This window comes from Sphingobacterium sp., assembly GCF_039596235.1.
In the GTDB taxonomy this organism is placed as follows: Bacteria; Bacteroidota; Bacteroidia; order Sphingobacteriales; family Sphingobacteriaceae; genus Sphingobacterium.
This window is the reverse complement of record NZ_JBCNKE010000009.1, coordinates 115,344-173,014: the sequence shown is the minus strand read 5'-3', so window position 1 is coordinate 173,014 and position 57,671 is coordinate 115,344. Positions and strand designations below refer to the sequence as shown.

Sequence of the window (57,671 nt, the reverse complement as noted above, 5' to 3'; positions counted from 1 at the left end):
GCCGTTAGTTTCGTTGTAATCTTTTCTGCAGCACCTCCCTCCGCCATCAATTTACCAAGTAAAGACCCGAAAGCCAGCAAAAGTGCCAACTGGCCCATCGTACTACTCACGCCGGTTTCAATAGATTTAAGGATATCGACGGCATTCATATTCATAGCAAAACCTACCGCAACAGAGGTTATCAGTAATGAAAAGATCGTGTTTAACCTGACTACAGTGACTAAAAGAAGTAGTAAAGCTACTCCCAAAATAACGATGATTAGAGGCATAATAATTTACATCTAGTTAAAACTCACCTTCCAATATATGGTACAGGTGTTCAAATTTCCGGAAGTTCTTCATATATACGGCGTGATTCTCTTCACTCGGTTTGTAATAGTGTTCGGTATCATGTATGCCCGCCGCTTGCTTGTTTTTTACGGTAGGCTCATCCGCCTGTATACCCAATGCTTCCAAACCTATCAATGCTGCTCCCCATGCAGAGCTTTCTACCGTATTTTTGGTGAATACCGGTTTATTGAAAATGTCTGCAAGCATTTGCAGCAACAACGATGAACGCGCTAAGCCACCGCTTGCATAGATCGTATGAATGGGGCCGGTGTTCTCCTCTAATGCGATTCCTACACTGTAAATTGCAAACAACATCCCTTCCATCATGGCCCGCGCAAAGTGCGCCCTGCCATGATGCAGCTGTATTCCAAAATAAACGCCTTTTGCATTGGAATTCCAATGTGGTGCCCGTTCACCGGTTAAATAGGGCAAGAATATCAGGCCCTCTGCCCCGGGGACGACGGAGTCGACCAAAGCATTTAACGAGGCAGAAGAATCTCCATCCGTTTCCGTTTCGGCAAATTCATCCAAAAAGTTGTCTCGAAACCAGTTGCGTAATACACCGCCATTGTTAACCGCGCCACCAATTATATATTCATTCGGTCTCAGTAGGTAAGTAAATAGCCTTTGTTTTTTTTCTTGATTTGCCTGCGGACTTGCTACACGAATAGCTCCACTGGTACCGACAGTTACCGAAGCCACCCCAGGACGTATAGCCCCTACCCCAAGATTAGCCAAACACCCATCACTACCGCCTATAACAAAAGGGGTATCTTCAGGGATGTGCATCAAGTCCGCGATTTCTCGGCTAGGCATGTTTAAAATATAGTCGACCGGAACTGGCGATGCTAGCTGCTCTTCGGATATGCCCGTCAATCTTAACGCCTGCTCAGACCATGTTAAGCGATGTATGTCGAAAAGCCCGGTGGCAGATGCAATGGAATGATCGACCACATAAACACCAAAGAGCCGGTAAAAAAGAAATTCTTTGATACCTATAAACTTATGCGACTGCGCAAATAATTTTTGATCGTTAGACTTTATCCACATTAATTTGCAGAGCAAAGACATGGGATGTATTGGTGTACCCGTTTGTTGATAAAGCAGCCTGCCAGTCTCACTTGCCTCCAAGGCTACCGCAATATCCTCGCTTCTGCGATCTGCCCATATCATGCAATTGCTAAGTGGCATTCCCGCCGAGTCAACAGCGATCAGTCCGTGCATAGCACTGCTCACCGAAATGCATACGGGTTTCGGTATCTCAGCACTCGATTGCTTTAAGCTTACCATGACATACCTAATAGACTCAATACATGCAGCATAAACAATCTCCGGATCTTGCTCATACCAGCCTTCCGACGGGTTTAATATGGGATAAGGTATACCATGTTGCGACAAGATGTTACCTTCGTAGTCAAATGCAACAGCTTTCGCAGATGATGTCCCAATGTCTAATCCAATGATCATAAATAAAATTGATGTTTAGGAGAGTTCAATATACGGATTATCTGTTAGTTTACAACAAAATACTCAACCAGCGAAGTAATTGGAGCAAAAAAAAGCGCTTCTTACCAATCTGCTGATAATCGTCTTTCATAGTACCAACAAAAATGGTAAATTTCAACTTTGAAAACGGTATTAACGATGAGTATAGATAAAATGAATAATTACGATTTTGGAATTGTTGGACTCGGCGTAATGGGACGTAATTTATTACTGAACATCGCCGACCACGGTTTCGCTGTAGCTGGATTAGACCTTGATCCGCAGAAAGCTGAGTCATTGGAAGCTGAAGCAAGTGAAGGACATCGCATCAAAGTGACGACCCAAGTAAAAGAGTTTATAGGGGCTTTACAACACCCCAGAGCAATTATGCTGTTGGTGCCGGCCGGAAAGCCGGTTGATATGGCGATTGCCAGTCTTGTTCCGCTTTTGGATAAAGGAGATATAATCATTGACGGTGGAAACAGCTACTTTGCGGATACGGACAGAAGATTTAATGAGCTTTCCGGGATGGGTATACATTTCTTCGGAATGGGTATATCTGGAGGAGAGAGTGGCGCTCGTCGCGGGCCGAGCTTGATGCCAGGTGGCGACAGAAAGGCATACGAAAGGCTAAGGCCAATATTTGAGGCGGTTTCGGCCAAGGTAAACGGCGAGCCCTGTGTGGAATTTCTAGGCAACGGGTCGGCCGGAAATTATGTAAAGATGGTGCATAACGGGATCGAATATGGTATCATGCAGCTAATTGCAGAGACCTATGACCTGATGAAAAGATTATATGGTTTTGATACCCAAACCATACAGCAGGCCTTCGAAGAATGGAACAAGGGCGAACTAAACTCGTTCTTGCTTGAGATTACCGCGCAGATTCTGAAGAAAAAAGAAGGTGACCAATATTTGGTGGACCTGATTTCAGATTGGGCAAGATCAAAAGGAACGGGTAAATGGACTTCGCAAAATGCGATGGATCTACAGGTGCCAGTGCCTGTGATTGATGCAGCGGTCAATATGCGCGATATGTCCAAATACAAACCCGAACGTTTGGAGGCAGCAAAATTACTTCATTGGGATGGACAGGCTGTTGACCTCCCCGCAACAACGCTCATCGATCGCTTAAAAAATGCATTGTACTTTGTGATCATCACGACCTATGCGCAAGGTTTGGCACAGCTTACTGTTGCATCGGAAAGCTACAGCTATGAGCTAGATTTACGGGTAGTAACCAAAGTATGGCGAGGCGGCTGTATTATTCGCGCGGCTCTGCTCGAGGATTTTAGAAAAGCCTATGCGGCTAATCCGGACTTGCGCAATATCCTACTCGATAACACCATTGCACAAAAGTTGCTGAGTACGCAGGCCAGCCTTCGCGAGGTATTGAAAGATGCTATCGCAAACGGCATACCCGTATCCGGATACGTAAACGCACTCTCTTATTTTGATGCCTACCGATCCGAAAAATTACCTACAAATATTATACAAGCACAACGAGACTATTTTGGCGCACATACCTATGAGCGTATTGATCAGGAAGGTATCTTTCACACCCTTTGGGATTAAGGAAAAAAAGCCTAAATATCTGGTTTAATCTTCGTTTAAAACGCAAAAAAGCGGCTTTTTTAAATAAAGCCGCTTTTTATACCGAGCCTCCTATAGAGATAAACCAATAACCTACTAGGTACAAGTCAGTTGCTCTAACAGCTCCGTTCAGGAGATTTCGTGACAGATAAAGTTTCTGATTTCTGTACTGCAAATATCGGGATTTGGACAAAAACTTATAGCGTATGATTATATGAGATAGACTAACAGCACATATTTACACTCCGTTGATTTAGATGCTATCGCTCAATATCCTTTAAACTGCTCATTTTCTTATATTCCAGGAATCCTTTGATATCTTCAAAATGTTCACGTACACGCTTATTTCCAAACTCAAATACTTTCTCTGCTAAGCCGTCCAAAAAGTCACGGTCGTGTGAAACAAGGATCAATGTACCATCAAAATCCTTTAAGGCATCTTTGATAATGTCCTTGGTCTTCATGTCCAAATGGTTGGTCGGCTCATCGAGGATCAACACATTCACCGGCTCCAGAAGTAGTTTTATCATCGCCAGACGGGTTCGCTCACCGCCGGATAATACTTTAACTTTTTTCGTCGTGTCGTCTCCGCTGAACATAAAAGCTCCCAGAAGATCTTTCATTTTTACACGTACATCGCCTACTGCGATTTGGTCGATGGTATCAAATACAGTCAGTTCGCCATCCAATAAAGCGGCCTGGTTCTGGGCAAAGTAACCGATCTTCGCATTATGGCCTATCTTTAGCGTACCTTCAAAATCTATTTCACCCATAATCGCTTTGATCATAGTCGATTTACCCTCACCGTTCTTACCCACAAAAGCAACTTTTTCTCCACGCTCAATCACCATATTGGCTTTTTGGAATACGACATGATCGTCATATGCTTTGCTAAGATCTTCCACAATCACAGGATATTGGCCCGAGCGCGGTGAAGGTGGGAATTTGAGACGCAAGGCCGAAGTATCTACTTCGTCAATTTCGATAATTTCCAGCTTTTCCAACATCTTAACACGTGACTGCACCTGCAAGGTTTTCGAGTAAGTACCTCTGAAACGATCAATGAATTCCTGATTGTCAGCAATAAAACGTTGCTGCTCCTCATAGGCTTTCAGCTGATGCTGACGTCTTTCCTGACGCAGTTCCAAGTAATGGCTATACTTAGCTCTATAGTCATAAATACGGCCCATCGTCACCTCAATGGTACGATTGGTGATATTATCGACAAAGGCTCTATCGTGTGATATAACAATAACTGCTTTTGCCGAATTCACAAGGAAATCCTCCAACCATTGGATACTCTCGATATCCATGTGGTTGGTAGGCTCATCCAACAAAATCAGATCAGGTTTTTTCAATAATATTTTGGCTAGTTCGATACGCATACGCCAGCCTCCGGAAAATTCCGACGTCTGTCTGGTAAAATCCGATCGTTCAAAACCAAGCCCTTTTAGCACCTTTTCTACCTCTGCATCGTAATTGACCTCTTCGATCGAATAAAACTTCTCGCTCAGCTCTGACACCCGTTCGATCAATTGCATATAATCATCCGACTCATAATCCGTACGGATATTCAGCTGCTCGTTCAGCTGTTCCAACTCATCCCGCATCCCGTAGACCTCCTCGAACGCTTTCGAAGTCTCCTCAAAGACAGTTACATTGTCCTCGGTCAGCAAGTGCTGCGGTAGATAGGCAATAACCGCGTCTTTTGGCCACGCGACATTACCCGTTGTAGGCTTGCCCACCCCGGCGATAATTTTCAACAGGGTAGATTTACCCGCACCGTTCTTACCCATCAATGCAATCTTATCATTCTCATTGATCGAGAAAGAAACATCCGAAAAAAGAGTCGTTCCCCCAAAGGAAACAGAAATATTATTTACGTCAATCACTGTATGTACACTTAAATTTGCCACAAAGATAAGCGAATCAATCTTATAAATAGACAATGGATCATTTTTGTGTATCTTTGCGCCATGCGTTTTGATATTATTACGGTCTTACCAGACCTTTTGGAAAGTCCATTTGCACACTCTATTTTGCAACGTGCAAAGAATAAAGGCCTCGCGGAGATATATGTACACAATTTAAGAGATTACTCAACAAATAAGCACAAAAGTGTGGACGATTACCCCTATGGCGGTGGCTCCGGCATGGTGCTACAGATCGAACCCTTCGCCAAATGTATTGAACAATTGCAGGCCGAACGGACATACGATGAAATCATCTATATGACTCCAGACGGTGAAACATTCAATCAGGATATCGCAAACGGGCTCTCGACCAAAAGTAACATGATGATTCTCTGTGGTCACTACAAAGGTATAGACCAACGCATCCGGGACATATACGTGACCAAGGAAATCTCGGTGGGTGATTATGTCCTGTCTGGCGGCGAACTTCCGGCAGCAATTGTTACAGACGCAATCATCCGTCTGATCCCCGGAGTTTTGTCCGATGAAACCTCCGCACTTTCGGATTCTTTTCAGGACGGATTGCTCGATGCACCGATCTATACACGCCCGGCAGACTGGAAAGGGCATAAAGTACCCGATATTCTACTCAGTGGACATGAAGCAAACATCGCTACCTGGAAGCACGAACAACAGCTAAAAAGAACCCAGGAGAGACGTCCTGATTTATTAAATGATTAAGAAATAAGGTGAATTTTTGTTTTTTTATCACAAAAAGTTTGCTTATTTATTTTTTTTTATAAATTTGTGTAATAATGACACGAAGATATACAAATACAAATTGGTGGTGGCCTGGAGCAATAAGCATCGGGAATCAATTGGTATTGTCATAATATTTCATAATCAACCAAAACCATTTATGGAAATTCCAAACCCGATGCTAACCCGTATCGGGTTTTTTTATGTATAAAAATTATCAACGCGAATAAAAGAATAAAATGAAGTATAAATTCAAAACACAGAGCAGAAAGTTGCTCGCCGACACAACAACACCGGTGAGTATTTATCTTCGATTACGGGATATCTTTCCAAATTCACTGCTATTGGAAAGTTCCGACTACCATAGCCGTGACAACAATATCAGCTATATCTGTTGCCAGCCCATTGCAGGAATCCAGCTGGATGAGCGCGAGTTGACCTTAACCTATCCCGGAAAAGAACGTATTGTCAAAAACGCCCAAGAAATTGAATTGCGTCAGGAAGTTTCCGATTTCCGGAATTCTTTTGAAGATTCGACAGTAGCCGAACTGAACCTAATCTCAAACGGGCTATTCGGGTACTTTACTTTTGACTGCATTGAACATTTTGAGGATATCAAACTGACAACAGCTATCGATCCGGCCCGGAAAATACCGTTTATGCAGTATCACGTCTACAAATATGTGATCGCCATCGACCATTTCCGTAATCAGCTTTATATCTTCGAACACCTTTTGGAAGATGAGGAGTCCGAGCTGGAACGCATGCAATTCCTGATCCAGAACAAAAACTTTCCGGAGTACACATTCAAGTTAGCCGGAGAGGAAAGTTCCAATCGTAGCGACGAGGATCACCGTGAACTGGTTAAGAAGATGAAGGAACATATCCAACGTGGCGATGTCTTCCAGATCGTTCCGTCCCGTGGTTTCCGGACCCCGTTCTCGGGCGACGAATTTAATGTCTACCGCGCTTTACGCTCGATTAACCCCTCCCCTTACCTATTCTATTTTGATTATGGTGATTTTAAACTATTCGGTTCATCCCCCGAAGCACAATTGCGCATCCATGGCAAGCAGGCGACAATCTTCCCGATTGCCGGAACATTCAAAAGAACGGGGAACATGGAAGAAGACCAAAAAATTGCCTCTAGGCTAAAGCAGGATCCAAAAGAAACCTCCGAGCATGTGATGTTGGTGGATCTTGCCCGTAATGATCTGAGCAGACACTGTACCCAGGTTAAAGTAGAATCGTATATGGAGCCACAGTATTATTCGCATATCATCCACTTGGTTTCGAAGGTAACAGGGGTATTAAAGGATAATATCAACCCATTCGATATTGTTGGAGACACCTACCCGGCTGGAACACTCTCTGGAGCTCCTAAGCACATGGCATTGACACTCATTGACCGCTACGAAGGTTTGCAGCGCTCTTTTTACTCTGGAGCGATTGGCTTTATGGGTTTTAATGGTGATTTCAATCACGCCATCATGATTCGCTCATTCCTGAGCAAACAAAATACTTTACATTATCAGGCTGGCGGCGGAATTGTACTGGATTCAGATCCGGAAATGGAACTCCAGGAAGTCAACAATAAAATAGCTGCTTTGCGAAAAGCATTACAATTAGCAGAAACGTTATGATCAGACCATTAGAATACTGTGTCAATACCCAACATATCAATGTTTCCATAGACACCATCGACAACCGCATCGTTGAATTACTGGCCTTACGGAAGACCTATCTCAATAAGGCGAAAGTGTTGCAGGATGATACAGATAACAAACAAAATAGGATAAAAAATATCAGTAGCAATCAGGTAACATTGGCAAAGAAATTTGATCTGCCAGTAGAATTTGTCCAAGCGATATTTGATGAAATAGATAATTACTTTAATCAGGACTATACAACAAGAGGTTATGAGCAACAATAAAATCGTTGTCATTGACAATTACGATTCATTCACCTATAATTTGGTTCATTTGCTCCAGGAGTTGGGACAGGACTATGTGGTGTTGAGAAATGATAAATTCAAACTAGAAGAGCTGGAAGCATTCGATAAAATCCTTCTTTCCCCCGGCCCTGGAATTCCCGAAGAGGCGGGCTTACTGCTTGATGTGATCCGTACTTATGCGCCACACAAGAGTATATTAGGTATCTGTTTGGGGCAACAGGCAATCGCCGAAGTATTTGGCGGCACACTATTTAATATGGAAAAGCCGCTACATGGAGTTGCAACCAACATTATCGTAACCGATGAATCCGAAAAGCTATTTCAGGATTTTCCGAAAGATTCCAAAATAGGACGCTACCATTCATGGGCAGTGAACAAAGATACTTTGCCAGACACACTTAAAGTGACGGCAGTAGACGAGAATGGTATCATCATGGCACTGACACATACGGAGTATGATGTGCGAGGCATGCAGTTCCACCCCGAATCTGTGCTGACAACAAATGGAAAAAAATTAATTGAAAACTGGTTATCTTAATACTACAAATGACTATACTCGATAAAATCATTGAACGAAAAAGAATAGAGGTAGAAAAAGCCAAAGCGCAGGTCTCTGCCGAGGAACTGTTGAACTACCCCTATTTCAGCGTAGCCTGTCTTTCATTACGGGAATCTATATTAGATCCCGAAAAAACGGGGATTATTGCTGAATATAAACGCGCATCACCCTCAAAAGGCGATATCAACAGTACGGCAAAAGTCGAAGATGTCGTCAAAGCCTATGAAGAAGCTGGTGCCTCGGCCGTATCCGTGCTGACCGATGGCGAGTTTTTCAAGGGCAATTTGGCAGATCTCTCCAAAGCAAGGGAAGCAATTAACATCCCTATTTTGCGCAAAGAATTCATTGTCGACAAATACCAGATTACCGAAGCCAAGGCTTATGGTGCCGATGTCATCCTCTTAATAGCAGCCTGCCTCAAAAAGGAAGAAGTTCAGGAATTTGCCGCTTATGCCCATCAGATCGGACTCAATGTGTTGCTTGAAGTACACAATGAGCAAGAACTTTTGGACAATCTTTTTGATGATATTGATGCCATTGGTGTCAATAATAGAAACCTGAAAGATTTCACCGTCGATATACAACATTCGTATGATCTTTTGGATAAGATTCCGTCTGAATACATCAAAGTATCTGAAAGTGGCATTTCTGATCCCAAAACAATTAAAGCATTGAAAAAGGCTGGTTTCCAAAGCTTTTTAATCGGAGAAAATTTTATGAAAACCTCCGATCCGGGCAAAGCGATCAAAGATTTTGTAAATGAGATCTGATTTTATTCAAAATAAAATCTGGATAAGAGTGTCTTTACTGACTATATACAGAAATGACATCTTGAAAAAACCTTCATGACCAGATGCACGACCAGCGATGAAAATCAACTGAAGGTTCTTTCTGACCAATAGAAAACAGGTTTCAGAAAAAAGAGGTTATCCCTAGGCAAGCCAGTTCTCAGCAAATATACCTTCAATACCGGAAGGTATATTTGCTTTCATAGGAAAATTCAATCCCGACAACAGCCCTATCCTTCAGCTACCGTTTCGGTGGTTCGCGGAATACAACAGCGCTACGCGTTCTGAGACATAAAAAGTCGTCGCTAAACTCATGACAGTTAGCTAACTTAATACTAATCCCAAATTTTGTACCTTTGTAAAAAATTTTTGAAAATGTCGGTCAAGATTGGTGAAAATATTGATTTGGGTGAATTCCCTTTGTTATTAGCTCCGATGGAGGATGTGAGTGATCCACCATTTCGCTATGTATGCAAACAGAATGGTGTTGATTTAATGTATACTGAATTTATTTCTTCCGAAGGGCTTATTCGTGATGCTGCTAAATCTGTTCAGAAACTTGATATTTTTGAATATGAGCGGCCGATCGGTATTCAGATATTTGGTGGAGATATCGAAAGTATGCGACAATCAGCTGAAATCTGTACAAAAGCAAATCCAAATCTCATCGATATTAATTACGGTTGCCCGGTTAAGAAAGTGGTCTGTAAGGGCGCTGGCTCATCCCTATTGCAAGACATCGATAAGATGGTTGCAATGACCAAAGCTGTTGTTGAGGCGACTCATCTACCGGTGACGGTAAAAACACGTCTTGGCTGGGATGATAATACCAAAAATGTATACGAAGTAGCTGAACGCTTGCAAGACGTCGGCATCAAAGCATTAGCGATACATGGCCGTACCCGTGCGCAATTGTATAAAGGTCAAGCGGACTGGTCGATGATCCGTGATATCAAACGCAATCCACGCATTCAGATTCCAATTTTTGGGAATGGCGATGTGGATTCAGTCGAAAAAGCAGCGGCCTGGAGACAGGAATACGAGGTTGATGGCATTATGATCGGTCGTGCGGCTATTGGTTACCCTTGGATCTTTAGAGAGATCAAGCATTTCTTCCATACTGGTGAACGCCTGGAGGGACCTACAATTGCTGAACGGGTTGAGGTATGTAGAACACACTTAAACAAATCCATTGAATGGAAAGGCGATAAATTAGGAATCTTTGAAATGCGGAGACATTACGCAAATTATTTCAAAGGAATTCCAAATTTTAAAGAGTCCAGAATGAAACTCGTCAGCTTACAGACGCAGGATGAGATTTTGGATGTACTCCATGATATCGAACATAACTTCGAAACTGAAGTATTTTAAGATTTCCAATAATTGAAAAAGGCGACAACCAAATTAAGTTGTCGCCTTTTTTATGCCCTGAACAAACCAGCTATTTTCTTCGAATCAATTTCATCAGCCCATTCTTCTCAAGGAAAAAAGTAACACCAAGCAACATCAGAAGCATAGCGTTTCCAATCCAGATATTACTATGAAAAATCTGGAAGCTCAACCAGGAAATCAAAAGTCCTACGCCGAGATAGGCCGAAATCTTAACCATCTTATAGGGGATCGGATAATACTTCTGGCCCCAATAAAGTGAAAAACCGATCATAACCAAATAGACTACGGTTGTTGATAAAACCGCACCTACATAGGAATAACTCGGGATAAGCCAAATATTGAGCAGTATGGTGATTAAAGCTCCTATTCCAGAAATATAAAGTGCGTAACGCGTCTGATCAGTTAACTTATACCAAATTGATAGATTCATATATATACCAAGAAGTACATAATTGAAAAGGAGTATCGGAACAATTTTAAGTCCTGTCCAGTATATTGCGATCTCTTTTTCATTGCCCTTGATAAAATACTTTAGCCAATCCAGATTAACGGTCAATCCAACCATTGCAATTACCATCAAAATAACAAAATACTCCATGATTAATGCATAGGTTTTCGACGCATTTTGGTTCTTCGAATAGGAAAAGAAGAACGGTTCGGCTCCCAATCTAAAGGCCGTAACAAATAAGCTTAGGAATACAGCTAATTTAGCAACCGCACCATATATGCCAAGATCCCGAATTCCTACTTCACCAGGGAGCAGCTTAGGGAAAAACATCTTATCTAAGTTTTCATTAATAATGAATGAAATATTGGCTATTAATATCGGGAAACTATACGTCAGCATTTGATTCATTAACTTCCGGTCTAATTTCAAGCGAAATGCCATCAATTCAGGCAACAGCAAAATCAATGTAACCACACTGGCAAACAGGTTTGAAATAAAGACATAACCTATCCAGCCTTCTTTAAACCATGTTCCGGCAAAATTCGCCCAAAAGCTGTACTGATGAACCCAATCAGGCAAGAAATAAATAAAAAACAGGTTTGAAATCACGGTAATACCGATATTGACGAATTTCAATGCACTGTATTTATACGGCCTACCCTCTGCACGCAGCTTTGTAAATGGCACAACTGCCAGCGCATCCGCAACAAGGATAAAAGCAAAATACTTAATGTACTGTTCATATAGGTCCACATCAGCACCATCCGCAAACCATGCCGCAATAGGCCGTGTAAACACAAAAACAGATAACAGTAGAATGCCTGAACTAACTAAAGTAACAAAGAAACTATTATTGTAGACCTTACTTTTATCTTGTGGTTCGACCTTTTGAAGATAGCGAAAATAGGTTGTTTCCATACCAAATGCCAACACCGCATTCAACATAGACATCCAGGCATAAAAATTAGAATAGATACCATATACTGCCGCATCTTTAAATTTGCGGAGGTAAAGAGGCGTCATCAAAAACCCTATCATTCTCGAAACAATAGTAGTTACGCCATAGATAACGGTATCACTGAGAAATTTCTTAATTGCTGACACTAGGCTTTAGGATTGAACTCTTTTAATCACTTCAAAATTAGAAAAGCCTTTTAGTTCGCCTTCCTTAACTTCAACAGCTTCAACATTTGCATCTTCCGGACCTTCCTGGCAGAAGTCCAACAATGAATCAAGTGCAAAATCATCACCCTCCGCCTCGATATAGACAGATCCATCTTTTTGGTTGAGTACAAAGCCTTTTACACCAACCTGATCCGCAACGGCTTTGGCCGTCAACCGAAAAAAGACCCCCTGTACTTTACCCCTTATCGAAATATTCAAATGTTTCATAAGAGCAAAAGTACAGAAGTTTTTGTGGAATTAAATACTATGCTAAACGTTTGATTTTAACTTTATCTGTCAAACGCATGTGTTCCATACCTTGGAGTAGAACAATGCCCGGCTTTTTACCCACTTCCAGAGATCCATACACATCCTGGATGTTCAACGCAATAGCCCCATTGATCGTCGCCCATTGGATAGTTTGCAGAAAATCCAAATCTTCGAAATGTTCATGCAATACCTTCAATTCCTCCAATACCGAAAGTGTATCATTCGACGCCAAACTGTCTGTTCCGATAACCAGCGGCTGTCCTGCATTTATAAAATTATGGATCTTTGGTAAAGCACCTTCGATATATAAATTTGCTTTTGGACACAAACACCACACAACATCCCGATCCATACGCTCCACAAAATCCAAATCTTTTAGTGATGTATACGTATTATGAACTAACAACAACTTATTCGGATAAGGCAGATAAGGCAAATAAGACTGTATCGAATTCCGGGCTTGCGCTTTAATGGAATCTGCATTTTTACCAATGCTCTTATAGAAATCCAGAAATTCACCCGTTTTGTATCTAAATAACTTATTCTCCTCGTCACTCTCCTGGTTATGGATACTTATAATATTGGTCTCCGCTACTGCTTTTTTGAATTTCTTGAAGAGCGCTTTTGAACAGGAATAGGGTGCGTGTGGCGTAATAGACACATGGCCATTCCTGAATTCCTGAGTCAAGGATTTAGCTTCCTTTAATTTAAAATCAGCTTCTTCAGGCTCAACCCCAATAACTTCCACAAATGTATGATAAAGTATTTGCGATGCTTCCTTCAGGGTAGAAGAATTATCTGTATTTGCATGGTCACCCACCGCAACAATACCATTTTCGTACATCTCCTTATCCGCTTTTGCCATCGCATCATCCATTTTCTTCATGGAGGCATTACGCGATGTCATTACTTGACTTAGGAAGTTTGGTAGCCCGGTACCTCTCGGTACTACGCCTTTCATATGTGACAATTCGAGATGACAATGGGCATTGATAAAACCTGGAATAATTACGCCCTCATACCTTTCGATTTTGGCTTTTTCAGTCAAAGTAAATGACGCGGGGTCATAAATACCCTGGATTGTTCCCTCCTCATCTACCGCAACAATACCATCTTTTATGGGCATCGCAGTAATCGGTAGAATATAATTTGCGCTTAAATATTTTAACATTTTATCTCCTCACTCTCAAATTAGTAATTAAAAATTTTTGACCGATATGAATACATACTAGCAGTAGAAAATTCTTTGGCAAGGTACCTAAAAAGAACAATAAATACCAAAAACAAGCCTAAACGTAAAATTTTAAACCATAAGGAAATTTTAACAGATTTTTAACTAGAATGGTTTTTTGTCAAAAAATAGACCAGGCTATACCATTCCAATTTTAATTTATATATTCGCACCGTCGAATAGGGGTGCCTTGTTTTGTCAGAAACACAAATAAAGGCTGAGATTATACCCAACAGATTCAATTCTGTGCACCTGATCCAGGTAATGCTGGCGGAGGGAGAGGTTAGTTAAATAGAACGATCGTAGTGACCCCTTTCTATGATTTGTTTAACTTAAACAAAATACATCAACATGATCAAATTTTTGATTTGTAGCGCTTTAGCTACCACTTTATGTCAAATTGTTGTTGCTCAGCACAATTTGACTATTAAAACTGTAGACAAGAACACACAGAAGCCCCTACAAAATGCATCCGTTTCCATCGATGGGCAGACTTCTTATACAACCAAATCGGATAAAGACGGCCTGATCAAACTATATAATATCGAAAAAGGAAAACATGTTATTCAGGTTTCATTTGTAGGGTATCAGACTTGGACCCAAAGCCTGAATATGGAGCGCGACCTGACATTGACGGTTCAACTTGATCCCAAAACAATTCGTACCGAAGAGGTACTTGTCGTAGCTACAAGAGCTAAAAAGAACGCTCCAACGACATTCAAGAATATCTCAAAAGAAGAGATTTCGCGCAATAATCTGGGACAGGATATCCCCTACCTCTTGAATCAGACCCCTTCTGTCCAGGTAAACTCCGATGCAGGAGCTGGTATAGGCTATACAAATATGACAATCCGAGGCTCGGACAACCAACGTATCAATGTGACCTTAAACGGTATTCCACTAAATGATGCTGAGAGTATGGGCTCATTCTTTGTCAATCTGCCGGATTTCGCCTCCTCCACAGAAAGCATCCAGGTACAGCGGGGTATCGGAACTTCGACAAACGGTGCGGGTTCGTTCGGTGCTTCACTGAATATTCAGTCCAATACTTTAGCCGAACAACCTTATGCTGAACTTAATAATTCCTTCGGTTCTTACAGCACATGGAAAAATACGGTAAAGCTCGGGACTGGTTTGATCAACGACAAATTCGCTTTCAACGCACGGTTATCTAGAATCAGCAGTAATGGTTATATTGAAAGAGGCTCCTCAGACCTACAATCCTTTTATATCGACGGTGGCTACTATGGTAAGAAACATATTCTAAAAGGGATCGTTTTCTGGGGAAAAGAAAAAACATATCAGGCCTGGAACGGGGTACCAGAACCATTGATTACCGGTGACAGATCCCGTATGGATGATTATGCAGATAATGGCTTATATGTATCTGGCAAAGAAAAAGACCGCTTTATGAATGCTGGGCGAAACTATAACCTTTATACGTACAAAAACCAAACGGACAACTATACGCAAAAGCATCACCAGATCCACTACACCAATATCCTCAGTGATAAGCTCACATTGAATACCGCCTTACATTATACAAGAGGTTATGGCTACTATGAGGAGATGAGACCGGAGGACAAATTAAGTAAATATGGACTGCCAGACGTCATTATTGGTCAGGATACCATCAAAAAAACAGATCTGGTCCGTAGAAGATGGTTAGATAATTATTTCTACGGCATGACCTATGCCTTGAATTACAAACCTAATGATCAACTTGAAATTATCTGGGGCGGTGCGTACAACCAATATAAAGGCAAACATTATGGAGAAGTAATCTGGGCTCAATATGCTTCGACAGGATTTATAGACGACAAATATTATTTTGGAAAGTCGCAGAAAAATGACTTCAGCAATTTCTTAAAAGTGGATTACAAATTGGATAACTGGATCCTAATGGCTGACGTACAGTACAGAAATGTAGACTACAAAATGTACGGCGACGATGATAAGGTCAAAAACTATAACTACCACCCCAAATTTAATTTTCTAAATCCCAAAGCCGGAGCAACCTATCTATTAAATGATCATGCAAATATCTATGCTTCTTATGCCTTTGCGCAAAAAGAACCCGTCCGCAAGGATTTCATTGAGAAAAACAGCCAACTTCCGGATCCAACGCCAGAAAAAATGCAGGATATCGAAATTGGATATAGATTCAGCAATACCAAATTTAATATTGGATTGAATGGATATGGCATGTTTTATAAAGATCAATTAATTCCTACTGGTGCGATCAGTGATACCGGTGCTCCGATCCGTCAAAATGTGAAAGACAGCTATCGAATTGGATTGGAATTTGACGGAACCTGGAACATCAATAAGCAATTGAACTGGAAGGCTACCGCTACTGTCAGCCAGAACAGGATCAAGAATTTTGAGGAAGTCATCGGCGATCTCACAATTGCCTATCCAAAGACTGATATCGCTCTGTCTCCAAATACGATTATATCCAGTAACTTCTCCTATAGTCCTATTGAACCGCTCACATTCTCATTGCTATCAAAGTATGTGGGAAGACAATATCTTGATAATTCATCTGCAAAAGAAAGGAGCATTTCCTCCTATTTTGTCAACAATTTGTTAGCGAACTATAGTTTTACGGCTTTAGGCATCAAAAACATCAGTGCGACTTTACAGGTCAACAATATACTCAACGAAAAGTACGAAACGAATGGTTACACCTTTGGCTGGATGGAAGGCGATACCAGAAAATATTATAATTTCTACTTCCCACAGGCGCCTACAAACTTTATGTTGGGCCTGAACATGAAATTTTAACAATTACGTCCTCCGGATCTATAAAAGCCTCCTTCTCTTAAATAGAAAGGGAGGTTTTTTATTTTAGCACCAATAAATACGAGATTGGGCCTTTTTGACGATTGGAATTTTTAACTTTGGTTTTATACTTTTCATTATGCGCGCAGTAATACAACGGGTAAAACATGCTTCCTGTACCGTCGATGAGCAGATCACGGGGCAAATTCAAAAAGGTTTAGTGATCCTATTGGGAGTAGAAGAAGCTGATACAATTGAAGACTTACAATGGTTAGCACAAAAATTCGTTAACCTACGTATTTTTGAAGATGAACAGGGCTTAATGAATAAATCCATACTGGACATTGGTGGTAATATCCTACTGATTTCACAGTTCACCTTATTTGCACAGACAAAAAAAGGGAATCGACCATCATTTATTCGGGCCGCAAAGCCGGATAGCGCCAAACCACTTTATGAAGAAATGGCCAAGTTGCTTTCCCAACTGATCGGGCAACCCGTTCAGCTTGGAATATTTGGAGCGGACATGAAAATAAATCTCTTGAATGACGGTCCGGTTACCATAATAATGAACACAAAAGATAAGGACAATTTTTAAACTACTTAATCCAAAAAAATGACAATCAAAGAAGCACAGGAAGTAATTGATAAATGGATCAATACGACAGGAATACGCTATTTCAACGAATTGACAAATACAGCCATGCTTATGGAAGAAGTCGGTGAAGTCGCCCGGATTATGGCTAGACAATATGGCGAACAGTCATTCAAAAAATCAGATAAAGAAGTTAACCTGGCGGATGAAATGGCCGATGTACTGTTTGTCTTAATCTGTCTTGCAAATCAAACGGGCATAGACCTGACTGAGGCATTGGAAAAGAATCTGCAAAAGAAATCTATCCGGGACGCGGATCGTCATAAAAACAACGAAAAATTAAAATAAGACCTTTATACGTATCCGAGGGTTAATATCAATCTTAGACACAATTTTAGAGTAGATATGATGAATAAACTATTTATTATTTATTCGCTTGTAGGAAGTTTATTATTCGCTTCCTGTTCCAATACCCACAGGCAGCTTGACTCCTATCATAAAGCTACTCCTGCGACTTTTAACAAAGCAGCTGTAGTCACTGCCCATCCCCTAGCGTCCGAAGTTGGGGTGATGATCCTGAAAAAGGGCGGAAACGCGATTGACGCTGCTGTCGCGGTTCAGTTCGCACTTGCCGTAGTCTATCCGAATGCAGGCAATATAGGCGGCGGTGGATTTATGCTGTATCGTGATCACCAAGGTCAATATGATGCATTGGACTTTCGGGAAACTGCTCCCAAAAAGGCGCACCGCGATATGTATCTCGATGCGCAAAACAATGTTATTCCCGATCTGAGCCTGTACAGTCAATTGGCATCGGGCGTGCCCGGTTCTGTTGCCGGTATGTGGGACGCGCATCAAAAATATGGGAAGCTGGCCTGGAAAGAGCTACTGGCTCCAGCGATTGAGCTCGCCAAAAAAGGTTTTAAGATCAGTGAAAGACAAGCCAGCGAATTTGAGAGTCATAAGGAACGTTTTGTCAAGCTGAATCCTAAGGGAGCAGCAATTATCAGAAATACAACATGGAAAACCGGGGACCTATTCGTACAGCAAGATCTTGCCAATACCATCGAAAGAATTGCCAATGAGGGACGCGACGGCTTCTATAAAGGAAAAACGGCAGATTTGCTCGTTGCCGAGATGAACAGAGGTAAAGGGATCATTACCCATGAAGACCTCATCGGCTACAAGGCGCTTTGGCGTACCCCTATTGCATCAACTTATAGAGGTCACAAGGTTGTTTCTATGCCACCACCATCGAGCGGCGGAACTTCCCTACTGGCTTTATTAAAGTCTGTTGAACAATTCCCGCTCCGTCGTTGGGGATTTCAGACAGACTCTACGATACGTGTCATTGTTGAAGCAGAACGTTACGTATATGCCAATAGAGCCAAATATTTAGGGGATCCTGATTTTATCAATGTCCCTGTACAGCAATTGGTCGATTCCTCGATAAATGCCGCTAAACTCAACCCTTTTAATTTTCATCAGGCGACATTGAGTAAAAACGTCAATGCAGATGTTATTCCAGGCTATGAAAGCGAACAAACAACACATTTTAATATTGTTGATGAGCAAGGAAATGCGGTTTCCATCACCACGACACTCAATGATTCCTATGGATCCGGTGTCATCGTGGACGGAGCAGGATTTCTTTTGAACAACGAAATGGACGATTTCTCCATAAAGACCGGTGTACCCAATATGTATGGCCTGACCGGAGAAAAGGCAAATGAAATCCAGCCGGGAAAAAGGATGTTGAGTTCCATGACACCCACCATTCTTGAGAAGAACGGCAAGCTTTTTATGGTGGTAGGGACACCGGGCGGATCAACAATTATTACCTCCGTTTTCCAAACTATATTAAATGTGATCGACTTTGGACAAAATGCACAGTCCGCTGTGAGTTCACCCCGGTTCCATCATCAATGGCTACCAGACCGCATTGATGTAGAGAAAGATGCGATTGAGGGATCACTCCGGGACAGACTGGCAAAGGATGGTTATGTGATAAATCCCCGCGGAACAATAGGACGTGTAGAAAATATTCTTGTCCTTCCGAACGGCAAATTACAGACCGGAGCCGATCCGCGTGGCGATGATACGGCAAAAGGATATTGATGCTCAACGCGTAATGGCTACTTTTTAAACCGAGGAATCCTTTCGGAAAGAAAAATTTAATTACATTTAATATTAACAATCTAAACTTTTTAAGATATATTTAGTCAAAAAAAATAAATATCAAAACTTTATGTTAAATAAGCACTTTTTCAATGCATTACTAATTTTGGCTGTAGTTGGTTTATTCGTAAGCTGCGGAATAATGAAACCAATGGATTTCACCAACATCAAAGTAGGTATGAATCAACAGGAGGTCATCCAAAAAATAGGTAAGCCAAACCTCGTCGTTGCCTCAAAAAAATACAATGATGGTGTCCTAGAAATATATGAATATATTACTGGGAGTATAGATTCGACACATATTAAACGGAGCTGGTTGCATTTTTTCAATAACGAATTGCAGGAATGGGGCCCGAAAGAAAGTTATTCGCCAAACGATTATGACGAGTATTATAGACGATATCGACATAAACAATAATATATAAAAAAAGCTCAACTGGAAAATCCAGTTGAGCTTTTTTATATCCGGTAGTTTGGATGATCTTACATCATGCCGCCCATACCACCACCCATTGGAGGAGCACCAGCGCCTACAGGGTTTTCTTCAGCTTCATCAGCTAATACACATTCTGTTGTCAACAACATTGAAGCAACTGAAGCTGCATTTTCTAAAGCAATACGAGATACTTTAGTTGGGTCGATTACACCAGCCGCGATTAAGTTCTCATATTGGTCAGTACGCGCATTGTAACCAAAGTCAGCAGTACCTTCTTTTACTTTCTGAACGATTACTGCACCTTCGATACCTGCGTTGTTACAGATTTGACGCAAAGGCTCTTCGATAGCACGTTTGATGATATCGATACCGATCTGCTCATCTTCGTTTTCACCTTTAAGGTTTACCAAAGCTTCAGTAGCACGGATAAATGCAACACCACCACCTGCAACGATACCTTCTTCAACTGCAGCACGAGTTGCGTGTAAAGCATCGTCAACACGGTCTTTTTTCTCTTTCATTTCGACCTCAGTAGTCGCACCTACGTACAATACAGCTACACCACCTGACAATTTTGCCAAACGCTCTTGTAATTTTTCACGATCGTAGTCAGAAGTTGTTGTTTCGATTTGTGAACGGATTTGAGCAACGCGCGCTTTGATATCTTCTACGTTACCACCACCGTTGATAATTGTTGTATTATCTTTGTCAACTTGAACTTTCTCAGCTTGACCTAAATAAGATAATTCCGCATTCTCCAATTTAAAACCTCTTTCTTCAGAGATTACAGTACCACCAGTTAGGATAGCGATATCTTCTAACATTGCTTTACGACGGTCACCAAAACCTGGAGCTTTTACAGCCGCTACTTTCAGAGAACCACGGATTTTATTGACTACCAATGTCGCCAATGCTTCACCATCTAAGTCCTCAGCAATAATCAATAATGGTTTACCAGTTTGCACTTGTTTTTCCAAGATAGGCAACAATTCTTTCATATTGCTGATTTTCTTGTCGTAGATCAAAATGTAAGGGTTATCCAATTCCGCTTCCATTTTGTCAGAGTTCGTAACAAAGTATGGTGATAAATAACCACGGTCAAATTGCATACCTTCTACAGTTTTTACTTCTGTTTCAGTACCTTTTGCTTCTTCAACTGTGATAACACCATCGTTACCAACTTTTTCCATTGCTTGCGCAATTAAAGAACCAATTACTTCGTCATTATTCGCAGAGATCGCTGCTACTTGTTTGATTTTGTTGTTATCTTGACCAACTGCTTGAGATTGCGATTTCAAGTTAGCAACTACGGTTGCTACAGCTTTGTCAATACCGCGTTTTAAATCCATCGGATTAGCGCCAGCAGCTACAGATTTGATACCTGGAGCAACGATTGCTTGTGCCAATACGGTAGCCGTAGTTGTACCATCACCCGCTTGATCAGCAGTTTTAGAAGCAACTTCTTTTACCATTTGAGCACCCATATTCTCTAAAGCATCTTTCAATTCGATTTCTTTCGCAACTGAAACACCATCTTTAGTAATGACCGGTGCACCGAATTTCTTTTCAATAATTACGTTACGTCCTTTAGGACCCAATGTTACCTTAACCGCATTTGCTAAAGTGTCTACACCTTTTTTAAGGGCCTCACGAGCCTCAACGTTATATTTTACTTGTTTTGCCATTTCTTTAATATTGTATCTTGAGATATTGGTAGAAAAACTCCAATTTTGCGGAGTCTATGTGACTACTTACCTCAGTTTCTAATGTTTTTACTTTGTAATTTTAACTATTGATCGCTTAGATAACAGCGTAAATGTCAGACTCACGCATAATTAAGTACTCTTTTCCTTCGTAAGTAATTTCAGTACCTGCGTATTTTCCGTATAATACTTTATCACCAACTTTCACAGTTAACGGCTCGTCAACTTTACCTGTACCTACAGCAACGACTGTACCTTGAGATGGTTTTTCTTTTGCTGTATCGGGGATATACAACCCTGAAGCTGTTTTTTCTTCTGCTGGAGCAGCTTCTACTACTACTCTGTCTCCGATAGGTTTGATACTTAATGCCATAATTAATTTACTTTTTATCTGTTATTGAATTTTTATTTTTATGTTATAATCGTTATAGACACATCATCTTTTATGCCAATTGTAAATAAGCGGATGTATCAGACAATTTTTCACCGAAAACTTAACATATTAATAAATTAAAGCACATTTCACTGTCACACTGTCACTGTTTATCTGACATCCTTACAAAACCTTTTCTGCTGTTACGCGCACCGCCAATAGGCAAACTTTCGAAACAGATAACGGCATACTTTCACATTCCGCAAACAGCACCTGCTTGAATATGAACAGAAGCCCGCTCTGCTCAATAAGCCGAGCGCAGCGATTCTATGCAGAGCCTAATAAAAAACACGAATCAATAAAACTGACACTTTTAGCAAAAAAAAAAGCCTCGTCTAAATTGTAGACGAGGCTTTAAGAATTTCTTTGTTCGAAACTATTTTTTAGCTTCTTCAGCTGGTTTAGTTGCCGGTGTTGCAGCCGGAGTTTTTTGCTCAGATTGCGTTGGAGCAGCTTGCCCTTGTGTTGCTGGCGTACCTGCAGGTTTCTGCGCTGGCGTACCTAAGTTCAAAGGTCCTTGTTGAGCCGGCACCTCAATTTGACCACCAAGCCCACCTTTAGATGTACTTGGCGATGTGCCCATAATGTTAACACCCAAACTAAAAATCATAATAGCAATCACCATGATCCATGTACCTTTTTCCAAAAAGTCACCTGTGCGTTTTACACCCATTAGGTTTGTTCCACCAGAAAAACCAGATGATAAACCACCACCTTTTGGATTTTGGATTAAAACCAAAAATGCTAAAATAATACTAGCTAATATGATAAGACCAATTAATAATCCTTGCATCTCTTTATGTAATTAATTTAATTTCTTTTCTAATTCTGTTATGCGTGCCGCAAAGTAAGCATTTTTTTCTGGATATTTCAAAACTAATTTTTCGTAAACCTCTATTGCTTTAGGATATAAACCCTGTTCGGCATATATTTTTGCAAGGGTCTCAGTCACGAGTGAATGCTGATCTTCCGAACTCTTTCTTGCTTTATTCTCTAAATCCAGCTTTTCAGCCTGCAATGGTTGGATCATAGGCTCTTCGCGGATAAATTTCTCGATAACCTCATCCGTTTTGCGCGGAATCTGAAAAGCGATTGTGGTTTTTACTTCATCGCTAAGTTTTGCCTCCGGCGATTGCAGATGAAAAATGTTCTCCCGGATCTGTTGATCCAATAGCTGGCTGTCCAATTTTTCGTGAATCTTGGCGATATCATCCTTCGATGGAGGCATGGGCCGCAATGGCGATTTTACATAGGGCTGGTATGTCTCAGCATACTCAAGGCGCGTTTTATGCAACCACCATAGGAAGCTATAAGGCATGGTATCATCATCATACACTGTGATACGCTCTTGCGTATCCTCCGATGATTGAACAGTGACCTCGACATGAGCCGGCTCAACAGCCTCTGACGCATCAACGATGCGGGATTGTTGTTTTGCTTCACTCGAACGAAAATAATCTTGCGCCACACCTGCTTGAATCAAACGATCCAATTCATCTGTCTTCTCCACCTCTTCAACCTCAGTTTCCACCTGTTCAACCTCAGCATCTACGGCTACTTCTTCCTCAATGACGACACCTTCGGACAAGCCATCCTCAATTTCCTCATCCAGCATAATATCTTCCAATTGGATTTCTTTTACTGCCACGATTGATCTACTATGCACAAACTCGTATAACCAATTTGGGGACGGAGCATACAGTAAGGTAGCCGATAGATTCTGAACAGACTTACTTTTACCAAAAATTTTACGTTCAAGGATAAACCGTAAACTTTGTGCATAGGGATATTTTTCAATCAAAGCCAATATCACCTCCTCATCAACAGATTCCGGATGATGGATTGCTCGAAAGAAAAGCTCATTATTCGATAGTGGCATAGTAATATTCATCTTGGAACAGGATTACCAATTGGCAAATGCCTTATTATAAATATCCTCCGTCAGCATCTGGATGATTTCCTTACCCAATTTCTCCTCCTCAGCACTCTGAAGATTTCCTGCGAACTCCTTGAAACGTGTAAAAGGCTGTTCAAAATCATCTTTAGGGTTAATCTTGTTATGATAGGAAACTTTAATCGTAATGGTCATCCTATTCATTGCAGCGCGGTCTGTCCCTGCTTCAACAGCTGCCGGACTGATCGTATAATCTGTAATGAATCCTTCAAAAGTGGCATCACCATCTTGATTGACCTGGCTCAAACGGGATTGATTTCGAATACGCTCTTTTAAAGCTTCTGTAAAATTCTGACTTAAAGTCGGATAAACCAAAGGGGCAATATTTTCGAAATATTGAATATTGACAGTCTTCATCCCTTCTGGAATGGATCCACCTGTGAATCCATATTTCACGCCACAACTATTCATGACGAATAGAAACGCGATCGTGAGAACGGTATATAAAATTCTTTTTGACAACATGAGCAAAACCTTAGTCTAAATTTAAGTCTTTAATTTTCCTATACAAAGTTCTTTCGGAAATTCCTAATTCCTGCGCTGCAGCCTTTCGTTTACCCCGATGTTTTTTCAATGCCTTTTTGATAAGATCTGATTCCTTGTCCACCAAAGACAAAGACTCTTCTACTTCCTGTGCATCTTGTAGATAATCATCCTGCGCAACCGGATTCTTCAATACATTTGCAGTATTATTGGGCGAATGAATTGTCAGCGTCGGTGCAATACCATATCCTTCATTATCAGACTTTATCTGTGGTTCGATTTCCTGATAGAGCTGATTGATATAAGGTGAGTTTTGATCAAATGTAGAAGAATCTACGCCTTTCTGAATTAGCTCTACAACGAGTTTTTTCAGATCGACCATATCTTTTTTCATGTCGAAAAGAACCTTATACAGCAGGTCCCTTTCAGAGAAATCTTCCTTTGCACCAGTATTGGATGAAACTATGGCCGGTAAACTTGTACGGGACTCATTTGGCAAATAGTTTTGCAGAATACGTGCATCAACAATACGTTCTTTCTCCAAAACAGCAATTTGTTCAGCGACATTTTTTAATTGGCGCACATTCCCTGGCCAATTATAGTTCCGTAACATATTTTGCGCGTCTTCCGTCAGCTGCACTCCGGGAGAGCGATACTTTTCCGAAAAGTCAACAATAAACTTGCGAAACAATAAATTGATATCCTCAGGGCGTTCTCTGAGAGAGGGCACACGCAAAGGAACAGTATTTAACCGGTAATACAGATCTTCCCGAAATTTACCTTTTTGAACCGCTTCAAACATGTTGACGTTTGTAGCAGCAACAACACGGACATTGGTTTTTTGAACCTTTGATGAACCCACACGTATGTACTCGCCGGATTCCAAAACACGTAGCAATCGGGCCTGCGTACCTAAAGGCAACTCTCCGACCTCATCCAAAAAAATTGTTCCGCCATCAACGACCTCAAAATAACCCTTACGTGCTTCATGAGCACCGGTAAAGGAACCTTTCTCATGGCCGAATAATTCGGAGTCTATTGTTCCTTCTGGTATTGCCCCACAGTTGACCGCTATAAACGGACCATGCTTGCGGGAACTCAATTGATGGATAATATGCGAAAAAACTTCTTTACCACTACCACTTTCACCTTGTATTAATACAGAAATATCAGTTGGAGCCACCTGACGGGCGATATCTATCGCCCGATTTAACAAGGGTGAATTACCGATGATTCCAAATCTATTTTTTATATCTTGGTTATCCATAAATTTCCAGTTGGAAATAAATTTAAATTAAGTTTTCTTAATCAACAATTTTACCGAGCAAGGTTGCTGATGTACATGATTCCACAAGCACATTGACATAGTCACCTTGTTTGTAACGAGCGTCTATAGGAAATACGACCAAGGCATTCTGATCATTACGACCACAGAAATCAAACTCAGATCTTTTCGAAAAACCCTCTATAAGGACTTTACATACCTTTCCAATAAAATGTTGGTAGCGATATAAACTATGGTCACGTTGTTTGTTGATCACTTCAGTCAGACGGCGCTTTTTAACATCTTCTGGAATATCATCTGCATAACGTTTGGCTGCTAATGTTCCCGGTCTTTCAGAATAAGCAAACATATATGCAAAGTCATATTTCACATAATCCATCATGGATAGCGTTTCCTGATGTTCCGCTTCTGTTTCTGTACAGAATCCAGTAATCACATCGGTAGAGATCGCACAATCTGGAATAATTCTGCGGATAGCGTCCACACGTTCCATATACCACTCCCGATCATAAGTACGGTTCATAAGCTCCAGTACTCTGGAATTCCCGGATTGCACCGGTAAATGGATATAGTTACAGATATTTTCATGTGAAGCGATCGCATACAAAACTTCATCCGTGATATCTTTTGGATGGGAAGTCGAAAAACGAACCCGCAACAGGGGACTCACTTCCGCCACCATGGTCAATAGTTTAGCAAATGTGACTGTCTCACCAGGAGCTTCGCCTTCTGCAACGGGCGCAGTATATTTGTAGGAATCCACATTTTGACCTAACAACGTCACTTCTTTATAGCCAGCATTGAACAGATCTTGTGCTTCTTTCACAATAGAATGAGCATCACGACTACGCTCACGTCCCCTGGTAAACGGAACTACACAGAACGAACACATATTATCACAACCCCGCATGATCGAAATAAAGGCTGTTACACCATTTGAATTTAATCGAACCGGGTTAATGTCGGCATAAGTCTCCTCACGGGACAACAAAACATTCACCGCTTTTGCTCCATCATCTACCTTATCGATTAAGTTAGGAAGATCACGATATGCATCAGGCCCTACCACAACATCAACCAGTTTTTCCTCCTCTAGAAACTTCGATTTCAAACGCTCCGCCATACAGCCCAGCACACCAACAATCATTCCGGGATTTTTGGTCTTGGCCGCCTCAAATTCTTTCAATCGATTACGAACACGCTGTTCCGCATTTTCACGGATGGAACAGGTATTAATAAAAACAACATCCGCTTCCTGATAATTCTTTGTTGTTTCAAAACCTTTATCCAACAAAATAGAAGCAACGATCTCACTATCCGAAAAGTTCATTTGGCAACCGTAACTTTCGATATACAGTTTACGCCCATTACTGATCTTTGGATCCTGTTCCAATAACAATGCCTCACCCTGACGAGATTCGTCGTGTTCCTTAGTTGTATGTGTTAAATCTAGCATAGCTCAATTTTCAAAGACTACAAAGTTAGAAATTAAAATCCATATAATGACAGTTTGTCAGCCAGAAATATGGTTTATACTTTGTCAAATTTCTGACGTAAAGCAATTGTCTCGGAGTAGCCTGCCCTCTAATTAGGGACATTAGATTCCCTGCTTGGGGTATTCAAAAAAAAGGCGTGGATGCTATCCACGCCTTTTTTGAAATATCCAACAAGCTCTTCGCAATAATTTGTGAAACAGTATGGAATCCCGAAGGACTAAACTGCCCAGCTCCTTATTGACCCGCTTGTTGTTTTGCTTCTTTCTTCATTTGGTCACCGGCAACGATAACAATCTCGACGCGACGGTTTTGTGCACGTCCGGCTTCGGTATCATTACTTGCGATTGGCTCAGAGAAGTTTCTTCCCTCAGTTTTAATACGTGAAGAAGCCAAACCTTTAGATACCGCAAACGCACGCACCGAATTAGCACGGTCCAAAGAAACTTTATCATTTGCAGCTAAAGTACCCACATTATCCGTGTGGCCGATAACCAAAATCTCTGTTCCTTGTTCCTTATTTAAGGTCGTAACCAAATTAGCGATATTATCTTTTGCAGATGCTTTTAAATCAGATTTGTTGAAATCGAACAAAATACCTGAATCAAATTTCACAACAATACCCTCTGCAGACTGAGTCACTTCAGCACCTTCTACGGTTTTAGAAATCTCCGCAGCCTGTTTATCCATTTTCTTACCGATCAATACACCTGCTGCGCCACCAATAGCCGCACCTGCCAATGTACCAATAGCCGTATTACCAGCCTTACCACCAATTAATGCCCCTAAAGCACCACCCGCAACACCACCGATCACACCGCCTTTAGTCGTATTATTTGTATTTTGGATTGTTGAACAACTTCCAAATAACATAGCTGAGGTTGCAACAGTCAAACCAAATACAGCTAATTTTCTATTCATTTTCATATCTATCTAAGACTTTAATATTCAAACTAAATTACTGCTCATGTTAAAATCAAACAAAGTGCCAAAAGCGTCCTTTTTTAACTTTTTTGTTACGGTATTCAGAAAAAAGGTATTTCAACGTTGATAAATGAGGACGATAAGCTACAAATAAGCCTAAAGCCATCGTTCAAAGAAACAACAGCATAAAAAGAAAAATGTTTTATTTCTCTTGTGTCTTAACTTCAATATCAGGTAATAATGATCCTTTTGGACGCCCTTTCGCTTCGAAATCTTCCAGAGACTGCTTGACATAATGCATCAGATCATATTGCCCCCAATGTTCCGCCAGATCAAATGAGGGACGATAACGTACCATGAACGCATCCAAATCAGCGCTATCCAATTTTGTTAATTTCTGGACAGCTGCCCTTGAAAAAATACGGTCGACCTGTAATTCTTCCTTTTCTCTATCCATAAAGCGGCCAAAGCGTTTTGCATTTTTCGCTTCCCGTCCAAAAAGATTATAAAGTGCTGTGGCCGGACTACCTAAATAAGTTCCAAATTTATTCTTCCCTCCATTATAAACTCCTTTCTTTGAATAATTCCCCATGGCATCATTCAGCTCAGCCTCCTTGGATTTACGCTCCACAATGACTGTTTCAAGCTTAATTCCTTCCTGCATTTCAACATAGAATTCATTGAGATTTGTTAAAACAGTCTTTATCGGTGAAAAGCCAACTTTAGTAAAAGAAAGCGAATCCCCTACAGAAGCATCGATTGTGAACACGCCAAAAGAGTTCGTCAGCGCAGATCTGCTTGTACGCATATTCAGCACGACCACATCTCCAATTCTATTGCCCGTGCCCCTTTGTATCACCATACCCGACACCTTTTGTATATGTTGTGCCTTCGCACCGAAACCGGTCAAAAGCAATATCAATACGCCTAATAGTCCGCTTATATGTATGTGTATTCTTCTCATTGGAATATATTGTTTTATCACGCTAGTTTGTTAAGCATTTATCTCGCCACTAGCGTTTTTGAAAGCGATAGGACAAATCTCAACAGTCCAAAAGAGCCTGATGATCCAGCTGCCTCATTATAGCCTTTTTGAGTCCGCACATGCTCAACCTATTTCGCTAAAAATAGTAATAGTTTGACAATTGTACTGTTAAAAAAGTTTAAATATTCCTTCTTTATTTATAGGGATAGAAAACGAAATTGGCTCCTTCGGCAACAACGACAAACAAACACATATAATCCTTGGCTGGTTTATAATTCTGAACAAAAGTAGCTTTACGGTCCTCCTGAATGATATCCATTTCAACGAACTCCTCTAAAGTTGAGGCATTGATCGTCCAGTTAGTATTCAACTCCACACGGTCTAAGATGACTTCTCCTACAGAGACTTCATGTTGATGCGCCACAAAAATCGGATAGGAAGAATAACCTTCCTCGATAATTTCCATTGCAACTTCGCGGATCGACTCACTATAAAAATCAAGATCTACCTGCAAACTTTTCAACGGACTCTGTCCTGCAGATTGAGCTTCTTCATTTCTGGATCCACCTGAAAATAAATCCTCTACTTCCATATATTATGATTTTTTTAGTTCCAATAGAACGACATTTTCTACATGCTGCGTATGGGGAAACATGTCCACAGGCTTGATGCGCTTTACATCATATTTATCGGCCAACAGGACTAAATCTCTCGCTTGTGTCGCTGCATTACAACTTACGTAAACAATTCTAGGAGATTCCATTTCCAACAAACGGGCCACGACATCCGCATGCATGCCTGCCCGTGGAGGGTCAGTAATCACCACATCCGGTTTACCATGTTCGGCAATAAAAGATGGCGTCAGCACATCTTTCATATCACCGGCATAAAACTTCGTATTGCTGATATCATTGATCGCTGAATTAACTTTGGCGTCTTCGATGGCACTAGGAACATACTCGACCCCGATCACCTCTTTCGCTTGCTTAGCAACAAAATTTGCAATTGTACCGGCTCCCGTATACAAGTCATACACCAGCTCATCACCTTTTAAATCCGCAAAATCACGGGTAATCTTATAGAGCTCATACGCTTGCGCTGAGTTGGTCTGATAAAAAGACTTTGGTCCGACCTTGTAACGAAGGCCTTCCATCTCCTCATAAATAAAATCCCTACCCGCATATACCTCAATATCCTGATCAAAGATGGTATCGTTACGCTTTTGATTCACAATATACAAGAGTGATGCAATTTGAGGGAACTTTTCTTTGATGAAATTCATGAGTAATTCAACTTGCCCTTCTTTAGGGTAAGCAAAAACCACAATAACCATCATCTCACCAGTAGAAGAAATACGAATAATCAGATTGCGTAACACCCCTGTATGCTCACGAAGATCATAGAAGGTCATCCCCTTACTGAGGGCAAAGTCCCGTATGCTATTCCGCACTTCATTGGAAGGATCTTCCTGAAGAAAACAATGATCGATATCCAAGATTTTATCAAAACGTCCAGGCACGTGAAAGCCTAGCGCATTCATTTCCAATTGCGATGCATCCTCATCAACAGAGGTCAGCCATTTCTTATTGGAAAATGTATATTCTAATTTGTTTCTATAATATTCTGTTTGGGCCGATCCCAAAATATCCTCCATCGAGGAAGTATCGACTTTCCCGATCCGGGATAAAGCATTATCAACAGATTGTTGCTTGAATTTTAATTGAGCTTCATAGCTCATGTGTTGCCACTTACACCCGCCGCATACACCAAAATGTTCACAAAAAGGATCTACACGGTAAGTAGAAGCTTCTTTCAGACTCGTCACCCGAGCCTCGGCAAAATTCTTCTTCTTGCGCATTAACTCCACATCGACAACATCACCGGGGACAGCTTTCTCAACAAACAAAACCAAATCGTCGGTCTTCCCTACACCTCTACCTTCTTCGGCAATATCAATGATTGCAATATCTTTCAAGAACTTTTTTTCTTGCGGAATTCTTCTACTCATAGTTCGCAAAAATACAATTTTTTATAATGATTTTCCACTGACCACCATTGTCTTAAAAAAAAGACCTTCCATATAGCATATCAATCCATTTCCACCAGGCAAATTCCCTTGATATTCAAAGTCATCCAAGCCATATCAAAGCCTTCCGCTATGGAAAATAATATACGTTTAGGGATCACAGTCCTAAAAGTGACGGGAACGGTAAAAATAAAAATGGAAGATTATTTAACCAGGCAGGTAGCCGAAAAGCAATAAACAGATAAACCCTTTGTTTAGAGGATAGTTGCCTGCACGAGGTAAGGAAGAATTTCCTTTTGAAAAGAAATGAAATTTTTACGCACATCGGCATCCGAAACCGCTGTAAAAGCAAAGGAGAATACAATGCTCTTACTTGATTTGATCAGAAATGTCAATTTTTCCTCACTGATCGCTTCATTAATCTTTTCATTCTGAATAAAAGTACTCAAAAGCAGAAATTCCAGGTCTTCAGATAATGTTTTTAGATATTCTTGCGCATTGGCGGACTCACGGATAAATTCCCAGCCAATCAACTCATTGCATGCTGTATAGGTCAGCCGGCTAACACGAAGGATGGTCGAAGCCAAAAAAGAAGCCATATCATCCTCATACTTTGTTGTCTTTAAGATATCCAGCAAACTCGCCCGCAGATAGTCCATTAAAATCGCATGCAAGATCATCTCCTTACTATCAAAGTACTTATAAACAGTCGCTTTGGCAAGCTTAGCTTTTTTTGCCAAAGTGTTTACACTGGTTTTATGATAACCATTTTGACGAAAAAGTTCCCGTGCTGTTCTTTTTATGGATTCAATGATATGATCTGGTTCCATACTCTTCAGATAAGACTACCGCACATCACACCATTTCCGATTCCCAAACCACGAAAGTTGGGCCTAGAACCTGGCAATAGTGTGATGCTTACAACAGTCTTTATTAGCATTGATTTATATTAATTCAGTCTCAAACTGAGCTAAGAAACGCGTATCGTTTTCAGAAAAAAGGCGCAAATCTTTGATTACGTATTTCAGATTTGTGATCCGTTCGATTCCCATACCGAAGGCAAAACCCGAATACTTTTTACTATCGATCCCGCAATTTTCAAGAACATTCGGATCAACCATTCCGCAGCCCAAAATCTCTACCCAACCCGAATATTTACAAAGATTACAGCCAGCACCTTTACAGATTGTACAAGAAATATCCATCTCAGCAGAAGGTTCTGTAAACGGGAAGTACGAAGGTCGGAAACGTACCTTAGTACCTTCACCATACATTTCTTGGACAAAATGGTATAAAGTCTGCTTCAAATCAGCAAACGAGACATTTTCATCCACATATAATCCTTCTACCTGGTGAAAAAAACAATGTGCACGAGCCGAGATAGCTTCATTTCGATAAACACGACCAGGCATAATCGCACGGAAAGGTGGTTTACCAGCTTCCATGAGTCTCACTTGAACCGAAGATGTATGTGTTCTCAGCGTAATATCGTTACCTTCCTGTTTTTTGATAAAGAATGTATCTTGCATATCACGCGCTGGATGTTCAGGTGGAAAATTCAACGCAGAGAAATTGTGCCAATCATCTTCAATTTCTGGCCCCTCAGAAACAATGAAACCTAGCTTTTTAAAGATCTCAACGATTTCCTTACGTACCAACGAGATTGGGTGTCTGGATCCCAATTGAAATCCATTACCGGGTAATGTTAAATCACCTTCGATTTGCTGGGATTTCTGTTTCTCACCGGACGCAAATTTTTCCTGTGCTTCCTTGAAGGTATTTTCTGCCAACTGTTTAAATTCATTCAGTACTTTTCCCAAAGTACGTTTTTCTTCAGGAGTAACTGTTTTGAATTCGTCAAAAAGATTCTTCACGATCCCTTTGGAAACCAAAAACTTCAATCTGAAATTTTCTACATCGGCTGAAGAAGACGGCGCAAACGCCTTAATTTCTTCAGTATACTGCGTAATTTTATCTTGCAACATAATTACGACAAACATAGCCAAAATTTCCGCCAAAAAGAAATTTTAGCCATCGCTCAATATAGGTCGAAAACGAAGCAATGGAGAAAATTCGTATGTACAATCCAGCAGATAAAGATCTTTCTAATCAACTCTTTGAATAGGAACGAACAGGAGCCTTGTTTTTTAACTGTGCTTAAAAGGAATTAAAGATATGCCATAAATCAAAAAGAGCAGATTTTTCATCTGCTCCTTTGCCCATAATTATATTCATATAAAATAATAATCTTCTAATATTCAGATTATCTTTAAACCCGATTAAAATGGAAGCGGATTATCCTCCTGATCATTTTCGGTAAAATCAACTTCGATTTCTTTATCTTCCGCTTTCTGCGCAGGGGTATTTGTGGCGTTTCCGGCATTGGTCGAACCTGTTGGTTCGAAGTCTGATTTGCGGCCCAAAAGCGTAAATGTTTCAGCAACCACTTCCGTCGCATAGCGTCTGATACCCTCTTTATCTTCGTAAGTACGTGTACGTAATCGTCCCTCGATATAGACCAATTTGCCTTTAGTAAGGTATTTTACGGCTACATCTGCCAAACCACGCCACATGACAATATTGTGCCACTCGGTTTGCTCTACTCGCTTTCCGTCTTTGTTATACGTTTCTGAAGTTGCCAATGGGAAACTGGCAACAGAGACATTGCCTTCTAAATATCGAATTTCGGGGTCTTTTCCAAGGTGCCCCACTAAAATAACTTTGTTAACTCCTGACATAATTTAAAAGCATAAATGGTTAAAAATCGGATCTTTCCAAAAAGGTAAAGATCAACTTGTGTTTAGCTAATTTATCTAAATCTTTTAAAAATACATAATCCCAATTGGATTTTTTTTGATTTAGACCGCCCTCTAACCGCACTTCAAAGAATGTCGCATAAATATTCTGATGGCTCAGAATATGTTTAGTTTGTTTTTGCAGGAGTTTGACTTCCGTCGTCTCTCCAAAATATTGGACAAATTGCTCATCTCCAAGAATCTCCGGTATGTCTAATGTCCGATCAGACTCGATTAAGGGAAACTCATATAAATTCTGCCAGACATCCCCTTCCCCGCGCTTCGACATTAAAATCTGTACATCATCCTTAATAATAAAATAATTAAAGTATCGATCCTTACTCGCCTTACCTTTAAGTTTCACCGGTAACCGGTCCACCTCTCCGTTCAACAGGGCGTAACATGACCTATTAAACATGCAAGTCATACACAAGGGCTGCTTAGGCTTGCAATGAATGGCACCAAAGTCCATAATAGCCTGATTGTATAATGCCGGATGGGTATGATCTAAATTTTCCTGAGCAATAGCCGTAAAAATTTTCTTGCCTTCAGTGGAATTGATCGCGGTATCTATCCCATAGTATCTCGACAGTACCCGAAACACATTTCCATCCAACACCGCTTGGGCCTCATTATTGGCAAAGGATGATATTGCCGCTGCAGTATATTCTCCTATACCGGGAAGTTTGAGCAGCATTTTATAGTCCACAGGAAATATACCATCATATTCGTCCCGGACTATCCGGGCCGCCTTATGCATATTTCGTCCCCTTGAATAATAACCTAATCCCTGCCAAAGGTGTAAAATATCATCTTCCGCCGCATTGGCAAAATCAACAACTGTTTCAAACCTTTCCACAAACCTTAAATAGTAAGGCAGCCCCTGCTCTACCCTGGTCTGCTGTAGGATAATCTCCGAGAGCCAAATTTTATAGGCATCTTTTGTTTCCCGCCAGGGTAAATCACGCTTATGCTGCTGATACCAGGCCTGCAATTCCGCACCAAATGTCATAACAACAAAAATGCACAATTTTTCAGCATTTTCAAGCAGCCCTCAACAAAGATTGACTCCTGCGATCAAATCAGAGTTCGAAGTAACCGCTCAAAACACGACCTTTACTTTTTCGCATTCCGAAGCGATGTAATCTGTTCGTCCGGTTCCAAAACAGCATTTTCCAAGGCAATGCAACCATTGTATTTTTCTTTTAATGCCTGATAAAGACGTCCGTCATAGGAGACGGCAAAGCGTCCGTCTGCTTTCAGATATACAGGTAAATGACGATTGCCCACATCAAAACAGAATTCACCGACGACAGAAAGATCCTGACTGTCAAGCAATACACAAAGGCAAGGCAAGATATTGACCTGGATAAAGAGATCATCGTTATGATAAATACATTGCCCCGACTGCAGTGCTGTACTGTCATCTCGCTGTATCTTTACCGAATTCCCCTTCCGCGTTTTGCGATGAATAATACGCTTATTCACTTCAAAGTAGGAAAGATCCAAGATATCCGATTCCCGATTGAATTTAACATACTCAAAATTGGGAATGGACTCAATGAGGATCTCGGTAGGCTCTTTCAGTTTACGCATACTTCAGTTCTTCCTCCTGTTTATTTTTGCTGACTTTCTTTTTACGCGGGCTAGCTATGCTTTTCTTTTCAGCAACAACTGCTTCTGTACCACTTGACGCTGCAACAACCGCTTCTACCGCAACTGGCACAGGCGCAGTTACCTCATTTTCGACGGCTTCAATTTCTTTGGACTCCGACAGTTTATGCATGGTAAAGTCCCAGCACAATTGCCCCAACATCTGCAGAAAATCATAGAGCAGTTCGCCATCAGACCCCAACGCTCTTAGAATAACAACATCTGCCGACGCTTGCGTAAATCCATAAGAGATGTCATTATATTCTACAGTCAATATTTCATCAAGCTCATTCTTTAATTCCTGTGCAAAACGTGCAGAGAATAAAAAGGTCGCTTGATGGGTGTAACCTTCAAAGAACAGTATTTTCTGAATGGGCTGCATTTTGGGTTGCAACAGCTGATTGTCGATGAAAGCCAGCTTTCCGGATCTGAAAATCTTCGTCTGTGTATGCAAACGATTAAATTCAAATGCTTCTTTCATATAGATCCGCCCAACACTGATAATATCACCCCACATCAAAACCGCATCTTCCGCCAGATGAATATGATTCGTTGCCTTGAATATGGAGTCCTTAAAAGGTGTGACCGGATGCGGGATATAATGAAATATAGCCCCCGATGCAACCTGTACATCTGTATGCTGGCTGGCGCCGGTTTTCATCGGGTGCAATTTATTGAAAGACTGGGTGAATAATTTTAGTTGAGCCTCTTCCTTTACATGGACGTCAATATGAAGATGATCTGTATCCATAATACCGGGCGATGCGCTCATGATAATCATTTCAAGATGGTCAGTGAGATTCGCTGCTCCATAATGGGTCAATTTATAAGGCGCATTATGATAGCTTTCTTTCAGCCTGCTTCTACCATCCTCTTTGGCTACATTTATTACGATCTTACTATCCATATTCCTTTGTTTTTAGCCGACTTGTTCTAATAAAGCATATTCTCTGATCCATTTCTTTACATCTTCCAAACCTTCCAATGTCATCAGATTCGTAAAAATAAAAGGACGTTCTCCACGCATACGCAGGGTATCCTGACGCATCACTTCCAGATCCGCATGCACGTAAGGCGCCAAATCAATTTTATTGATCAATAATAAGTCTGAACGTGTGATCCCAGGGCCGCCTTTACGAGGCATTTTTTCACCTTCGGCTACATCAAGTACAAAAATGGTTAAATCTGCCAAATCCGGGCTGAACGTTGCTGTCAGATTATCACCTCCACTTTCAACAAAAATAAGCTCCACATCCTCAAAACGGTTGGCCAATTCCTCCACAGCTTCAATATTCATCGATGCATCCTCACGGATTGCGGTATGTGGACATCCCCCGGTCTCTACACCAATGATACGTTCCGCGGGCAATGCCGAATTTTGCTGTAGATACATCGCATCCTCACGCGTATAAATATCATTTGTAACAACACAGATGCTGTAATCTGCGGACATCGAACGGGTCAACCGTTCGATCAAAGCAGTCTTGCCCGATCCAACAGGACCGGCAACACCAATTTTTACATAATTTCTTTTTGACGTCTTTTTCATCCGTTATAAATTTGTTTTTCCCTTTAAGTCATTATTCATAAGTATCTATTTTCAATGGCATTCATGAGCTCGTTTCATGCAGCCCTCGACAATTTTACCGCTACCTATTTTTGCATCGCATGGATGACACCTACTAGGCTTGAGATCGAGCTCGCTTAAAGGGATAAATTTTAAGTTTAGACCATGTTCCCGATGCTAGGATATATAAATCCGTGTATATAGCTTTTCATGTTGCATACAACGGATATCTTGTGCAATACAACAATTACCGATTAAATCTTCTTCCAACGTGGGCTGCGCAGCAACCAGTTTATTGATCAATGGTTGCAGCTTAAACAGAATCTGTTGTGCATCCATCTGACTGATAGGAACCAATTTTGCACAATTGGTCATAATGCCATTGAGCGAATTATAATAGAAAGCACTCAGTGCATCTGCATAACTAATTCCCTGTGCATGTGCGAACATGGCAAAAGCCATTGCGTAGTGTCCATGCAGTTCCTGGGCATTTATTGCTTTGAGGTAGGCCGAACAACGCTTTACCGGCTGCAATTTTTCGGTCAGCTTCAGAAAGCGTATGCCTAATTTTTTACTGGCATCCCGAATTTCATAAGGCGCTTTAAAGGCCGTGATCAAAGCATCTAATTCTGCTACCTTTTTCTTGGTCGCCTTTGTTTCGCATAATTGCCAGGTCTTATGAAAAAAAGCGGCATCGTTGTAATAGAAGCTATGTTCCAATAAAGTCTGTGCATACTCTTTGGCAGTTTTTGAGTCATGTACCAGACCTTTGGTAATATACGTTTCCAATCCATAGGAATGCGTAAATCCTCCAATCGGAAAAACGGAATCATTGATCTGCATCAATGTCAACAATGGATTCATATTTCTAAATTATTTATTTTTAATGGCACAGGCTTAGCATATCAATATAGCGGGTTGTGTCCTCAGACAGTATACTCCCTACATTTCTTTTGCCAGGCTAATTTTATTTTGCACGACAGCATACTGATGTATGCGCAGTGTATGCGTTCTTTCGATTACACGAGACTCTTTGGTTGGTGTAAATCCAGCCCGCAGCAATTGTTCCCATAGCGGATTTTCGTAAGCCGCTATGATTTCATGAGCTGCGTTGATAAAAACAGGGATATGCTTATTGCCAATTTCCAAACATATTCTTGCCATATCCAATACATTCTTCGGCCGTACGACCAAACAAGGACAGGGCAATATTCGGACAACAATACGGAACTCCGCTGTTTCGTACAGGATATCACCATCGAACAAGGGGTCCTCGCCCAGGTTCTTAAATCCAATTTCCCGCCCCTGGCTAGTGAATCCCCGAATGACACGCCGCTCGGTATCGAACCATTCAAGCGCTAAAAAATCAAGCTCCACAGCATCGCGCTCCTTGCCATCTGCCCAAATATTGCCTTTTATGTCTCTTGCTAAAATCATAGATTGAATTAGAACAGGAAATAACGTTGTGCCATTGGAAGCTCTTTTAATGGCTCACAAGTAGCTAAAACTCCGTCCACAGTTACTTCATATGTCTCAGGATTAACCACGATATTTGGTGTGGCGTGATTATGTACCATATCTTTTTTCATCACTGTACGACAGCCTTCTACCGGTAAACATTTACGTGATAAATTCAATTTCTGGATATTTCCATTTTCTATGGATATTTTGGAAACGAAGTTGAAACACAATTTTGATACCGCTTTACCGTAGTTTCCGAACATCGGTCTGTAGATAATTGGCTGCGGTGTAGGAATAGAAGCATTTGCATCCCCCATTTTAGCACCTAAAATCATTCCGCCTTTGATAATCAACTCGGGCTTCACACCAAATAGCTCTGGTTTCCACAAGATCAGATCGGCATATTTACCGATTTCAATAGATCCGATATATTTATCAACACCATGCGCTTTGGCAGGGTTAATGGTAAATTTGGACACATATCGTTTTACGCGGAAGTTGTCATTATCCTTGCCCTTATCCTCCGCCAAAGGACCGCGCTGTATCTTCATTTTATGTGCGGTCTGGAATGTACGGGAGATCACCTCACCTACACGTCCCATGGCCTGACTATCCGAACTCATAATCGAGAACACCCCCATATCCTGAAGAATATCCTCTGCTGCGATCGTCTGTGGACGGATACGTGAATCGGCAAAGGCAACATCTTCTTTTACGTTTTTATCCAGGTGATGGCAGACCATCAACATATCCAGATGCTCTTCTGCAGTATTCACCGTAAACGGTTTTGTCGGATTAGTAGAGGCCGGAAGAATGTTTGGATACATCGCGATTTTGATGATATCAGGTGCGTGACCACCACCTGCTCCTTCCGTATGGAAGGTGTGGATAACACGACCGTCTATTGCGGCAACAGTATCTTCTAAGAACCCCGCTTCATTCAAGGTATCCGTGTGTATTGCCACCTGTACGTCGTACTTATCAGCAACTTTTAAAGCTGCGTCGATCGTCGCAGGCGTAGCCCCCCAGTCCTCGTGGATTTTCACCCCTAGTGCACCAGCTTCAATTTGCTCTTCGATCGGCTTGGTTGTCGAAACGTTCCCTTTACCGAAGAAGCCAACGTTGATCGGTAAGTTCTCAAATGCTTCAAACATACGCTCGATGTACCATTTACCCGAAGTAACCGTTGTTGCCAGTGTACCATCTGCCGGACCGGCACCACCACCGATAAATGTGGTTACTCCAGAGTATAAGGCCGTCTCGATCTGTTGTGGTGATATAAAGTGGATGTGGGTATCGATACCGCCCGCAGTAAGGATATAACCAGCGCCACCGTGTACTTCTGTCGAAGCGCCGATGACCATACCTTTCGTTACACCGTCCTGTACATCAGGGTTACCTGCTTTTCCGATACCGACAATTTTACCGTCTTTAATACCAACATCAGCTTTCACAATACCCCAGTGGTCAATAATGATCACATTGGTGATACAGAAGTCCAGAACATCCTCATCACGCAGGGCACGGGCAGATTGCCCCATCCCATCACGGATCGTCTTACCACCACCAAATTTATTCTCTTCGCCATAAACGTTGAAATCTTTTTCAATTTCTATAAACAGCTCCGTATCAGCCAAACGCACTTTATCACCCGTTGTTGGGCCAAAAAGAGCGGCATATTTTTCTCTAGGGATATAAAGCTCCCCATCAATATATTTAACAGATGATTTATCTAAACCTAGTTTATCTAAACCAAGCGCATGTAGACCAACCGTAGATCCCAATGTCGTGAGCCCTACAACTTTAATCCATTCGCGTCTATTCCATCCTCCCATTCTATATTATTTAGATTGTCTGAATTTTAATTTTTTCATTTTCTCAACAGCTTTGGATTTGACGTGCTGGTCAGTTAACTTTCCGTTTGTCAATCCATTGAAACCGTGAATTTCTTTACTTCCACCAAATTCAACCAGCACAACAGACTTCTGCTCCCCCGGTTCAAAGCGTACAGCTGTACTAGCTGGAATATTCAAGCGCATACCAAATGCCTTTTCGCGGTCAAACGAAAGCAACTTGTTCGCTTCAAAGAAATGATAGTGCGAGCCCACCTGAATCGGTCTATCGCCTTCATTTTTTACAACAAGGCTAGTGGTTCTACGCCCCACGTTAGCTTTGATTTCTTCTTTTTTTAAAATGTATTCTCCTGGAATCATAGCATTAAGATTTATTAACGAATAGGATCATGAACAGTGACCAACTTGGTACCGTCCGGAAAAGTAACCTCAATCTGTACATCATGGATCATTTCAGGAACACCTTCCATGACCTGGCTTCTTTTCAATAATGTAGTACCATAAGACATTAAGTCCGCAACAGATCTTCCATCTCTTGCTTCCTCCATAATCTGAGCACTGATATAGGCAATACATTCAGGGTAATTTAGTTTCACCCCGCGCTTTAGTCGCTTTGCTGCCAACTCTCCTGCCAAATGCAATAGCAGTTTTTCTGTTTCTCTTGGTGTTAAACGCATAAAAAATAATTATTTGTTATTTTGTTAAAGGAATTATTACAGGACCGGAACGGTAAAATATGCGCCAAAGGCAACCCGGTTATATTGGCTTTTATCCAGATTCATGTGCCCTTTGTAGTCTACCGTATTACCTACGTATCCTAGATAAAATCGCAGATCCTGATTATGAAAAGGCTTATGTTGCAACGCAGCAAAGTAAGTCCAGTTCTGACGGAAACTCTTGCCCACTTTATCGTCATCTCTCGATCCCGCGGTTTCATAACCACCTTTCAGCGCTACTTCCCATTTGGGACTTAAAAACTGGTCATACCGTACAATCGCCGAAGCATAATTGACATCCTTTGCCAAAACGCGTCCTGCCCCAGTACGTCCATAAAAATCATTGATTGCCGACGATGCGATCAAGGCATGATCGACACCCAGATAAGAACATTGCAGGTCTAAATAGACCATCTGCTTTGACGTTTTAAATTTGTTTGCCAGAGAGACCGAATGATTGGTGTGCCCCTTGGCAAACTGCGAAATATTATAGGACCATTTGGTATTGATCTTTTTATCCATAAAGGCTCCTACCCAAGTGAAGTAAGCACCCATGGGTACAGCCGAACGTTCCAGATCGCCTACTGCAAAACCATTTTTGGTATGCACATCCATAAAACTATCGTTTGTGGTATTATATACTTGTGCATGTAAGGAATGGTTAGGGTTAACTTCATAGGACAATGTTCCCCCGACCACAAATAAATTCAGGATACGGTCTACATAATCCGTGAATTTATACTCATAAATTGGATTATTTTCAAATTCATAACTCCCTACAATAGCACTTTGTTTACCCGCCGTGACCGACCATTTCAGATCTTTGCCAAACTTGTATTTGATATAGGCCATATCCAATGCTCTTGACCCATTGTCCTGACTGGTTGGTGCAAATGATCTATTCAGCCGAAAACGCACTTTATAGGAAAGTTGCTCATTGTAATCTCCGCTCATCAAGATACGGGCATCATCCAAATTAGCTTTTGCCTGGCTGGAGCCATCGCTATTGTCAGCCTGCAAGCCCGCACGCAACAAAACATCCAATTGAAATGATTTGGCCCTTGCCGGCTCTTTTGACAATAAACTACCCTTGGATAATAAGCTATTTCTTTCTGCTGGAATAGAATCTGTTGAGGTCTGTTCCTGTGCATGTAATGCTGTAATGCCCAGCCCCAGGGCTGTAATAAGTGAAAGTGTTTTTTTCATCCGTATAACTTGCTTTTTCTTGGTGATGAAACGATCAGATTTATTCGCGATGGCTTGAATAAATCAGGATGGTTTCATAGGATATACCTATCGCTGGGACAAGTATATCACCACAAATTAAAAATGGAATAAGGATGAGATTAAAATGAGATTAGAGCGCCATTTTAGGTAAGGTAACATGCACCTGCGTGCCCTGCCCTTCGGCCGAATAAAGCACAAGTTCTGCACCATGTAGATCAAAGATATTCTTGGCTAAAACAAGCCCCAGGCCGTTTCCGTAGATATCTCCGACATTGGAAGCGCGATAAAAAGAAGTAAAAATATGGGGTTGATCCTTTTGAGGAATTCCGATTCCTTTGTCAAATATTTTAATTGTAATATTTCGTTCATCCGAACTAATAGCAACCTGTACCTGCTCACCATTACCATATTTATATGCGTTGGAGATGATATTGCTAAAGGCAATATAGAATAGATCAGGATTGGCAAGGACTGTTAATTCATCGCTATCTTCGGGGATTTGAGTAAAATCAAAAGATAACCTAAAATCCTTATGGATGCTTCGTTCAGCTTTATAAATTTCATAAAGCAATTCATCAATGCGGATGAGCACTTTATTATCGACCTCCCCTTTAAAGCCCATACGGGATAATTGGAGCAGATTATTAATGATGAGTTCCATTTTATCCGCGTACTTTGCGATCGTCTCCAATGAATAGTAGGCTTCATGTTCTTTGGGAATCAGATTCCGTGCAAGTTCCGCTTCACCACCAATAATGGTCAACGGTGTTTTTAGTGAATGGGATGCATTACCGATAAAGCTTTGCTGGGACTGTACCGAAATATCCAAACGACTGAGCATGGAATTCAGGTTGGTAATCAATACCCCTAACTCATCCTTAGCATTACTGAATTTACTGGACAGTCTATGGTCCAGATTGGCAATATCCACCTTTCCCAAGTCACTGTTGATATCCTTTATCGGCTTGAGCAGCCGGTCTGCAAAATAAAAAGACATCAGGACAATCAATAAAATAGCTAAAAAACCACCCGTAATCAAGGTACGATCTAACTGACGCTGCTCATCGTGCCCATAGTCATCAATCCCTTCCGACACAACAATCAGATTGTCATGATGAAGATGGTCTTTAAAGAATACTGCGACAAATGCCGTCTTGTTATGCATATATCTACCTCTGCCATTTTGGATAACCTCTTTATAGAAACTCATGGGCATCGGTAGATTAGGTTTAAAACGGATACTGTCACTTCCTTTCACCACACGGAGCAAGTGGTCTGTTCCTTCGGAAAGCTGTTTGAGGTATTTGCGTTTTACCTGGATATATAGTTCCTTGTTTTCCTCCTTCTGGTGGACGATATGATCACCAACGATGACTGCATTCTCTTCCAAGCGGTGAAAAAACTTCGTCTGTAAACTATCGTAGGTGAAATAAGAGACATACAGGGCAAAGACAACAAGCAGAAGCGTGCTGATAATAGAAAATAAGAGTACAATCTTGGTCCTAATTTTCATGACGGATGACATAGCCCATACCAATAACCGTATGGATCAGTTTACGGGCAAATTGTTTGTCAATTTTTTTTCGCAAATAATTGACATAAACATCCACGACATTGGTGCTCAGATCGACATCCATACCCCATACTTCCTCCAAAATATCGATTCGTGTCAATACTTTATTGCGATTCAGCATCAAAAATTCCAATAGACGAAACTCCGTAGCTGTCAGTATAATTGGAGATCCGCCACGCTGCACCGATTTGCTATCCCGGTCCAATTGCAGATCATCAAATGTCAGCACATTCTTTTGTTCGGTCACAGTTTTGGACTTTCGGCTATAGCGATTTATACGAGCTTTTAGCTCCTCTAAGCGAAATGGTTTGGTCAGGTAGTCATCCGCATCACGTTCAAAGGCCTCCACAATATCTTCGGTTTGGTTCAATGCCGTTAAGATAATAATCGGGACTTCATTGTTGGACATCCGGATATTTTTACACACGTCAAGCCCATTCATACCGGGTAACATGACATCTAGCAAAATAAGGTCATAATGATTTAATCCGGCCATTTTTAGCCCTGTATAGCCATCCATTGCAATGCTAATGTTATAGCCTTCTTCCTTTAGCCCTCTTTCTATCAAGGATATGACTGACGGTTCGTCTTCTATAAGCAATAGTTCCACAGATATTGTTTTAAAAAGTAAATTTAAGGGTTGTAAAATACAAAAATATCAGCGCACAGTGTAGCTAAACCACTGAACACCACGAAATTCACAAATTCTTGACTTTTATATGATATTTTAGGATGATAGGCTTACCATTTCCATTCTACTATCATCACTTATTTTACAAAATGGCATTTGGGTACAATAATATCAAAATTTCTGCAGGATTTTTCCCGTTCGACAAAAGATTATTTCACAAACCAAGCAAATTTCAATACTTTCGTATTTTAATTTTGTATCGCAATGAAACATTTTTTCCTTTGTTTAGCTCTTTTTACCTTCGTTTTTGTTAAAACCGGCTCTGCTCAACAAAAAATCTTTAAAATAACCTATCAGTTTGCAGATCCTGAAACAGGCACAGACACATCAAGTTCAGAATTCATCAAAATATTGGCCGGCAGCGGTGAAGCATTGATGCAGGCCTATATTGGTAAAGAACAGATGCGTGTGGAAAGTTTGCTATTTGGAAAATCCGTACAGATCAGTAATATTAAAGAAGAAACGTCTTATCTGATCGATGAAAATAGCAAAACATACACAGCAACAGATATTGCGTCCGGCAAACTCATTGAAACCTCAGCAGGTAGTGATTACGCCTATTCCAGTGATTTTGAAATCAGCTTAATCCCGAATGAGAAGAAAATTATCGCCGGTTTATCCTGCAAAAAAGCGACATTTAATCTCCCGGGCAGTAAAGATAAACAAACCGAGATCACCGTTTGGTATGCGGAAAATTTACCAAAATTATACTGGGGAACCTATGATTATCTAGAAAAGGTCCCCGGAGCAGCTTTATACATCGGCGCAGAAGGTCTAGGAATTCAGGCGACCAAAGTTGAAGAAATACCTTACGATGAGACATTATTTGAGATTCCGGCGGGCTATGAAGAAGGAGAAGCTGAAGAAACAGCCGCCGACTCTGCCCTAAATGACCATTTGTCTTGGTATCAGGACCCAAATACTGATTTTTTTGGGGTACAGGATAGCCTCGGCAATAAACTCACACCGGCAAAATATGCTTCTATTTACGCGTATGTAGGTGATTATGCAATCGTCACCGATGCAGCACAGATGTTTGGCCTGATCGACCTACAGGGGAAAGAAGTTATCCCATGTCAATACGAATCATTAAGCTTAGATACTGAAAGAGCTCCATTAGTCTTTATGAAAGATCAAAAATATGGTTTGTTGGATTACAACGGTAGACTATTGCTTGCTGCCAAATATGATTTCATCTCTGTCCCAAGTTTAAGCTACGCGCTGTACAACGAAGGGGATAACACGGGGGTATTGGATCTAAATGGGAATATATTGATTCCGGCCAAATACGAGACAATTGCTGAGTACCGGGACAATATGGCACTCATTATCGAAAATCAGGTCTATCAGTTGGTTGACAAATCCGGCAAGAAATTATTACCCACAGGTCATGAATTCCTATCTTTCGCTGGCGAAAAGTTATTATTGGTATTTAAAGACAATACCTATGGATATATAGACTACAATGGAAAAATAGTCATTCCCGCTAAGTTCCAAAATGCACAGCCTTTTGAAAATGGTTTAGCCTTGGTCAGTGAAGACCTGGAGAATTTTTACTATATTAATGCAAAAGGAAAGTTTATAAAAAAGTATGAAGAGTAATCCACAAACATTCTATCTTTCTACCTTGCATCGTGGGAAATACATGTTTATTCTGTTAACCTCGATTCTATTGATAGGGATAGGAATGTCTAAAGTTCCAATTCAGGAAATTTACAAGATCATCATTGCTCTTCTAATGATCCCCTTGGCCCTGTATTTAGCGATAAAATCTTCTACACTGGACTCAACATGGCAATTGGATACAGATACGCTCACAATCAGCAATTCAAAAAAAACAGTTGAATTCCCCTTGAATAACATTTCACATATTCGGAATCTCAGGCGCTCCGGGGGCAATTTAATTATCATAAACCAAATCAAAGGTTCAGCTTTTCGTACCTGGCGTAACAAATTGTTCCAGAAAGAGGATGATCTTCCATTATTGGTACAGGCGATCAAAGAGGCCAACATCGAATATTACGATATGTAATGCCCACATGCTACGGTAACATTTGTTACCGTTTTTTGTAATAGCAGTATGTACCTTTGTCTTATAACTTAAGAACAAGCTATGTTATTGGAATACATCAAACAACCATGGCCTTGGTATATTTCGGGGCCTTTAATAGCGCTGGTCATGTACCTCTTGCTAAAACAGGGAAAAGATTTTGGCATGTCCAATAATCTTCGCACAATGTGCACGATATTGGGCGCGGGCAGATCATCCTCTTTTTTTCGCTTCGACTGGAAGACACAATCCTGGAATCTTCTTGTGGTATTGGGTACTGCTATTGGCGGATTTATAGCCCATAATTTTTTAAGTGATGGTTCCGCCGCCCAAATCAATGCAAAAAGCATTTCCGATCTAAAGGAACTCGGCATAATTGATCAACTACAGGGTTATCTACCCGAATCTATCTTCCTATTTAATGGATCTTGGTTTCAGTTTTTAATCCTAAGTATCGGCGGACTATTGATTGGCTTCGGGACAAGATATGCCGGAGGCTGCTCTTCGGGACACGCCATCTCGGGGCTCAGCAATTTTCAGCTGCCCTCTTTAATTGCTGTCATCGGTTTTTTCCTTGGCGGTATCATTATGGTCCATTTCTTATTTCCTTTAATCTTTGCATAAATGAAAGCGTTAAAATTTATATTGATCGGAGTCTTATTTGGGATCATTTTATACAAATCCGAAGCTGCGTCCTGGTACCGTATTTACGAGATGTTTCAGTTTCGCTCCTTCCATATGTATGGCATGATCGGTACGGCACTTGCAACAGCAATTATCATCGTACAACTTATCAAACGGAAACAGATCAAAGACAGCAATGGAATGCAGATTGCTTTTCAGGACAAAGACAAAAGTATCACACGCTATCTTGTTGGCGGTACAATTTTCGGATTGGGCTGGGCATTGACAGGAGCCTGTCCGGGTCCAATGTTTGCATTGATCGGCTCAGGCTACTGGACATTGGGCATTGTACTGCTCTTCGCGATTCTGGGTACATGGATTTATGGTTTACTTAGAAAGAAGCTGCCCCACTAAACTTAACCATCGACTCCTGATCGTCTACGGTCTAATCGGAAAGATAGCTATCCGATCAAGCCGGGGAGCCAAATACTGGTTCACCTGACAGATTACAATTGATTCAAAAAACAATGGATTTACTATTTATAACTGGCTTTATATTGGCTATTTTAGTTGGGCTGTCAATGGGGCTCATGGGTAGCGGTGGAAGTATTTTAACGCTTCCGATCTTTGTCTACCTCTTTCGCATTGAACCCCAATATGCACTTGATTATTCCTTGTTTTCCATTGGCGTATTGGCTATTATCGGGTCCATCTACCCATTGACCAAGGGCGGAATAGATCTAAAAACCACGGCGATATTTCTGATCCCTTCCTTACTTTCGGTCTACCTGACCAAACGCTATCTTTTGGTCGCAATACCTGCTCAATTTCAAATTGCTGAAATAATGGTATCCCGGAATCACGTCATTATGTTGCTATTTTCGGTTGTTATCCTTATTTCGGCATTAGCAATGATCCGCAGAAGGAAACAGGTCGAAATACCAGCCGTCAGGATGCATATTGCTCAAGTCCTCAAAATAATTATCGCAGGTTTACTCGTCGGTATCATGACAGGACTTGTCGGCGCTGGTGGCGGGTTTATTATTGTGCCTTCTTTGGTGCTTCTGTTGGGCATCCCATTGAAACAAGCCATTGCGACGTCGTTATTCATTATAGGATTAAATGCGTCCTTTGGCCTGGTCGCCAACTACCAACTATTGAACCATATGAATTGGCCAATATTGCTTACCTTTACGTTAATCACGTTAATAGGGCTTCAAATCGGTTCCAAATGGAAAAATAGTTTGGAGGCGGTACGGCTACAGGGAATCTTTGGCTATTTTCTGATAAGTATTGGTATACTCATTTTTACTTTCGAAATCATTCAATTCGTAAATCACTAAAAATCATATATTATGTTTTTTCAACACATCTTCGAGTCATCTTTAGCACATTCCAGTTATTTAATTGGCTGCCAGGCCAAAGGTGTTGCCATGGTCATTGATCCCAAAAGAGATGTCGATACATACTTAGCGATTGCAGCAAAAAACAATTTAAAAATCACACATATTGCTGAAACCCATATCCATGCGGATTATCTTTCCGGAACATTGGAATTGGCCGAACTAACCGGTGCCCAATGTTATCTTTCCGACGAAGGCGGTAAAGACTGGCAATATGAGTTTCCACATATCGGGTTAAAAGATGGCGACCAGATCAAGCTTGGAAACCTCATTTTTAAAGTACTTCATACCCCAGGGCATACGCCTGAAAGTCTGAGTTTTATTTTAATCGATACACCAGCAACCTTGGATCCGGTGATGATATTTACAGGCGATTTTGTCTTCGTTGGAGATATTGGCCGTCCGGATCTGTTGGAGAATGCCGCTGGATTAATTGGCACCAAAGAAATTGGCGCGCAGCAAATGTTTAAATCATTACAGCAATTTTTGGCCTTACCAGACTACATTCAGGTCTGGCCTGCACACGGTGCAGGTTCGGCATGTGGTAAAGCGCTGGGTGCTGTGCCGAGTTCAACTGTGGGCTACGAGCGGATTCGCAACTGGGCACTGCAATACCAAAATAATGAAAGTGATTTTATAAGCGAACTTTTAGAGGGACAGCCTGAGCCACCGCGTTATTTTGCCCAGATGAAGAAGCTCAACAAAATCAAGCGGCCACTACAAACAAACGTACCACAATACCAGAAACTTTCTACGGCAGAATTCGACAAACTATATCAGGCAGGTACAACGATCATTGATACACGGCATAAATTTGATTTCGCCAAAGGCTATCTTCCCGGCAGCATCAACATTCAGCATAATCGGACGTTCAATACCTGGGCTGGCTGGATCTTGGATTACACAAAACCTTTTGTGCTGATCATGGATGAAAACGAAAAGGATGAAATCGCCCGCAAATTAATGCGCATCGGCCTCGATCATGTTGCCGGATATATTACTGTGGAAACTATTCCACAATTGGGAATTCCCTTGGAACAACAGCAGCTCATTGGGTTCCAGGAGATAAATGCTGTACTGGAGAATCCAAATGTTCAGATTCTAGATGTAAGGAATACAGCAGAATTTACAGCAGGACATCTACCACATGCCACACATCTTTTTGTGGGAACAATTGAAGACAATCTGGACAAAATTGACCGCACAAAAGAATTATACCTACATTGTCAATCCGGCGACCGGGCGACAATTGCGGCTTCGATCTTAGCTAAAAACGGAATTAAAGACGTTAAAATATATAGTGCATCCATCAATGACTGGAATGCAAAAGGGGGTATATTGGTGCAATAGCCTGTTGAATAAAAATAGCTCCAGGATCTGTTTCCGGAGCTATTTTTATTTTACATGATTTCAGTCATCAAGCAGCATTTATAAGCTACTCCTGTTAATTCGCAGGAATTCGATGATCTCATCTTTCTTCTCTTCCACCTTACCTTTCTTTTCGACAAACTGATGATTATAGATGGTCAGATATTGATGGTCATCGGTGTCCGACTCATAGACTTCTGCGGTCGCAAAAGAAAAATGTTCCTCCTCATCGGAAAGGTGATCATAAACATAGGCGAAATCATGATTTGCCAATGTATTCGCTAAGACATCTTTATCTTCAACAAACTTTAATCGCCCCGGTAAGATCCGTTTCTTCATCCAGACCTCATCTTTTTCCGAAAAAGGATAGATGGTAATACCCCGAAAAGCCATAACAATAGGTGTAATTAGAATAATTGCCATTTCAATTGCCCATACAGCCCATAGCATCCCACCTGAAACGGTTGATTTCTTCAAGCTAAATGTCCCCACCTCATTTAAGCCCTGTAGTGCCTCCCAAATAAAAGATGGATGCATAAAAAAGGCCTTAAAACCTTCTAGGCTAAAGGAAGATTTTACCCAGGTATCTCCGCCCATCGTACCTTCAGCATTATACATCAAGGATACAAACAGCGCCCACTGCGCATAAAAACCAATGATGGCAACGATCAGGGTAATGATTATCGCAACAGCTCTGTTTCTAAGCTTCCAGGTTTTGAAACAATAATTAAGTAGATAAAATAGCCCTGCCCCAAATCCTAAGGTGATAAATACATTGAAGTACACAATTGGAATAAACCACTGTAGAGCGATATAGATAATCGCCAAGACAACTGCTCCAACAATACCTAACACAAGCGAACCGATGAAAGCCAAAGCAGGCACCTTTCCCGAAGGCTTATAATACAGATATTCCATAAATTTATAGTATAATATTTGTTAACTCAATAGACAAATCTTCCAGCCAAAACCAAGCCAATTATTATTGCACACATTATTTTTCGTCAAGATTTGATGACATTGGATACGATGAAGGGGATTAATCGGCATTTCTTAAGACAATTTTGTATGTTTGGAACATGAAAATCAAAATATTGTCCTTTTTTGCACTTTTATGTGTAATAAATATTTGGGGAAAGGAAGTAAAGGCCCAGAGGAAAGGATTCTGGCAGCAGAAAGTTGACTATACAATGGATGTCAACGTGGATGAAAAAGCTTATCAATATGAGGGGAAAATGGCTTTGAAGTATAGCAACAATTCAGGCCAATCCTTAAATAAAGTTTATTTTCATTTGTATTTTAATGCATTTCAACCAGGATCAATGATGGATTACCGCTTGAAAAATATCAGCGATCCGGACAAACGCATGGTATCTAATATTGGCACCAAAGAAAAACCAATATTACAAAGCCGCATTGAAACCTTGCAGCCTCATCAGATTGGTTACCAAAAAATCAAAAGTCTTAGCATGAATGGGGTAAGTACTAGCTATAAGATTGATGGAACGATATTGGAAGTGACGCTACCAACTGCGATCCAAGATGGAGAAACAGCTAATTTTAATATGGAATGGACTGCGCAGGTACCTGAGCAGATCCGTAGGTCAGGCCGTAACTCAGCGGAAGGTGTAGCACTTTCAATGGCACAATGGTATCCGAAGATGGCACAGTTTGATGAATTTGGCTGGCACCTTGATGAATATATCGGCCGCGAGTTTATCGCACCCTTCGGCAACTTTGACGTCACCATACACCTCAACAAGAACTATGTTGTCGGTGCTTCAGGGGTGCTTCAAAATCCAAATGAGGTGAAAGGCTATCAGCCAAAAGCTAAAATAAAAACCAATAAAGATAAAGCGACCTGGCATTACAAAGCCGAAAACATCCATGATTTTGTCTGGGCTGCAGATCCCAAATTCGTTGTAGATTCCGCCTCAAGCAAGAATGGCATAAAAGTTTACACGGTGTATCTCCCTACGGACAAAGAAGTTATATCAAACTGGAAAACAGCGCTCGGCCTATCAACTGAGTTTTTCGATTTCTGTAGCGCTAAATTCGGCAAATACCCTTGGCCGACTTATACCATCATTCAGGGGGGCGATGGTGGCATGGAATATGGCACCGCGACATTGATTACCGGTGGCCGTAATCTAAAAAGCCTTGTTGGTGTTATCTTCCATGAATCTGCTCACTCCTGGTATCAGCATTTATTCGGAATCAATGAAACCGTTGATGAATGGTTTGACGAAGGCTTCACTTCCTATGTTGAAGAATTGGCCATGCAGCATCTTTTTGAAAAACGGGGCGCTATCGCATCAAATCCGCTGATCGATGCCTACCGGGCTTATTATAAGCTGGCGCTTTCGGGGAAAGAAGAACCAATGAGCCTACTTGCAGACTACTACAATACAAATTATGGCTATAGTAACGAAGCTTATAACAAAGGTGCTGTGCTAGCTGAACAGTTGGGCTACATCATCGGTCAGGAGAATCTGGAGAAAACCTTTTTGAAATTCTACGATATCTGGAAGTTCAAACATCCTACACCCAATGATTTCAAACGTGTTGCCGAGGAGGTATCAGGGATAAACCTGAAGTGGTATTTCAATTTGTTTATCAATACCACACGTCAAATTGATTACGCCATTGGCCAGGTAACTGATTCAGAAATTCAGCTGCTCAACAAATCAAACTTTGCGATGCCACTCGATATACTTGTAGAATATCAAGATGGAAGCAAAGAGCTATTTTACATCCCTTTACGTGAAATGCGCGGGGAAAAACCCGAGGAAAATTTTGAGATCTACAAGGCTGTAAAACGCACGGTACTGAAGGATTGGTTCTGGACCAACCCTGAATATAAAATTTCAGTCAATAAAGCTCCAAAAACAGTCACAATAGATCCATCGCTCCGACTTGCGGATGTGGAATCAGCAAACAATAGCCTGACACGCTAATTTAAATACTGAAAAATAAGCCTCGCAACAGATCGATCTGAAAGATGATCATTTGTGTGGGATCATAAAAATCATAAAAGCTGTATCATACTAAAATTTGATACAGCTTTTTATTTGATCTGGCATTTGTCTTTCAACTTTTTGTTTAACCCGCCGTACGCCGAACTTGCGACTCCCGCTAGCTAATAAACCTGCGCAATTAGCTGTTTTTCCATAATTTTAAAATAGTCTGGCCGGGCATTCTTAGCTCCTTATCAAGGCCAACATACGACTTGCTTCGTTATTTCTCTGCCGTTTGAAGCTTATTTTATTGCTATAACAGCAAAGAAACAGCAATAAAACAGCAAAGAATAACCAAAGAAATAGCAAACAAAGACCAAGGAAAGAGCAAGGAAAGACCCTAGAAACGGCAAAGAAACGGCAATAAATAAGCAAAGAACAACCAAAGGACAACCAAAGAAAAAGCGGCTTAGGATACCTTTAAAGGAATCACCATATTCCAGGTCCGTTCAAACTGATAAGACTCAGATCCATCTCCTGTAGCCGCAAAAAGATGTGTCGGTTTTCCGTTTTCAAATAGTAAAAATGGGCGTTCAAAATTAGCTTGATGACTGACAGTCCCATCGTTCCAGCGGATTGTCTTGGAATAGGCTTTGACGGCCTTTGACAGATGCCAATCGATTCCATCTTTCGAATAGGCATGGATGCCCCCACCCTCTTCCCCACAGATTTTACCATAGCGATCTTTCATAATTAATTCAAAATGCCGGCCATTATGCCATACGAAAGGATCCTCTACATCATTTTCATGATTTTGATCGGTATGAAATGAAAAAATAGGCTTATTGGACAAACGAAGATAGGGTCCCAGGAACGAATCAGCCTGTGCTGCCCCTAATAACAAGGGGGGACGGGAGTTCGACGGTGATGATTTATAGATCAGATATACTTTTCCATCGGGCAAAACAACTGGAGAAGGATTTGACGTAATGGAAGCATCCCACTCGCCCTTCCTCGGATTCAAAATCGGTTGATCTACGCGCTTCCAAGGCCCTGATATCGACTTTGAATAAGCCATTCCGATGCGTTTATGCATCCAGGCTTTCTCACCCAGCCCCGATTCCCAGACATTCTCGGAATAACTAGGATTAGGCTCTTCATAATTGTTTCCAAAATAATAAAGTACATAATAGTCGCCATTTTTAACAATACGCGGATTATGGGTTGTACAACCATCAAAATACTTTTTTCCACGAGCCGGCAACACCACCTCGACAAATTCATAGGGCCCTTCTGGGGTATCGGAAATTGCCCGAACAACTTCGGAATTGGTTACCCAATTACCAAAGCCATATTTTTTGCTCCAACGTGATGCAAACATATGATAGCGACCATCTTCGCCCTTAATCACTGAAGGATCCCATATCCAATAATCTTCCATAGCGAATCCGCCGCCCTTTGGTGCTGGGAGCAACTTATCAATAAATGCTTCTTCATACCGATTATCCACAGCAAATCCTTGCTGCGAAAGCAGCAGCATACTCGATGCACCAAGAACATTTTTCAGAAAGTCGCGACGGGAAGATAGTTTCATAAGATTGATTTTTGGTGATATAACATACTTTTAATTGGTGTCTGCCTTTTTGATACAGCGGTTTAAATCTCGACAACAAGATAAAAAATAACTCACTTGTTGCCAAGTTCTTTCTATATTATTCCAAACACTATTTTCAAAAAGAACTTCCATAAAAGGAAGCACAAGAAAGTCCAGGTCTGTCTTTCCAAAAATTCAATGGCTCATTTAGCTTGTCGATTGTAGCTAATGTAGGATTAAACCGATCGGCGCAAAGAAGAAAAAATGTGAATAAGCGACGAAGTTAATCCGGTCTTGGTATATTTGTGTCCATGATTTACATCCATATCCCATTTTGCAAACAGGCTTGTCATTATTGTGACTTTCATTTCAGTACTTCACTGCAATACAAAACTGAAATGGTCGATGCCCTGTTGCGAGAAATCGAGCTTCGATCTTCTTATCTGGAAGACCGAAAAGTTGAGTCCATCTATTTTGGTGGTGGGACACCCTCCCTCTTGGAAGCGGATGAAATCTCTAGGATTATTGACGCTGTTGCCAAACAATTTGACATAAGTAACCAGGCCGAAATTACACTGGAAGCAAATCCAGATGACCTGAACGCTGCAAAAGTAAATGCATTAAGGTCATCAACTCCCATAAATAGATTCAGTATAGGGATACAGTCTTTTTTTGAGGAAGATCTGAAATGGATGAACCGGGCACATACCAGACAGGAAGCATCCGCAGCAATCATGCGTGTACAGGATGCAGGATTTGAGAATATCACCTGTGACCTTATTTATGGCTACCCCCTGTTGACCGATGAAAAATGGCGCTACAATATGCAACAACTGATCGATTTTGCAGTCCCCCATATCTCTTCATACTCCATGACCGTGGAAGCCAAAACCGCACTGGATCATTTCATTAAGAAGGGCACGAGTCCTGCTGTTGATTCAGATCAGGCCGCGGATCAGATGAACCTGCTGATTGAAACATTGAAAAAGGCGGGCTATGAACAATATGAAATTTCCAATTTCGCGAAAAATGGTTTATATGCGCGCCACAACACTAATTATTGGAAAGGTAAGCATTATCTTGGAATCGGCCCTTCAGCCCATTCATTCAATGGTCATTCCAGATCCTGGAATATTGCTAATAACGCCAAGTATATCGGCTCGATACAAACAAACCAGCTTCCACTGGAAATCGAACATCTATCTGTGCGTGATCAGATTAATGAGTGTATCATGACCTCACTGCGTACGATGTGGGGACTTGATCTTGAACAGCTAGAAAAGAAATTTGACCACAGTGTTAAAAACAAAATAATGGAAGATGCCTTGCCATTTCTACAACAACAGCAATTAATTTTAGACGATAACACGTTAAGATTAACAGATACTGGCAAACTAATGGCGGATCATATCATGTCCGAATTATTTATTATTGAAAATTAACAACAAAACAACCAATAAAATTGCCAAAACAATAATAGTAGACGTATTTTCATTTCAATAATTACGAAAATGAAAATCAAGTCGCATTTTTAGCGCTGTTTATCCTATGTTTGCAACATAATCTATTATAAAAATATTATGTTACATCGTTCTTCTTTTGATTTAGAAATCAAAAGTTACAGAGAACAGCAAAATGCCGCTGTTGAACTGATTCAAATCATTAGTAATCTTTGGTATAACCAGGCCATTGAGCTCGTTCTGTTCCGAGAGCAGCTTGTTGATGAAAAAGTAAGTGTGATCCTTAATCACCTCCGGGAAAGTGCTATCCTTACCGGCAATGTACTGACCATATTTGATCTATTGAATGTTGCCCGTGTATTGGAACAATCAAATCTGGCTCCCGCTCGAATCGATATCGGTCAACTGGCGACTAAAGCCACAAATGAACGGATCAAAGCCGAGAATTTGTCTACTTTTATTTTCAATGAATTAGCGGGGATCGCAGATTGGCAGGAATTAACAGCACGTGATGTCGTGCTCTATGGTTTCGGTCGTATTGGCCGTCTGCTGGCACGCGAACTCATTAACAAATCAGGCTCTGGCAAGCAACTTCGGCTACGGGCAATAGTCACCAGAGACAGCAACGATACCAAATCATTATTAAAAAGAGCAGCGCTTTTAAAAAGTGATTCCATACATGGGGAATTTGAGGGTGAGGTTTATACCGATCCCGAAAAAAATGCACTCATTATTAATGGTATCACGGTATACGTGATCTCTGCTAAGCAACCGGAAGATATTGATTATACAGCATACGACATCAACAATGCATTGGTTATTGACAATACAGGAGCCTTTCGTGATGAAAAAGAACTTGCCCGCCATTTGGCCGCTAAAGGCGCTTCGCAAGTCTTGTTAACGGCACCCGGAAAAGGGGTTCCCAATATCGTATATGGTGTCAACGAAACCACGATAGATCTCGCAAAACATGCTATATTTTCAGCGGCATCCTGTACCACAAATGCCATTGCACCGGTTTTAGCCGTTCTCGAAGGGAAAATAGGTATCGTGAAAGGTCATATAGAAACCATACATTCCTATACAAATGACCAAAACCTGGTGGATAATATGCATAAAAAATCCAGAAGGGGTCGTGCTGCAGCCTTGAATATGGTCATTACCGAAACCGGCGCTGGAAGTGCTGTTTCAAAAGTCCTCCCGACCTTAACAGGCAAGCTCACCTCCAATGCCATCCGCGTACCAGTACCGAATGGATCGTTAGCCATATTAAATTTAGAACTGACCTCAGCCACATCTTTGGAACAAATACATACAATTTTAAAAACGAGTGCATTGGAAGGAAATCTTGTCGAACAGATTAAATTCTCCAGCAATGATGAGCTTGTATCGACCGATATTATAGGTACCACAGCTGCGGCTGTCGTTGATGGGCCCGCAACCATTGTTTCGGCCGATGGCAAAAATATTGTACTCTACGTCTGGTATGATAATGAGTATGGCTATTCCCATCA

General features: G+C 41.1%; 54 protein-coding genes, 1 pseudogene and 1 riboswitch (2 of these 56 cut by a window edge). Of the genes and pseudogenes, 21 read left to right on the top strand and 34 right to left on the bottom strand.

Annotated elements, in window-relative coordinates; genetic code table 11:
* Together ABDW32_RS18195 and ABDW32_RS18190 are read right to left on the bottom strand one after the other, a co-directional pair.
* Positions 1 to 269 carry the start of a gluconate:H+ symporter gene (locus ABDW32_RS18195; protein WP_343564957.1) on the bottom strand. Its footprint begins 1,054 nt before the window's first position, so 269 of the gene's 1,323 nt are visible here — the first part of the coding sequence; its start codon is at positions 267 to 269; its stop codon lies beyond the left edge, outside the window.
* A 16-nt stretch (positions 270 to 285) separates the two neighbouring features.
* Positions 286 to 1,797, bottom strand: coding sequence for a gluconokinase (locus ABDW32_RS18190; protein WP_343564955.1), 1,512 nt, complete (start codon positions 1,795 to 1,797; stop codon positions 286 to 288).
* Positions 1,798 to 1,974: 177 nt separating this feature from the next.
* Between ABDW32_RS18190 and gndA the strand changes: the two genes are divergently transcribed.
* Positions 1,975 to 3,390, top strand: coding sequence for an NADP-dependent phosphogluconate dehydrogenase (gndA, locus tag ABDW32_RS18185; protein WP_343564953.1), 1,416 nt, complete (start codon positions 1,975 to 1,977; stop codon positions 3,388 to 3,390).
* Positions 3,391 to 3,668: 278 nt separating this feature from the next.
* Here gndA and ABDW32_RS18180 read toward each other — a convergent pair whose 3' ends face one another.
* Positions 3,669 to 5,300 carry an ABC-F family ATP-binding cassette domain-containing protein gene (locus ABDW32_RS18180; RefSeq protein ID WP_343565211.1) on the bottom strand — a complete coding sequence of 544 codons (1,632 nt, stop codon included), beginning with the start codon at positions 5,298 to 5,300 and terminating at the stop codon, positions 3,669 to 3,671.
* Between the two features lie 84 nt (positions 5,301 to 5,384).
* Between ABDW32_RS18180 and trmD the strand changes: the two genes are divergently transcribed.
* The 6 genes from trmD to dusB all read left to right on the top strand — a co-directional run bounded on the left by trmD (position 5,385) and on the right by dusB (position 10,752).
* Positions 5,385 to 6,062 carry a tRNA (guanosine(37)-N1)-methyltransferase TrmD gene (gene trmD, locus ABDW32_RS18175; protein ID WP_343564951.1) on the top strand — a complete coding sequence of 226 codons (678 nt, stop codon included), beginning with the start codon at positions 5,385 to 5,387 and terminating at the stop codon, positions 6,060 to 6,062.
* A 257-nt stretch (positions 6,063 to 6,319) separates the two neighbouring features.
* Complete coding sequence (locus tag ABDW32_RS18170; protein WP_343564949.1) at positions 6,320 to 7,723, top strand: anthranilate synthase component I family protein; 1,404 nt, start codon at positions 6,320 to 6,322, stop codon at positions 7,721 to 7,723.
* Positions 7,720 to 8,013: a chorismate mutase gene (locus ABDW32_RS18165; RefSeq protein WP_343564947.1), complete on the top strand. Its 294-nt coding sequence runs from the start codon at positions 7,720 to 7,722 to the stop codon at positions 8,011 to 8,013. Before ABDW32_RS18170 ends, ABDW32_RS18165 begins: the two co-directional genes overlap by 4 nt.
* Positions 8,000 to 8,572, top strand: a complete 573-nt coding sequence (locus ABDW32_RS18160; RefSeq protein ID WP_343564945.1) for an aminodeoxychorismate/anthranilate synthase component II — start codon at positions 8,000 to 8,002, stop codon at positions 8,570 to 8,572. Before ABDW32_RS18165 ends, ABDW32_RS18160 begins: the two co-directional genes overlap by 14 nt.
* Positions 8,573 to 8,580: 8 nt before the next feature.
* Positions 8,581 to 9,363, top strand: coding sequence for an indole-3-glycerol phosphate synthase TrpC (gene trpC, locus ABDW32_RS18155; protein WP_343564943.1), 783 nt, complete (start codon positions 8,581 to 8,583; stop codon positions 9,361 to 9,363).
* A gap of 393 nt (positions 9,364 to 9,756) precedes the next feature.
* Positions 9,757 to 10,752 (top strand): tRNA dihydrouridine synthase DusB, encoded by a 996-nt coding sequence (gene dusB, locus ABDW32_RS18150; protein WP_343564941.1) that lies wholly within the window; start codon positions 9,757 to 9,759, stop codon positions 10,750 to 10,752.
* A 70-nt stretch (positions 10,753 to 10,822) separates the two neighbouring features.
* On the opposite strand, the gene ABDW32_RS18145 is transcribed toward dusB, so the two are convergent.
* From ABDW32_RS18145 to ABDW32_RS18135, 3 genes are read right to left on the bottom strand one after another with little or no spacing between them, the layout of a single operon-like run.
* The gene (locus tag ABDW32_RS18145; protein WP_343564939.1) at positions 10,823 to 12,325 is read right to left on the bottom strand and encodes a polysaccharide biosynthesis C-terminal domain-containing protein; all 1,503 of its coding nucleotides are present in this window, start codon (positions 12,323 to 12,325) and stop codon (positions 10,823 to 10,825) included.
* Positions 12,326 to 12,331: 6 nt separating this feature from the next.
* Positions 12,332 to 12,613 (bottom strand): acylphosphatase, encoded by a 282-nt coding sequence (locus tag ABDW32_RS18140; RefSeq protein ID WP_343564938.1) that lies wholly within the window; start codon positions 12,611 to 12,613, stop codon positions 12,332 to 12,334.
* A gap of 37 nt (positions 12,614 to 12,650) precedes the next feature.
* A complete protein-coding gene (locus tag ABDW32_RS18135; RefSeq protein ID WP_343564936.1) occupies positions 12,651 to 13,826 on the bottom strand; it encodes an amidohydrolase family protein in 1,176 nt (391 codons plus the stop codon).
* Positions 13,827 to 14,057: 231 nt separating this feature from the next.
* Positions 14,058 to 14,183, top strand: a riboswitch (TPP riboswitch).
* A gap of 54 nt (positions 14,184 to 14,237) precedes the next feature.
* Here ABDW32_RS18135 and ABDW32_RS18130 point away from each other — a divergent pair.
* The 5 genes from ABDW32_RS18130 (at position 14,238) to ABDW32_RS18110 (ending at position 19,861) form a co-directional block, all read left to right on the top strand.
* Positions 14,238 to 16,673 (top strand): TonB-dependent receptor, encoded by a 2,436-nt coding sequence (locus ABDW32_RS18130; RefSeq protein ID WP_343564933.1) that lies wholly within the window; start codon positions 14,238 to 14,240, stop codon positions 16,671 to 16,673.
* A 136-nt stretch (positions 16,674 to 16,809) separates the two neighbouring features.
* Positions 16,810 to 17,268: a D-aminoacyl-tRNA deacylase gene (dtd, locus tag ABDW32_RS18125; protein ID WP_343564930.1), complete on the top strand. Its 459-nt coding sequence runs from the start codon at positions 16,810 to 16,812 to the stop codon at positions 17,266 to 17,268.
* Between the two features lie 18 nt (positions 17,269 to 17,286).
* Complete coding sequence (locus ABDW32_RS18120; protein WP_104385279.1) at positions 17,287 to 17,613, top strand: nucleotide pyrophosphohydrolase; 327 nt, start codon at positions 17,287 to 17,289, stop codon at positions 17,611 to 17,613.
* A gap of 57 nt (positions 17,614 to 17,670) precedes the next feature.
* Positions 17,671 to 19,383 (top strand): gamma-glutamyltransferase, encoded by a 1,713-nt coding sequence (gene ggt, locus ABDW32_RS18115; protein WP_343564927.1) that lies wholly within the window; start codon positions 17,671 to 17,673, stop codon positions 19,381 to 19,383.
* Between the two features lie 130 nt (positions 19,384 to 19,513).
* Positions 19,514 to 19,861: a hypothetical protein gene (locus ABDW32_RS18110; RefSeq protein ID WP_343564926.1), complete on the top strand. Its 348-nt coding sequence runs from the start codon at positions 19,514 to 19,516 to the stop codon at positions 19,859 to 19,861.
* A 65-nt stretch (positions 19,862 to 19,926) separates the two neighbouring features.
* Here ABDW32_RS18110 and groL read toward each other — a convergent pair whose 3' ends face one another.
* The 26 genes and pseudogenes from groL to ABDW32_RS17980 all read right to left on the bottom strand — a co-directional run bounded on the left by groL (position 19,927) and on the right by ABDW32_RS17980 (position 44,620).
* Complete coding sequence (groL, locus tag ABDW32_RS18105; RefSeq protein WP_077438196.1) at positions 19,927 to 21,564, bottom strand: chaperonin GroEL; 1,638 nt, start codon at positions 21,562 to 21,564, stop codon at positions 19,927 to 19,929.
* Between the two features lie 115 nt (positions 21,565 to 21,679).
* Complete coding sequence (locus tag ABDW32_RS18100; protein WP_028070710.1) at positions 21,680 to 21,955, bottom strand: co-chaperone GroES; 276 nt, start codon at positions 21,953 to 21,955, stop codon at positions 21,680 to 21,682.
* 436 nt (positions 21,956 to 22,391) lie between these two features.
* Positions 22,392 to 22,808 (bottom strand): preprotein translocase subunit SecG, encoded by a 417-nt coding sequence (gene secG / locus ABDW32_RS18095; RefSeq protein ID WP_343564923.1) that lies wholly within the window; start codon positions 22,806 to 22,808, stop codon positions 22,392 to 22,394.
* Between the two features lie 12 nt (positions 22,809 to 22,820).
* Positions 22,821 to 23,906 (bottom strand): hypothetical protein, encoded by a 1,086-nt coding sequence (locus ABDW32_RS18090; RefSeq protein WP_343564922.1) that lies wholly within the window; start codon positions 23,904 to 23,906, stop codon positions 22,821 to 22,823.
* Between the two features lie 12 nt (positions 23,907 to 23,918).
* Positions 23,919 to 24,434 (bottom strand): LptE family protein, encoded by a 516-nt coding sequence (locus ABDW32_RS18085; protein WP_343564920.1) that lies wholly within the window; start codon positions 24,432 to 24,434, stop codon positions 23,919 to 23,921.
* A gap of 10 nt (positions 24,435 to 24,444) precedes the next feature.
* Positions 24,445 to 25,719 carry a sigma-54 dependent transcriptional regulator gene (locus tag ABDW32_RS18080; RefSeq protein WP_343564918.1) on the bottom strand — a complete coding sequence of 425 codons (1,275 nt, stop codon included), beginning with the start codon at positions 25,717 to 25,719 and terminating at the stop codon, positions 24,445 to 24,447.
* A 37-nt stretch (positions 25,720 to 25,756) separates the two neighbouring features.
* Complete coding sequence (miaB, locus tag ABDW32_RS18075; protein WP_343564916.1) at positions 25,757 to 27,193, bottom strand: tRNA (N6-isopentenyl adenosine(37)-C2)-methylthiotransferase MiaB; 1,437 nt, start codon at positions 27,191 to 27,193, stop codon at positions 25,757 to 25,759.
* Positions 27,194 to 27,467: 274 nt separating this feature from the next.
* On the bottom strand, positions 27,468 to 28,157 hold the full coding sequence (locus ABDW32_RS18070; RefSeq protein ID WP_343564914.1) for an OmpA family protein: 690 nt from the start codon (positions 28,155 to 28,157) through the stop codon (positions 27,468 to 27,470).
* A gap of 199 nt (positions 28,158 to 28,356) precedes the next feature.
* Positions 28,357 to 29,118, bottom strand: a complete 762-nt coding sequence (locus tag ABDW32_RS18065; RefSeq protein ID WP_343564912.1) for a hypothetical protein — start codon at positions 29,116 to 29,118, stop codon at positions 28,357 to 28,359.
* A gap of 214 nt (positions 29,119 to 29,332) precedes the next feature.
* Positions 29,333 to 29,731 (bottom strand): hypothetical protein, encoded by a 399-nt coding sequence (locus ABDW32_RS18060; RefSeq protein ID WP_343564910.1) that lies wholly within the window; start codon positions 29,729 to 29,731, stop codon positions 29,333 to 29,335.
* 3 nt (positions 29,732 to 29,734) lie between these two features.
* Positions 29,735 to 31,147, bottom strand: a complete 1,413-nt coding sequence (gene rlmD, locus ABDW32_RS18055; protein ID WP_343564908.1) for a 23S rRNA (uracil(1939)-C(5))-methyltransferase RlmD — start codon at positions 31,145 to 31,147, stop codon at positions 29,735 to 29,737.
* Between the two features lie 272 nt (positions 31,148 to 31,419).
* On the bottom strand, positions 31,420 to 31,995 hold the full coding sequence (locus ABDW32_RS18050) for a TetR/AcrR family transcriptional regulator (protein WP_077438206.1): 576 nt from the start codon (positions 31,993 to 31,995) through the stop codon (positions 31,420 to 31,422).
* A 114-nt stretch (positions 31,996 to 32,109) separates the two neighbouring features.
* The gene (pheS, locus tag ABDW32_RS18045) at positions 32,110 to 33,150 is read right to left on the bottom strand and encodes a phenylalanine--tRNA ligase subunit alpha (RefSeq protein WP_343564906.1); all 1,041 of its coding nucleotides are present in this window, start codon (positions 33,148 to 33,150) and stop codon (positions 32,110 to 32,112) included.
* 294 nt (positions 33,151 to 33,444) lie between these two features.
* The gene (locus tag ABDW32_RS18040) at positions 33,445 to 33,903 is read right to left on the bottom strand and encodes a single-stranded DNA-binding protein (RefSeq protein WP_343564904.1); all 459 of its coding nucleotides are present in this window, start codon (positions 33,901 to 33,903) and stop codon (positions 33,445 to 33,447) included.
* A gap of 19 nt (positions 33,904 to 33,922) precedes the next feature.
* A complete protein-coding gene (gene mutY, locus ABDW32_RS18035) occupies positions 33,923 to 34,972 on the bottom strand; it encodes an A/G-specific adenine glycosylase (RefSeq protein WP_343564902.1) in 1,050 nt (349 codons plus the stop codon).
* Between the two features lie 104 nt (positions 34,973 to 35,076).
* Positions 35,077 to 35,556, bottom strand: coding sequence for an urease accessory protein UreE (locus tag ABDW32_RS18030; RefSeq protein WP_343564900.1), 480 nt, complete (start codon positions 35,554 to 35,556; stop codon positions 35,077 to 35,079).
* Positions 35,549 to 36,520 (bottom strand): urease accessory protein UreD, encoded by a 972-nt coding sequence (locus ABDW32_RS18025; protein ID WP_343564898.1) that lies wholly within the window; start codon positions 36,518 to 36,520, stop codon positions 35,549 to 35,551. Before ABDW32_RS18025 ends, ABDW32_RS18030 begins: the two co-directional genes overlap by 8 nt.
* 12 nt (positions 36,521 to 36,532) lie before the next feature.
* Positions 36,533 to 37,162, bottom strand: a complete 630-nt coding sequence (gene ureG / locus ABDW32_RS18020) for an urease accessory protein UreG (protein WP_077438213.1) — start codon at positions 37,160 to 37,162, stop codon at positions 36,533 to 36,535.
* A gap of 195 nt (positions 37,163 to 37,357) precedes the next feature.
* Positions 37,358 to 38,044 (bottom strand): urease accessory protein UreF, encoded by a 687-nt coding sequence (locus ABDW32_RS18015; protein ID WP_343564895.1) that lies wholly within the window; start codon positions 38,042 to 38,044, stop codon positions 37,358 to 37,360.
* Positions 38,045 to 38,122: 78 nt separating this feature from the next.
* Positions 38,123 to 38,617, bottom strand: a complete 495-nt coding sequence (locus ABDW32_RS18010; RefSeq protein ID WP_343564893.1) for an urease accessory protein UreE — start codon at positions 38,615 to 38,617, stop codon at positions 38,123 to 38,125.
* 8 nt (positions 38,618 to 38,625) lie between these two features.
* Complete coding sequence (ureC, locus tag ABDW32_RS18005) at positions 38,626 to 40,476, bottom strand: urease subunit alpha (RefSeq protein WP_343564891.1); 1,851 nt, start codon at positions 40,474 to 40,476, stop codon at positions 38,626 to 38,628.
* A gap of 75 nt (positions 40,477 to 40,551) precedes the next feature.
* A pseudogene (gene ureB, locus ABDW32_RS18000) lies at positions 40,552 to 40,854 on the bottom strand (urease subunit beta); the annotation flags it as partial.
* Between the two features lie 14 nt (positions 40,855 to 40,868).
* Positions 40,869 to 41,171: an urease subunit gamma gene (gene ureA / locus ABDW32_RS17995; RefSeq protein ID WP_046674789.1), complete on the bottom strand. Its 303-nt coding sequence runs from the start codon at positions 41,169 to 41,171 to the stop codon at positions 40,869 to 40,871.
* A 36-nt stretch (positions 41,172 to 41,207) separates the two neighbouring features.
* Entirely contained in the window at positions 41,208 to 42,416 is a 1,209-nt protein-coding gene (locus tag ABDW32_RS17990) for a porin (RefSeq protein WP_343564889.1), read from the bottom strand.
* 151 nt (positions 42,417 to 42,567) lie between these two features.
* Complete coding sequence (locus ABDW32_RS17985; RefSeq protein WP_343564888.1) at positions 42,568 to 43,950, bottom strand: HAMP domain-containing sensor histidine kinase; 1,383 nt, start codon at positions 43,948 to 43,950, stop codon at positions 42,568 to 42,570.
* The gene (locus ABDW32_RS17980; RefSeq protein ID WP_343564887.1) at positions 43,940 to 44,620 is read right to left on the bottom strand and encodes a response regulator transcription factor; all 681 of its coding nucleotides are present in this window, start codon (positions 44,618 to 44,620) and stop codon (positions 43,940 to 43,942) included. The genes ABDW32_RS17985 and ABDW32_RS17980 overlap by 11 nt, the downstream gene beginning before the upstream one ends.
* Positions 44,621 to 44,905: 285 nt before the next feature.
* Here ABDW32_RS17980 and ABDW32_RS17975 point away from each other — a divergent pair, with 285 nt between their 5' ends.
* The 6 genes from ABDW32_RS17975 (at position 44,906) to ABDW32_RS17950 (ending at position 50,128) form a co-directional block, all read left to right on the top strand.
* Positions 44,906 to 46,303, top strand: coding sequence for a WG repeat-containing protein (locus tag ABDW32_RS17975; RefSeq protein WP_343564885.1), 1,398 nt, complete (start codon positions 44,906 to 44,908; stop codon positions 46,301 to 46,303).
* Positions 46,293 to 46,733, top strand: coding sequence for a hypothetical protein (locus ABDW32_RS17970; RefSeq protein ID WP_343564883.1), 441 nt, complete (start codon positions 46,293 to 46,295; stop codon positions 46,731 to 46,733). The genes ABDW32_RS17975 and ABDW32_RS17970 overlap by 11 nt, the downstream gene beginning before the upstream one ends.
* A gap of 81 nt (positions 46,734 to 46,814) precedes the next feature.
* Positions 46,815 to 47,375, top strand: a complete 561-nt coding sequence (locus ABDW32_RS17965) for a YeeE/YedE thiosulfate transporter family protein (protein WP_343564881.1) — start codon at positions 46,815 to 46,817, stop codon at positions 47,373 to 47,375.
* On the top strand, positions 47,376 to 47,789 hold the full coding sequence (locus tag ABDW32_RS17960; RefSeq protein ID WP_343564879.1) for a DUF6691 family protein: 414 nt from the start codon (positions 47,376 to 47,378) through the stop codon (positions 47,787 to 47,789).
* A gap of 113 nt (positions 47,790 to 47,902) precedes the next feature.
* On the top strand, positions 47,903 to 48,718 hold the full coding sequence (locus ABDW32_RS17955; protein ID WP_343564877.1) for a sulfite exporter TauE/SafE family protein: 816 nt from the start codon (positions 47,903 to 47,905) through the stop codon (positions 48,716 to 48,718).
* Between the two features lie 12 nt (positions 48,719 to 48,730).
* Positions 48,731 to 50,128, top strand: coding sequence for an MBL fold metallo-hydrolase (locus ABDW32_RS17950; protein WP_343564875.1), 1,398 nt, complete (start codon positions 48,731 to 48,733; stop codon positions 50,126 to 50,128).
* 78 nt (positions 50,129 to 50,206) lie between these two features.
* Here the strand turns inward: ABDW32_RS17950 and ABDW32_RS17945 are convergent, their stop codons facing one another.
* Entirely contained in the window at positions 50,207 to 51,064 is an 858-nt protein-coding gene (locus tag ABDW32_RS17945; RefSeq protein WP_343564873.1) for a hypothetical protein, read from the bottom strand.
* Positions 51,065 to 51,225: 161 nt separating this feature from the next.
* Here ABDW32_RS17945 and ABDW32_RS17940 point away from each other — a divergent pair, with 161 nt between their 5' ends.
* Positions 51,226 to 53,103 carry a M1 family metallopeptidase gene (locus tag ABDW32_RS17940; RefSeq protein WP_343564871.1) on the top strand — a complete coding sequence of 626 codons (1,878 nt, stop codon included), beginning with the start codon at positions 51,226 to 51,228 and terminating at the stop codon, positions 53,101 to 53,103.
* A 469-nt stretch (positions 53,104 to 53,572) separates the two neighbouring features.
* On the opposite strand, the gene ABDW32_RS17935 is transcribed toward ABDW32_RS17940, so the two are convergent.
* A complete protein-coding gene (locus ABDW32_RS17935) occupies positions 53,573 to 54,697 on the bottom strand; it encodes a glycoside hydrolase family protein (RefSeq protein WP_343564869.1) in 1,125 nt (374 codons plus the stop codon).
* Between the two features lie 311 nt (positions 54,698 to 55,008).
* On the opposite strand from ABDW32_RS17935, the gene hemW reads away from it, so the two are divergent.
* Both hemW and ABDW32_RS17925 read left to right on the top strand, forming a co-directional pair.
* Positions 55,009 to 56,139 carry a radical SAM family heme chaperone HemW gene (hemW, locus tag ABDW32_RS17930; RefSeq protein ID WP_343564867.1) on the top strand — a complete coding sequence of 377 codons (1,131 nt, stop codon included), beginning with the start codon at positions 55,009 to 55,011 and terminating at the stop codon, positions 56,137 to 56,139.
* Positions 56,140 to 56,277: 138 nt separating this feature from the next.
* Positions 56,278 to 57,671: the 5' portion of a glyceraldehyde-3-phosphate dehydrogenase gene (locus ABDW32_RS17925; RefSeq protein ID WP_343564865.1), read on the top strand. It continues 55 nt past the right edge of the window; 1,394 of the gene's 1,449 nt are visible here — the first part of the coding sequence; the start codon lies at positions 56,278 to 56,280; its stop codon lies beyond the right edge, outside the window.

What these genes read in the sequence shown, in the direction of transcription:
- ABDW32_RS17985 (WP_343564888.1), bottom strand. Translation starts at nt 43,950, where the DNA reads ATGAAAATTAGGACCAAGATTGTACTCTTATTTTCTATTATCAGCACG.
- pheS (WP_343564906.1), bottom strand. Translation starts at nt 33,150, where the DNA reads ATGTTGCAAGATAAAATTACGCAGTATACTGAAGAAATTAAGGCGTTT.
- dusB (WP_343564941.1), top strand. Translation starts at nt 9,757, where the DNA reads ATGTCGGTCAAGATTGGTGAAAATATTGATTTGGGTGAATTCCCTTTG.
- ABDW32_RS17955 (WP_343564877.1), top strand. Translation starts at nt 47,903, where the DNA reads ATGGATTTACTATTTATAACTGGCTTTATATTGGCTATTTTAGTTGGG.
- ABDW32_RS18015 (WP_343564895.1), bottom strand. Translation starts at nt 38,044, where the DNA reads ATGAATCCATTGTTGACATTGATGCAGATCAATGATTCCGTTTTTCCG.
- ABDW32_RS18025 (WP_343564898.1), bottom strand. Translation starts at nt 36,520, where the DNA reads ATGGATAGTAAGATCGTAATAAATGTAGCCAAAGAGGATGGTAGAAGC.
- ABDW32_RS18160 (WP_343564945.1), top strand. Translation starts at nt 8,000, where the DNA reads ATGAGCAACAATAAAATCGTTGTCATTGACAATTACGATTCATTCACC.
- ABDW32_RS18030 (WP_343564900.1), bottom strand. Translation starts at nt 35,556, where the DNA reads ATGCGTAAACTGAAAGAGCCTACCGAGATCCTCATTGAGTCCATTCCC.
- ureG (WP_077438213.1), bottom strand. Translation starts at nt 37,162, where the DNA reads ATGAAAAAGACGTCAAAAAGAAATTATGTAAAAATTGGTGTTGCCGGT.
- secG (WP_343564923.1), bottom strand. Translation starts at nt 22,808, where the DNA reads ATGCAAGGATTATTAATTGGTCTTATCATATTAGCTAGTATTATTTTA.
- ABDW32_RS18110 (WP_343564926.1), top strand. Translation starts at nt 19,514, where the DNA reads ATGTTAAATAAGCACTTTTTCAATGCATTACTAATTTTGGCTGTAGTT.
- ABDW32_RS17960 (WP_343564879.1), top strand. Translation starts at nt 47,376, where the DNA reads ATGAAAGCGTTAAAATTTATATTGATCGGAGTCTTATTTGGGATCATT.
- ABDW32_RS18090 (WP_343564922.1), bottom strand. Translation starts at nt 23,906, where the DNA reads ATGAATATTACTATGCCACTATCGAATAATGAGCTTTTCTTTCGAGCA.
- rlmD (WP_343564908.1), bottom strand. Translation starts at nt 31,147, where the DNA reads ATGAGTAGAAGAATTCCGCAAGAAAAAAAGTTCTTGAAAGATATTGCA.
- ABDW32_RS18040 (WP_343564904.1), bottom strand. Translation starts at nt 33,903, where the DNA reads ATGTCAGGAGTTAACAAAGTTATTTTAGTGGGGCACCTTGGAAAAGAC.
- ABDW32_RS18120 (WP_104385279.1), top strand. Translation starts at nt 17,287, where the DNA reads ATGACAATCAAAGAAGCACAGGAAGTAATTGATAAATGGATCAATACG.
- ABDW32_RS17970 (WP_343564883.1), top strand. Translation starts at nt 46,293, where the DNA reads ATGAAGAGTAATCCACAAACATTCTATCTTTCTACCTTGCATCGTGGG.
- gndA (WP_343564953.1), top strand. Translation starts at nt 1,975, where the DNA reads ATGAGTATAGATAAAATGAATAATTACGATTTTGGAATTGTTGGACTC.
- groL (WP_077438196.1), bottom strand. Translation starts at nt 21,564, where the DNA reads ATGGCAAAACAAGTAAAATATAACGTTGAGGCTCGTGAGGCCCTTAAA.
- ABDW32_RS17965 (WP_343564881.1), top strand. Translation starts at nt 46,815, where the DNA reads ATGTTATTGGAATACATCAAACAACCATGGCCTTGGTATATTTCGGGG.
- ABDW32_RS18170 (WP_343564949.1), top strand. Translation starts at nt 6,320, where the DNA reads ATGAAGTATAAATTCAAAACACAGAGCAGAAAGTTGCTCGCCGACACA.
- ABDW32_RS18050 (WP_077438206.1), bottom strand. Translation starts at nt 31,995, where the DNA reads ATGGAACCAGATCATATCATTGAATCCATAAAAAGAACAGCACGGGAA.
- ABDW32_RS17990 (WP_343564889.1), bottom strand. Translation starts at nt 42,416, where the DNA reads ATGAAAAAAACACTTTCACTTATTACAGCCCTGGGGCTGGGCATTACA.
- ABDW32_RS18190 (WP_343564955.1), bottom strand. Translation starts at nt 1,797, where the DNA reads ATGATCATTGGATTAGACATTGGGACATCATCTGCGAAAGCTGTTGCA.
- ggt (WP_343564927.1), top strand. Translation starts at nt 17,671, where the DNA reads ATGATGAATAAACTATTTATTATTTATTCGCTTGTAGGAAGTTTATTA.
- miaB (WP_343564916.1), bottom strand. Translation starts at nt 27,193, where the DNA reads ATGCTAGATTTAACACATACAACTAAGGAACACGACGAATCTCGTCAG.
- ABDW32_RS18085 (WP_343564920.1), bottom strand. Translation starts at nt 24,434, where the DNA reads ATGTTGTCAAAAAGAATTTTATATACCGTTCTCACGATCGCGTTTCTA.
- hemW (WP_343564867.1), top strand. Translation starts at nt 55,009, where the DNA reads ATGATTTACATCCATATCCCATTTTGCAAACAGGCTTGTCATTATTGT.
- trmD (WP_343564951.1), top strand. Translation starts at nt 5,385, where the DNA reads ATGCGTTTTGATATTATTACGGTCTTACCAGACCTTTTGGAAAGTCCA.
- ureC (WP_343564891.1), bottom strand. Translation starts at nt 40,476, where the DNA reads ATGGGAGGATGGAATAGACGCGAATGGATTAAAGTTGTAGGGCTCACG.
- ABDW32_RS18065 (WP_343564912.1), bottom strand. Translation starts at nt 29,118, where the DNA reads ATGAGAAGAATACACATACATATAAGCGGACTATTAGGCGTATTGATA.
- ABDW32_RS17935 (WP_343564869.1), bottom strand. Translation starts at nt 54,697, where the DNA reads ATGAAACTATCTTCCCGTCGCGACTTTCTGAAAAATGTTCTTGGTGCA.
- trpC (WP_343564943.1), top strand. Translation starts at nt 8,581, where the DNA reads ATGACTATACTCGATAAAATCATTGAACGAAAAAGAATAGAGGTAGAA.
- ABDW32_RS18070 (WP_343564914.1), bottom strand. Translation starts at nt 28,157, where the DNA reads ATGAAAATGAATAGAAAATTAGCTGTATTTGGTTTGACTGTTGCAACC.
- ABDW32_RS18080 (WP_343564918.1), bottom strand. Translation starts at nt 25,719, where the DNA reads ATGGATAACCAAGATATAAAAAATAGATTTGGAATCATCGGTAATTCA.
- ABDW32_RS18140 (WP_343564938.1), bottom strand. Translation starts at nt 12,613, where the DNA reads ATGAAACATTTGAATATTTCGATAAGGGGTAAAGTACAGGGGGTCTTT.
- ureA (WP_046674789.1), bottom strand. Translation starts at nt 41,171, where the DNA reads ATGCGTTTAACACCAAGAGAAACAGAAAAACTGCTATTGCATTTGGCA.
- dtd (WP_343564930.1), top strand. Translation starts at nt 16,810, where the DNA reads ATGCGCGCAGTAATACAACGGGTAAAACATGCTTCCTGTACCGTCGAT.
- ABDW32_RS18010 (WP_343564893.1), bottom strand. Translation starts at nt 38,617, where the DNA reads ATGATTTTAGCAAGAGACATAAAAGGCAATATTTGGGCAGATGGCAAG.
- ABDW32_RS18165 (WP_343564947.1), top strand. Translation starts at nt 7,720, where the DNA reads ATGATCAGACCATTAGAATACTGTGTCAATACCCAACATATCAATGTT.
- ABDW32_RS18100 (WP_028070710.1), bottom strand. Translation starts at nt 21,955, where the DNA reads ATGGCATTAAGTATCAAACCTATCGGAGACAGAGTAGTAGTAGAAGCT.
- ABDW32_RS17945 (WP_343564873.1), bottom strand. Translation starts at nt 51,064, where the DNA reads ATGGAATATCTGTATTATAAGCCTTCGGGAAAGGTGCCTGCTTTGGCT.
- ABDW32_RS17950 (WP_343564875.1), top strand. Translation starts at nt 48,731, where the DNA reads ATGTTTTTTCAACACATCTTCGAGTCATCTTTAGCACATTCCAGTTAT.
- ABDW32_RS17975 (WP_343564885.1), top strand. Translation starts at nt 44,906, where the DNA reads ATGAAACATTTTTTCCTTTGTTTAGCTCTTTTTACCTTCGTTTTTGTT.
- ABDW32_RS18135 (WP_343564936.1), bottom strand. Translation starts at nt 13,826, where the DNA reads ATGTTAAAATATTTAAGCGCAAATTATATTCTACCGATTACTGCGATG.
- mutY (WP_343564902.1), bottom strand. Translation starts at nt 34,972, where the DNA reads ATGACATTTGGTGCGGAATTGCAGGCCTGGTATCAGCAGCATAAGCGT.
- ABDW32_RS17940 (WP_343564871.1), top strand. Translation starts at nt 51,226, where the DNA reads ATGAAAATCAAAATATTGTCCTTTTTTGCACTTTTATGTGTAATAAAT.
- ABDW32_RS18130 (WP_343564933.1), top strand. Translation starts at nt 14,238, where the DNA reads ATGATCAAATTTTTGATTTGTAGCGCTTTAGCTACCACTTTATGTCAA.
- ABDW32_RS18060 (WP_343564910.1), bottom strand. Translation starts at nt 29,731, where the DNA reads ATGGAAGTAGAGGATTTATTTTCAGGTGGATCCAGAAATGAAGAAGCT.